Source organism: Brevibacillus laterosporus LMG 15441 (assembly GCF_000219535.2).
In the GTDB taxonomy this organism is placed as follows: domain Bacteria; phylum Bacillota; class Bacilli; order Brevibacillales; family Brevibacillaceae; genus Brevibacillus_B; species Brevibacillus_B halotolerans.
Genome location: NZ_CP007806.1, coordinates 440001 through 497671, shown reverse-complemented (window position 1 = coordinate 497671; position 57671 = coordinate 440001). Strand labels below are relative to the sequence as shown.

The 57671-nt window shown below is 43.1% G+C and carries 45 protein-coding genes, 13 tRNA genes, 1 rRNA gene and 1 pseudogene (2 of these 60 cut by a window edge); 10 read left to right on the top strand and 50 right to left on the bottom strand.

The window, feature by feature from the left end; translation table 11 throughout:
- From BRLA_RS22955 to BRLA_RS02545, 3 genes and pseudogenes are all read right to left on the bottom strand, one after another.
- A pseudogene (locus BRLA_RS22955) lies at window positions 1-964 on the bottom strand (IS3 family transposase); it reaches 182 nt to the left of the window's first position.
- 133 nt (window positions 965-1097) lie between these two features.
- Window positions 1098-1943, bottom strand: a complete 846-nt coding sequence (gene asd / locus BRLA_RS02550) for an archaetidylserine decarboxylase (protein ID WP_003335664.1) — start codon at window positions 1941-1943, stop codon at window positions 1098-1100.
- Between the two features lie 88 nt (window positions 1944-2031).
- Window positions 2032-3525 (bottom strand): methyl-accepting chemotaxis protein, encoded by a 1494-nt coding sequence (locus tag BRLA_RS02545; protein ID WP_003335665.1) that lies wholly within the window; start codon window positions 3523-3525, stop codon window positions 2032-2034.
- Between the two features lie 458 nt (window positions 3526-3983).
- Here BRLA_RS02545 and BRLA_RS02540 point away from each other — a divergent pair, with 458 nt between their 5' ends.
- Window positions 3984-5240 carry a helix-turn-helix transcriptional regulator gene (locus tag BRLA_RS02540; RefSeq protein WP_003335666.1) on the top strand — a complete coding sequence of 419 codons (1257 nt, stop codon included), beginning with the start codon at window positions 3984-3986 and terminating at the stop codon, window positions 5238-5240.
- A gap of 205 nt (window positions 5241-5445) precedes the next feature.
- Here the strand turns inward: BRLA_RS02540 and pruA are convergent, their stop codons facing one another.
- The 8 genes from pruA to BRLA_RS02500 all read right to left on the bottom strand — a co-directional run bounded on the left by pruA (window position 5446) and on the right by BRLA_RS02500 (window position 16024).
- Window positions 5446-6993 carry an L-glutamate gamma-semialdehyde dehydrogenase gene (pruA, locus tag BRLA_RS02535; protein WP_003335667.1) on the bottom strand — a complete coding sequence of 516 codons (1548 nt, stop codon included), beginning with the start codon at window positions 6991-6993 and terminating at the stop codon, window positions 5446-5448.
- 161 nt (window positions 6994-7154) lie between these two features.
- Window positions 7155-8231, bottom strand: a complete 1077-nt coding sequence (locus BRLA_RS02530; protein ID WP_003335668.1) for a CamS family sex pheromone protein — start codon at window positions 8229-8231, stop codon at window positions 7155-7157.
- Window positions 8232-8250: 19 nt separating this feature from the next.
- A complete protein-coding gene (locus tag BRLA_RS02525; RefSeq protein ID WP_003335669.1) occupies window positions 8251-9192 on the bottom strand; it encodes a WD40/YVTN/BNR-like repeat-containing protein in 942 nt (313 codons plus the stop codon).
- A gap of 37 nt (window positions 9193-9229) precedes the next feature.
- A complete protein-coding gene (ligA, locus tag BRLA_RS02520) occupies window positions 9230-11236 on the bottom strand; it encodes an NAD-dependent DNA ligase LigA (RefSeq protein WP_003335670.1) in 2007 nt (668 codons plus the stop codon).
- Between the two features lie 31 nt (window positions 11237-11267).
- A complete protein-coding gene (gene pcrA, locus BRLA_RS02515; protein ID WP_003335671.1) occupies window positions 11268-13625 on the bottom strand; it encodes a DNA helicase PcrA in 2358 nt (785 codons plus the stop codon).
- A gap of 206 nt (window positions 13626-13831) precedes the next feature.
- On the bottom strand, window positions 13832-14533 hold the full coding sequence (locus BRLA_RS02510; protein WP_003335672.1) for a heptaprenylglyceryl phosphate synthase: 702 nt from the start codon (window positions 14531-14533) through the stop codon (window positions 13832-13834).
- A 15-nt stretch (window positions 14534-14548) separates the two neighbouring features.
- A complete protein-coding gene (locus tag BRLA_RS02505; RefSeq protein WP_003335673.1) occupies window positions 14549-14839 on the bottom strand; it encodes a YerC/YecD family TrpR-related protein in 291 nt (96 codons plus the stop codon).
- A 141-nt stretch (window positions 14840-14980) separates the two neighbouring features.
- On the bottom strand, window positions 14981-16024 hold the full coding sequence (locus tag BRLA_RS02500; RefSeq protein ID WP_003335674.1) for a DUF3048 domain-containing protein: 1044 nt from the start codon (window positions 16022-16024) through the stop codon (window positions 14981-14983).
- Window positions 16025-16171: 147 nt separating this feature from the next.
- On the opposite strand from BRLA_RS02500, the gene BRLA_RS02495 reads away from it, so the two are divergent.
- The 3 genes from BRLA_RS02495 (at window position 16172) to BRLA_RS02485 (ending at window position 19662) form a co-directional block, all read left to right on the top strand.
- Window positions 16172-16888 (top strand): response regulator transcription factor, encoded by a 717-nt coding sequence (locus BRLA_RS02495; RefSeq protein ID WP_003335676.1) that lies wholly within the window; start codon window positions 16172-16174, stop codon window positions 16886-16888.
- Entirely contained in the window at window positions 16885-18309 is a 1425-nt protein-coding gene (locus tag BRLA_RS02490; RefSeq protein WP_003335677.1) for a HAMP domain-containing sensor histidine kinase, read from the top strand. Before BRLA_RS02495 ends, BRLA_RS02490 begins: the two co-directional genes overlap by 4 nt.
- 162 nt (window positions 18310-18471) lie before the next feature.
- Complete coding sequence (locus tag BRLA_RS02485) at window positions 18472-19662, top strand: glycosyl hydrolase family 18 protein (protein WP_003335678.1); 1191 nt, start codon at window positions 18472-18474, stop codon at window positions 19660-19662.
- Window positions 19663-19733: 71 nt separating this feature from the next.
- On the opposite strand, the gene BRLA_RS02480 is transcribed toward BRLA_RS02485, so the two are convergent.
- The 6 genes from BRLA_RS02480 to BRLA_RS02455 all read right to left on the bottom strand — a co-directional run bounded on the left by BRLA_RS02480 (window position 19734) and on the right by BRLA_RS02455 (window position 26823).
- Window positions 19734-20441, bottom strand: coding sequence for an ABC transporter ATP-binding protein (locus BRLA_RS02480; RefSeq protein WP_003335679.1), 708 nt, complete (start codon window positions 20439-20441; stop codon window positions 19734-19736).
- Between the two features lie 12 nt (window positions 20442-20453).
- A complete protein-coding gene (locus BRLA_RS02475; RefSeq protein WP_003335680.1) occupies window positions 20454-21230 on the bottom strand; it encodes an ABC transporter ATP-binding protein in 777 nt (258 codons plus the stop codon).
- Between the two features lie 13 nt (window positions 21231-21243).
- On the bottom strand, window positions 21244-22527 hold the full coding sequence (locus BRLA_RS02470) for a branched-chain amino acid ABC transporter permease (RefSeq protein ID WP_003335681.1): 1284 nt from the start codon (window positions 22525-22527) through the stop codon (window positions 21244-21246).
- Between the two features lie 9 nt (window positions 22528-22536).
- The gene (locus tag BRLA_RS02465; RefSeq protein ID WP_003335682.1) at window positions 22537-23484 is read right to left on the bottom strand and encodes a branched-chain amino acid ABC transporter permease; all 948 of its coding nucleotides are present in this window, start codon (window positions 23482-23484) and stop codon (window positions 22537-22539) included.
- A gap of 155 nt (window positions 23485-23639) precedes the next feature.
- Window positions 23640-24809, bottom strand: coding sequence for a branched-chain amino acid ABC transporter substrate-binding protein (locus BRLA_RS02460; RefSeq protein WP_003335683.1), 1170 nt, complete (start codon window positions 24807-24809; stop codon window positions 23640-23642).
- Between the two features lie 247 nt (window positions 24810-25056).
- Entirely contained in the window at window positions 25057-26823 is a 1767-nt protein-coding gene (locus BRLA_RS02455; RefSeq protein WP_003335684.1) for an adenine deaminase C-terminal domain-containing protein, read from the bottom strand.
- A 142-nt stretch (window positions 26824-26965) separates the two neighbouring features.
- Here BRLA_RS02455 and BRLA_RS02450 point away from each other — a divergent pair, with 142 nt between their 5' ends.
- Window positions 26966-27448 (top strand): YgaP family membrane protein, encoded by a 483-nt coding sequence (locus BRLA_RS02450; protein ID WP_022584221.1) that lies wholly within the window; start codon window positions 26966-26968, stop codon window positions 27446-27448.
- 130 nt (window positions 27449-27578) lie between these two features.
- Here the strand turns inward: BRLA_RS02450 and purD are convergent, their stop codons facing one another.
- Window positions 27579-28868, bottom strand: a complete 1290-nt coding sequence (purD, locus tag BRLA_RS02445) for a phosphoribosylamine--glycine ligase (RefSeq protein WP_003335686.1) — start codon at window positions 28866-28868, stop codon at window positions 27579-27581.
- Between the two features lie 16 nt (window positions 28869-28884).
- Complete coding sequence (gene purH / locus BRLA_RS02440) at window positions 28885-30441, bottom strand: bifunctional phosphoribosylaminoimidazolecarboxamide formyltransferase/IMP cyclohydrolase (RefSeq protein WP_003335687.1); 1557 nt, start codon at window positions 30439-30441, stop codon at window positions 28885-28887.
- A 186-nt stretch (window positions 30442-30627) separates the two neighbouring features.
- On the opposite strand from purH, the gene BRLA_RS02435 reads away from it, so the two are divergent.
- On the top strand, window positions 30628-31338 hold the full coding sequence (locus BRLA_RS02435; protein WP_236867725.1) for an NAD-dependent epimerase/dehydratase family protein: 711 nt from the start codon (window positions 30628-30630) through the stop codon (window positions 31336-31338).
- A gap of 84 nt (window positions 31339-31422) precedes the next feature.
- Window positions 31423-31569, top strand: a complete 147-nt coding sequence (locus BRLA_RS24130; protein ID WP_003335690.1) for a hypothetical protein — start codon at window positions 31423-31425, stop codon at window positions 31567-31569.
- A gap of 17 nt (window positions 31570-31586) precedes the next feature.
- Here BRLA_RS24130 and BRLA_RS02430 read toward each other — a convergent pair whose 3' ends face one another.
- Window positions 31587-31865: a hypothetical protein gene (locus BRLA_RS02430; RefSeq protein WP_138976968.1), complete on the bottom strand. Its 279-nt coding sequence runs from the start codon at window positions 31863-31865 to the stop codon at window positions 31587-31589.
- Window positions 31866-32100: 235 nt separating this feature from the next.
- Here BRLA_RS02430 and BRLA_RS02425 point away from each other — a divergent pair, with 235 nt between their 5' ends.
- Entirely contained in the window at window positions 32101-33420 is a 1320-nt protein-coding gene (locus BRLA_RS02425; protein WP_003335692.1) for a globin-coupled sensor protein, read from the top strand.
- A gap of 57 nt (window positions 33421-33477) precedes the next feature.
- On the opposite strand, the gene BRLA_RS02420 is transcribed toward BRLA_RS02425, so the two are convergent.
- From BRLA_RS02420 to purC, 8 genes are all read right to left on the bottom strand, one after another.
- Window positions 33478-33918, bottom strand: coding sequence for a hypothetical protein (locus tag BRLA_RS02420; protein ID WP_003335693.1), 441 nt, complete (start codon window positions 33916-33918; stop codon window positions 33478-33480).
- Window positions 33919-34120: 202 nt separating this feature from the next.
- On the bottom strand, window positions 34121-34723 hold the full coding sequence (purN, locus tag BRLA_RS02415; protein WP_003335694.1) for a phosphoribosylglycinamide formyltransferase: 603 nt from the start codon (window positions 34721-34723) through the stop codon (window positions 34121-34123).
- The gene (gene purM / locus BRLA_RS02410) at window positions 34720-35763 is read right to left on the bottom strand and encodes a phosphoribosylformylglycinamidine cyclo-ligase (RefSeq protein WP_003335695.1); all 1044 of its coding nucleotides are present in this window, start codon (window positions 35761-35763) and stop codon (window positions 34720-34722) included. The genes purN and purM overlap by 4 nt, the downstream gene beginning before the upstream one ends.
- Before the next feature lie 16 nt (window positions 35764-35779).
- Entirely contained in the window at window positions 35780-37204 is a 1425-nt protein-coding gene (purF, locus tag BRLA_RS02405) for an amidophosphoribosyltransferase (RefSeq protein WP_003335696.1), read from the bottom strand.
- Window positions 37189-39429: a phosphoribosylformylglycinamidine synthase subunit PurL gene (gene purL / locus BRLA_RS02400; protein WP_003335697.1), complete on the bottom strand. Its 2241-nt coding sequence runs from the start codon at window positions 39427-39429 to the stop codon at window positions 37189-37191. Before purL ends, purF begins: the two co-directional genes overlap by 16 nt.
- Window positions 39410-40102, bottom strand: coding sequence for a phosphoribosylformylglycinamidine synthase subunit PurQ (gene purQ, locus BRLA_RS02395; RefSeq protein ID WP_003335698.1), 693 nt, complete (start codon window positions 40100-40102; stop codon window positions 39410-39412). The genes purL and purQ overlap by 20 nt, the downstream gene beginning before the upstream one ends.
- A gap of 1 nt (window position 40103) precedes the next feature.
- The gene (purS, locus tag BRLA_RS02390) at window positions 40104-40361 is read right to left on the bottom strand and encodes a phosphoribosylformylglycinamidine synthase subunit PurS (RefSeq protein WP_003335700.1); all 258 of its coding nucleotides are present in this window, start codon (window positions 40359-40361) and stop codon (window positions 40104-40106) included.
- Window positions 40354-41073 carry a phosphoribosylaminoimidazolesuccinocarboxamide synthase gene (gene purC, locus BRLA_RS02385; RefSeq protein ID WP_003335701.1) on the bottom strand — a complete coding sequence of 240 codons (720 nt, stop codon included), beginning with the start codon at window positions 41071-41073 and terminating at the stop codon, window positions 40354-40356. The genes purS and purC overlap by 8 nt, the downstream gene beginning before the upstream one ends.
- A gap of 253 nt (window positions 41074-41326) precedes the next feature.
- On the opposite strand from purC, the gene BRLA_RS02380 reads away from it, so the two are divergent.
- Window positions 41327-42523, top strand: coding sequence for an iron-containing alcohol dehydrogenase (locus BRLA_RS02380; protein WP_003335702.1), 1197 nt, complete (start codon window positions 41327-41329; stop codon window positions 42521-42523).
- A 60-nt stretch (window positions 42524-42583) separates the two neighbouring features.
- On the top strand, window positions 42584-43696 hold the full coding sequence (locus BRLA_RS02375; protein ID WP_003335703.1) for an aminopeptidase: 1113 nt from the start codon (window positions 42584-42586) through the stop codon (window positions 43694-43696).
- A 123-nt stretch (window positions 43697-43819) separates the two neighbouring features.
- Here BRLA_RS02375 and purB read toward each other — a convergent pair whose 3' ends face one another.
- The 22 genes from purB to BRLA_RS02265 form a co-directional block, all read right to left on the bottom strand.
- Window positions 43820-45127, bottom strand: coding sequence for an adenylosuccinate lyase (gene purB, locus BRLA_RS02370; protein ID WP_003335704.1), 1308 nt, complete (start codon window positions 45125-45127; stop codon window positions 43820-43822).
- A gap of 16 nt (window positions 45128-45143) precedes the next feature.
- Entirely contained in the window at window positions 45144-46280 is a 1137-nt protein-coding gene (gene purK, locus BRLA_RS02365; protein ID WP_003335705.1) for a 5-(carboxyamino)imidazole ribonucleotide synthase, read from the bottom strand.
- On the bottom strand, window positions 46273-46791 hold the full coding sequence (gene purE, locus BRLA_RS02360) for a 5-(carboxyamino)imidazole ribonucleotide mutase (RefSeq protein WP_187349315.1): 519 nt from the start codon (window positions 46789-46791) through the stop codon (window positions 46273-46275). The genes purK and purE overlap by 8 nt, the downstream gene beginning before the upstream one ends.
- A gap of 258 nt (window positions 46792-47049) precedes the next feature.
- Entirely contained in the window at window positions 47050-48420 is a 1371-nt protein-coding gene (locus BRLA_RS02355) for an NCS2 family permease (protein ID WP_003335707.1), read from the bottom strand.
- 254 nt (window positions 48421-48674) lie between these two features.
- Entirely contained in the window at window positions 48675-50213 is a 1539-nt protein-coding gene (gene guaA / locus BRLA_RS02350) for a glutamine-hydrolyzing GMP synthase (RefSeq protein WP_003335708.1), read from the bottom strand.
- 288 nt (window positions 50214-50501) lie between these two features.
- Window positions 50502-52745 carry a transglutaminase TgpA family protein gene (locus BRLA_RS02345; RefSeq protein ID WP_003335709.1) on the bottom strand — a complete coding sequence of 748 codons (2244 nt, stop codon included), beginning with the start codon at window positions 52743-52745 and terminating at the stop codon, window positions 50502-50504.
- 1 nt (window position 52746) lies between these two features.
- On the bottom strand, window positions 52747-53955 hold the full coding sequence (locus tag BRLA_RS02340) for a DUF58 domain-containing protein (RefSeq protein ID WP_003335710.1): 1209 nt from the start codon (window positions 53953-53955) through the stop codon (window positions 52747-52749).
- A gap of 15 nt (window positions 53956-53970) precedes the next feature.
- The gene (locus tag BRLA_RS02335) at window positions 53971-54924 is read right to left on the bottom strand and encodes an AAA family ATPase (RefSeq protein ID WP_003335711.1); all 954 of its coding nucleotides are present in this window, start codon (window positions 54922-54924) and stop codon (window positions 53971-53973) included.
- 505 nt (window positions 54925-55429) lie between these two features.
- Window positions 55430-55512, bottom strand: a tRNA-Leu gene (locus BRLA_RS02330).
- Between the two features lie 9 nt (window positions 55513-55521).
- Window positions 55522-55597: transfer RNA gene (locus BRLA_RS02325), tRNA-Lys, on the bottom strand.
- A 4-nt stretch (window positions 55598-55601) separates the two neighbouring features.
- A tRNA-Gln gene (locus BRLA_RS02320) sits at window positions 55602-55676 on the bottom strand.
- A 6-nt stretch (window positions 55677-55682) separates the two neighbouring features.
- A tRNA-Thr gene (locus BRLA_RS02315) sits at window positions 55683-55758 on the bottom strand.
- 11 nt (window positions 55759-55769) lie between these two features.
- Window positions 55770-55845 (bottom strand) — tRNA-Phe (locus BRLA_RS02310).
- Between the two features lie 63 nt (window positions 55846-55908).
- A tRNA-Asp gene (locus BRLA_RS02305) sits at window positions 55909-55985 on the bottom strand.
- A gap of 7 nt (window positions 55986-55992) precedes the next feature.
- Window positions 55993-56069 (bottom strand) — tRNA-Met (locus BRLA_RS02300).
- Between the two features lie 17 nt (window positions 56070-56086).
- Window positions 56087-56162 (bottom strand) — tRNA-Val (locus BRLA_RS02295).
- 7 nt (window positions 56163-56169) lie between these two features.
- Window positions 56170-56246, bottom strand: a tRNA-Glu gene (locus BRLA_RS02290).
- Between the two features lie 19 nt (window positions 56247-56265).
- A tRNA-Leu gene (locus BRLA_RS02285) sits at window positions 56266-56350 on the bottom strand.
- Between the two features lie 16 nt (window positions 56351-56366).
- Window positions 56367-56443, bottom strand: a tRNA-Met gene (locus BRLA_RS02280).
- Between the two features lie 20 nt (window positions 56444-56463).
- A tRNA-Ser gene (locus BRLA_RS02275) sits at window positions 56464-56554 on the bottom strand.
- A 5-nt stretch (window positions 56555-56559) separates the two neighbouring features.
- A tRNA-Asn gene (locus BRLA_RS02270) sits at window positions 56560-56634 on the bottom strand.
- A 57-nt stretch (window positions 56635-56691) separates the two neighbouring features.
- A 23S ribosomal RNA gene (locus tag BRLA_RS02265) occupies window positions 56692-57671 on the bottom strand (it continues 1950 nt past the right edge of the window).

The window sequence follows — 57671 nt, the reverse complement described above, 5'->3', positions numbered from 1 at the left end:
GGGCGTTATCAGCAGGTGTTCCCTTCCGGGACATACTCATGGTAATGCCTCTTTCCTTTACAGCTAATTGGTAAGCCGACGATGTATAGACTGACCCTTGATCACTATGCAACATGCATTGCTCCAGTGGTGGAAGTTGCTACAACGTATCTAAAACCAAGGTAGTATCTTGCTTATCTCCAATATTGTAAGCGATGATCTCGCCATTGTATAAGTCCATGATACTGGATAAGTACAACATTTTTCCACCGTAAGGCAGGTAAGTAATGTCTGTGACCAGCTTCTGTAGCGGATGATTCGCCTGAAAATCCCGTTTTAAAAGATGATCCGCAACCTGTATCGGTTGTCCGATTCTCTTTCGCTTTTTTAACTTTGACTCGACATTGCAATCCTTCTTCTCTCATAATTCGTTGCACTCGCTTATGATTAACTTGCATCACTCGTCGCAAAAGTGCAGTGATTTTACGGTATCCATAACGAAAGCGATGTTCCTGACACAATCTTCGAATATGGGAAACCAAAGGATTCAGAACCTGTACGTCTAATCGTTTTCTCCATCGATAGTACGTAGAGCGAGGAATTCCGAGCCACTGGCATGCTAATTGCGTAGATACTTCTCCCTTTATCTCGTCCATCCATTGAACTACTACTCCTGGTGACACCTCCTTTCCCACTCCCTGTACTTTTTTAAAACATCAAGTTGTAGTTTTAAGAACCTATTTTCTTGTTTCAATTTCTCCAACTCTGATGTAAATTCCGCCCCTTTCCCATACGTGTACTGTTTACCTACAGGTTGCTCAAAACGATGTGTCTCGCCATTTCTGTACCATCGCATCCATGTTTTAAGTTGTGTTTTGTTTTTAATACAAAGCTGGTCCATCACTTCTTTCACGGGGATACCAGCCAATCTCATTTCAACAGCCTTCATCTTAATTTCCATAGGGTAACTCACTCTCGTTGCCAAAGAAAAAACACCTCCAGGTTACTTCCATATCTTACGACATGGTTGCATTTTCTTGAAGGTGTTTTGATTTGTCTCACGTTATGGGGTCAGTCCCCATCAAGATAAGCAGCAAAAAGGATTTTTTTACGTGTTCTTATTCTACAGTTACGCTACTTGCGATTTTTTGCCCCATTTTTAGCACACTGCCTTCTTGAATTCCTTCTGCCCAATTCATCTTGCTTTTTTCAAACAACAAAATAACGGTGGAACCGAATTCAAACCAGCCTAGTTCTCTTCCTTTTTCAAAGAGGGGAGTGCCACCAATCGCTTCACAAACTTGTTTTCCATTTTTTACGTTCGTGGTTTGCGTATTATACGTTACTTTTACGCTACCTACAAATAATGCGCCCACCTTTACCACAGCTACATTTCCACATGCCTTACTCTGAACATAAGTGATCAGTCTTTCATTTCGAGCAAAAAGCTGTTCAACATGCTCAACGCCTATATTGTTCACAGGGTAAAGCTTCCCTGGCAGGTAGGAGTATTTAAACAGCTTGCCTTCAACTGGCATATGAATACGATGATAGTCACGCGGGCTTAAATAGATGGTCATAAAGGAGCCTCCATTGAAGCGGCATGCCACATGTTCATCATTGCCTAGCAATTGGCTGACCGTATACGTTTTACCCTTTGCTTGGATGAGTGTTCCTTGTTGAATATCTCCCATCTGGGATACTTTCCCATCAACTGGACTGACTATCTCAGCATCCATATCGATAGGTCTCGCTTCAGGTTTCAGGCGGCGTGTAAAAAATTCCTTTAACGAGCGATACTCACGAACAGGCTTTTCAATTTCCGACACGTCAATCTGATAATGATTGATATATTTTTGGATGGCAAAACGGCTGAAACGGGAGCTAGCCACTTTTCCCATTTGTCTGGACATTACGTTTTGCGGAAGTTTGTTTATTAGCCCTTGAAACACACGTTTCTTCATAAGACCTCTCCTACTCATGGTATACATTGCTACTCTACCACGACAGGAGGCTCCCCGCAAATACTAGCAGAGGCCTTCTGCATGGGCCTTAATGCAAAGACTGACGTAAAGAGTGTGAAAGCTCGTTTAATTGGTGAATTTCCTCCGTAATACTGCTGATTTTATCACGCTGTGTCTCAGCCGAAGCGAATAGCTGCTCTAAACTAGCTACTGATTCCTCGGTGATGGAGGTAATATTCGAAACTTCATTTGTTACCTCACTAGATCGTTGCTTTACTTGCACCATGCTGACCTGTACCAGTTCAACTGATCCCATAAAGCCCGCCATTCCTGTACGCACTTTTCCCATGGATTCAACTGTCTTATTGGCTAGTTCCTGCCCCTTGGAAACAGAGCTTTCACCCTCTTTCATATGAACTACAGCGGTTTGTGTATCCTGATGTAGCGCTTCCAAAATTCTAGCAATCTGCTGTGTAGCCGTTGCGCTCTGCTCTGCCAGCTTACGAACCTCATCTGCCACTACACCAAAGCCTCGGCCATGTTCGCCTGCACGCGCTGATTCAATGGCAGCATTTAGGGCTAGAAGGTTGGTTTGCGTAGCAATTTGATTAATCGTCTCCACAATAGCTTCTACCTGGCCAGCCTGTTGATTTAACTTATGAATCGTATTTGACGCCATATCGACCGTACTGACAATATGTTGCATTTGAGCTGTAAGATCGGTCATCATATCAATGCCTTCAGAAAGACGGCGATTATTGCGCAAGGCTTCCTCTTTCATTTCATTTGCTTGTTCATTTACTTTCTTTATTTCATGATCAATGGACTGAATATCCTCTTCCACCTTCACAGTGGACTGTGCCTGCTGTTCCATGCCTGTTGCCACTTCTTTAAAGGCAACCAGCATTTCATCCGTGTTTTGCTTCGTGATATCAGCATTTTCATTCACTTGGTTAGAGGTCGCATCCAGGTTCTCAATCATAGTTGAGACACTGGACAATAGCTCGGTTAGCTGAGCCTCTTTCACCTCTGCCTCCTGACGAGCCTCTTCCACACACTGCAAGGATGCACGCCCCGACAAGCATAAGTATATCGAAACAATTGTAGTGAATACGACGCCAACAAGACGAAGGCCCAGATTAATAAGATCATGCTCACTTTTAAATAAAGTATACCAATCTGTCTGATAACCAATTAGCATAGAAGCTATATACAAAAGACCTGTAAATAACACTACCTTATAATCTAAATAAGCAGACATCAATGCCAACACTACGATTGGTAGGATCGCCATTTCTGGATATGGTGTAAAATGATCAAAGGATAGTGAATAAAAGACAAAGCCTACTGCAACCAAATAACGCAACCAAATGCTATCCTTCTTGATAAAATACCAGAGTGACACAAGCAATGTCACAATGAGTCCTACCGATGTAAGATTCCACACGGATATACCTGTAAACCATGAGTAGATAATCGACAGCCAAAGATGATCCCATAAAAGAAAGATCATAAATCCCTCTTTGTTTGTCAACGTATTTCGTACTAAATCAATTGTTCCATTGATCAACCTATTGATCATTCCCGCAGCTCTCCTTTTCCCTACACCACCAGAGGGATATGATGTCATGTAGAACGCCTCTGACGATAACAAATTAAATAGTACAATCCAACAGCCAACGGATCTATAGTTTTGTAGGTCGTGCTGTGCGGAGCCAATCCAGATCGGCTTACCTAGATTCTATGTATTTCATGCACAAAGAAAACAGGTATAAAGTATGATTTCTTATTTATATACCATACTTATCGTACCATAGATGTAAGAATTTCATAGTTCTACCGAAAGATATTTTTAAAAATTTAAAAAAAGGAAGCAACTCGGTTATCATCCAAGCATTTTTTACAAAAACTGACGGTTCATCATATTTGTCGATTAAGTTGACAAAAAGAATATGAAGATCAGGGATAAGAAATGTAAAAATAGTGAAAATTCTTGTATAATAAACAATAGAACAATTCTGACAAAAAGGGTGAGGTAAGGTGAGCAATCAAATCGGAAAAGGAATTCGAGAATATCGTAAGAAGCTAGGCCTAACCCAAGGTGAGCTAGCTGAAGGTATTTGCAATCGTAGTTATATTAGCCAAATAGAAAAAGGAGATGTCGTTCCCTCTCCTGAAATCCTAGAAGAACTAGCTAAGAAATTACAGACCGATCTCTCCACTATTTTTACTCCAACTGTCAAACCAGCCTTTACAAAAATTGAAATCGAAAATAACTTTCGCCATCTGGTAAATAGCATTGATGCACAGGAGTGGGAGATCGCCCAAAAATGGTTCAATAAATTAGAGGGCGCTGAAATGAGTCTTGAGCAAACGTGTATGTATCTTTGGTCGAAAGCTGTCTTATCGGAGAATAGAAATCATTTCGATATTGCGGAATCCCTCTTTCAAGAAAGCATTAAAATTGCCCGTGAACTTGATAAATATGAATGGCAAGTACGTATCCTTACTTCATTGGGCTTTTATTATTGCAAGACGAAGAAAGCAGATAAGGCTCTTCCCTATTTAAACGAAGCAATACAATTAACCAACCGTTACCAAATTAATGGCTTATTACATATCACCCTGTTACATGCTACTGGCTATATGCACGTCTCCATGGGTGAAATCCATTCGGCAATCGAACATCTTAGGCAAGCGGAACAGATATGCAAAAGCCTACGCGCCATATATCGGATGGAGTCCATTTATTTATTATTAGGAGTTTGCCATCAAATTTTAAAGCAGTACGAAGTAGCCCAGCGCTACTACGAAAAATCGTTAGATATTCTAAAAATCTCTCCTTCTCTTGCCTTAGAGGCTAATATTTACAACAATTTAGCCGTCATTTATACCGAGCAAAAGCATTATCAGCTAGCACATGAATATATCACGCGGGCTATGTCGCTTCACTCCCCTCAAGACCTTGCGAAACGGATTGAATCAAAGATTGAACATGCGAATATCCTCAAAGGCTTGCAACGCTATGAGGAGGCTAGCCAACTGTGCTTAGATATCTTTGAGCACTCAATAAATGAGCATGCCTATGCAGAGGCCAAGTTAGTCTATGCTTCTATCTTATGTGAAATGGGAAAAGGCTCTGAGGCGCTGTCACATTTAGAAGAAGCCCTGCATTACTTTAATGAGTACAAATCCCAGCGTTATTTGCTAAAAGGACTAGCCTTGTTAGCTAAAATAAACTTAAAGTTTGGCAAGATAGACTCCTTTTACTATCTGTACGAACAGTATATATCATAATTCTTTTCCGGTATAACGTTATCTGCACTTTGATTCAGATCAGATGCATTCAAGTAGCATAGCTTGGCTGATCATGTCTTGAACAGTAGCTACAGCCAAGCTATCCTGTCTACATCTAGTTAACTCGTGTTCGATCTTACTCATAAATAAAGAGGGTAGCCCAAGTAGTTTATCTACTGCGGGCTCCCTCTTTTTGTCAGGATGCTTATAGTAATTCAGACACTAATTTTGCTTGTGTAAATAACAGAAGGTAATCAGGTCCGCCTGCTTTGGAGTCCGTTCCTGACATGTTGAAGCCGCCGAATGGATGTACACCTACTAATGCACCTGTACATTTACGGTTGAAATACAAATTGCCTACATGAAACTCCTCACGTGCGCGTTCTAAATGGGCACGATTTCGGCTGATAACAGAACCAGTTAGTCCATATTCTGTATTGTTAGCGATTTTTAAAGCATGGTCAAAATCATTAGCTTTGCAGAAAGCCACAAACGGACCAAAGATTTCCTCCTGCATAATTCGAGCATCTGGAGCCACGTCAGCAAATACAGTTGGCATAATATAGTAGCCTTCCTCCGGCCCTTTTTCTCCACCAGCCATTAATTTACCCTCTTGTTTTCCGATCTCGATATATTCCAAAATTTTATTATATGCTTTTTCATCCACTACTGGACCTGTATAGAACTCAGGGTTGCTGACATTTCCTACTGTTAATGCTTTTGTATGCTCAACAACACGCGCCAGTACCTCGTCGTATACATCTGCATGAATGATTGCGCGGGAGCAAGCCGAGCATTTTTGACCAGAGAAACCAAACGCAGATGCTGTAATCGCTTGTGCGGCTAATTCCAGATCAGCATCGTTATCAACAATAATCGAGTCCTTGCCACCCATTTCAGCCACTAAACGCTTCATCCATTTTTGACCTGGACGGTGTTTGGCCGCCAGCTCATTAATACGCAGACCTACATCACGAGAGCCTGTAAATGAAATGAAACGAGTCAATGTATGTTCTACTAAATAATCACCGATTTCGCTTCCGCTGCCTGGCACAAAGTTAACAACACCAGCAGGAACGCCTGCCTCATCAAGAATCTCCATGAACTTAGCTGCAATGACCGGAGTAGTAGAAGCTGGTTTCAAAACAACGGTATTCCCTGTTACCAACGCTGCCGTGGTCATGCCTACCATAATAGCAAGCGGGAAATTCCATGGAGGAATAACGATTCCTACACCCAAAGGAATATAGTACAACTCATTATCTTCACCAGGAATGCGCGGTAGTGAATGTCGCTGACCTAATTGATCCATTTGTCTTGCATAGTATTCCATGAAATCGATTGCTTCTGCTGTATCAGCATCAGCCTCAGGCCAGCTTTTGCCTGATTCCTTTACCAACCAAGCTGAAAATTCATGTTTACGACGGCGCAGGATAGCTGCTGCCTTGTACAAATAGCGAGAACGAGCAGTAGGAGCAACACGTTTCCAGGTTTCAAAGGTTTTTGCTGCTACTTGAATGGCTTTCTCTGCTAATTCTTGGTCAGCTTGAGAAACAACCCCGATGCATTCATCTTTTTGGGAAGGGTTCATGGAACGGCTTTTCTTCTCCGTTTTGATACGTTCTCCACCAATGATGAGATCATATTCACGTCCAAGTTCGCTTTCAACTATATCCAAAGCGGCTTGAAATGCTTGCTTATTTTCAGGCAGATTAAAATTAACGAACGGTTCATTTTTGAATTCTACTTGCACTTTGGTTCGCCTCCTACTTCATCTTCCATGATCAACTTGTTACATCAAATAATATATGCAAGATATATGCCATTCTTTATAATTCTTTAAAAACGTACGAAAAAAGACACCAATTGAACAGTTCTGTCTAATTGGTGTCTCACTCTGTTTATACACATGTGTTAATTTCGATAGATATGCATGTACGATTTTCCATCAGCTGGTCGCACATAAATCGCTAATGGTTGATTGATGGACTGAACATAAAAATTAACATGAACCCTTTTATCTATATATTGATCTATTGCTTGAGCAATCATCTGTGTGAACTGAATTACTTCTGTCCGAGAATCATACTCTGCGGTCGCATTGATGGTCAATTCTGTCAAATCTCCATTTAAGAAGCGTGCCGTACCTGTCATTCCCACAAATTCCTGGAAGAAGCTCTGTCCCTGCTTCATCAATTTCTCGTATTGCAAAGAGGCCTGTGGATACTTGCTGTATGCCGCATCCCCTGGCAGCAGGAAATATTCTTCATTGATGGGCTGCCATTTCGCAACACTGCTGTCATTCGCATTCACGATACCAGACATGATAAAATTACCCGGTACTAGGTTAGAGCTTGATTCTGGCACTTGATACATCGCGACAACAAGCGGTATCTCTGGATTCTCCGCTCTTACCTTCATGACGATTTTGGCAGCGATTTGTTGCCCCTTCAATCGTAGCTCGTCCACACTTAACCGTTTTTCCAAACCAGACGGATCTTGATAAATTGGGGATAAAGATAGGCCTAAGACTATACCCGCCAGCTTTTGGTCTTTTTTATCCAGATAATTATGCTCCAGCACATTGACAAGCAATTTATTGGCTTTATCCGGATTTAAACCTTCCGGGTTCTTCTTTTCCCATTCAATCCAAGTGGTTACCTGCTTGCGGGAGATTCGCTGGCCTTCCTGAAACAAGTACGAACTCGGAGAAAAGCTTTCCTTTGCAATTTCCATCATGCCATACTCTAAGTGGCTAAAATCAATGCGATATTTAGGATTAGAGCTAAGCATGCCTCGTGTTTGGTTCTTTTGATAAGGCATGGCGGCGCTGCCGTAGTAATTTTCGTCCACCTGTAAAACAGAAGACACGGCAGGCGCTACCGGATCTGCGCTATCCTTCTTTCCCGGTAACAATGAACATGCTGACAACAGCACCGAACAAGCTATCAGGATGCAAAGATAACGTACAAGCTTTCTTTTCGTTTTCATATTGCAAACTCCTTACTTGTTACTCCCACTTTTTCCACTTTTCTTGGCTGTATCTATAAATTTGGGCTGATTCTCCAATTCCGATGATAGGTGTATCGGCTGTACCGTAGGAGATATTAATCAGTTTTTCTGGAAGGTCTGAGGATAGGAGAGTCCACTCCTTGCCAGCCTTAATTAAAATACCTTTATCACTTGCTGCATATAAGGTGTCTGTAGATTTATTTGCTGCAATTGAGTAAATGTGCGAATCGCTTTCTCGCCATTCAACCTGCCAATCGCCACCATGTATATCTATTGATAACAGTTCGTTTTGAGTGAGTACGTACAATTTTTGCTCACTGGGTACATAATCCAAATCATATCCTTCTACTGAATCAATAGGGAATCGTAAATGCCAATTTGCACCGGCATCTGTTGATTCATATACGCCTTCACGGTTCACAAATGCATAGAGGAATGTCCCTTTATCGGTTAAAGCTCCGATTAGAGATTGAATATCATACCCTTGTGGCAATCCTCCCTCTATCCGTTTCCAGGATTTACCCCCATCCTTGGATACCTTGCAAACCTTTTCACCGGCTATATATACCTGTTTCGGCTTCTTCGGATCAAAGTAGATCGTCTTGACATCCGCCTGTTCCAACTCGTCTGCAACTGCTCCCCATAATCCATGATCGGCAGATGCATAGAGTCCCGCATGCGTTGCCAGCCAGACTTGTTCTCCCCCTTGATCCAGAGCCAATGAATTGATACTGTCCCCTTTTTGCAACACATCCTGGTACGTCAGTTCACCTGTGATCTGAGCCAATTTCACCGATTGTTTTACACCCGGTTCTTCCATCGTCTGGCCCGCATCTACGACTTCTGTTTCAACTGATTTATGTGTTGCAGTAGCACAACCACTGAGCAAAAGGAGCACACTAATGCTTGCTCCCATCTGTTTAAGCGTGAATCTATCCATCACCTTCACACCTTTGCTTAATATCTCCTCAGCCCACCTATGATAATAGCGCTAAAAATGCCTCTTCATCCAGTACAGTTATACCCAATTTTTCAGCTTTTTCTAATTTGGAGCCTGCTTTTTCACCAGCAATTACGAGATCGGTTTTTTTACTAACGCTCCCTGTTACTTTGCCACCAAGCATAGCAATCTTTTCCTCCGCCTCCTGCCGTGTTAATTGCGTCAGTGTACCGGTTAAGACTACTGTTTTACCTGAGAAGGGAAGGTCCTCACCTGCTTGGACGCGAACACCTTTATATTTCATGTTCACACCAGCATTCTTGAGCTTCTCAATCAATTCTTGTACTTGCGGCATGGAGAAATAGGTTAAGATGCTTTCAGCCATTTTGGGACCGATCTCGTCAATAGCGATCAGTTCTTCTGCTGTCGCCTGCATGATATGATCAATGTCACCGAATTGCTCAGCAAGTACCTTCGCTGCTTTGGCTCCCACCAATCGAATTCCTAATCCGAAAAGTAAACGCTCCACAGAATTTTCCTTGCTGGCTTCAATTGCTTGTAGCATCTTATCGACAGATTTCTCACCCATTCTCTCTAATTGTAACAGTTGTTCCCGCTTATCTTGCAGATAATATAAATCAGCGACGCTTGTAATGAGACCTGCGGCAAATAGTGAAGCTACCACTTTCTCTCCAAGTCCATCTAAATTCATCGCTTGTCGGGATACAAAGTGAGACATTCCTTCACGAATAACGGCTGGACATTCTGGATTAATACAACGCAATGCCACTTCGTCCGGTAGACGAACCAATTCGCTCGCACACTCCGGACAGTGAGTTGGCATCATAAATGGACGTTCTTCTCCCGTGCGTCGTCCCTTTAACACTTCTACAATCTCAGGTATAATGTCACCTGCCTTTTTTACAAGCACGTAATCACCTAAGAGTAGACCTTTTTTCATAATAATGTCTTCGTTGTGTAAAGATGCTCGTTTTACCTCAGTTCCAGCTAAAATGACAGGCTGAAGCAACGCTGTAGGTGTCACCACTCCGGTACGCCCAACTGACACCTCAATATCCTTTAACTGTGTCACGGCCTCTTCAGCCGGGAATTTATAAGCAATCGCCCAGCGTGGACTCTTCGCTGTAAAGCCAAGTTCCTGTTGCTGAGCAAAGCTATCTACTTTAATTACCATACCATCAATCTCATAAGAGAGCTCTGGGCGTTTGAGCGTCCAGCTTTGCACAAATTTTATTACTTCTTCTATGTCATCAAAGGTACGGCGTTCCTGATTCACCGAAAAGCCTAGCCGCTCTAAGAAAGTAAGGCCCTCACTGTGAGAATCAATCTGACGCCCTTCTACTTCACCGATCTGATAAATAAACGTGGAAAGAGAGCGAGAGGCTGCAATCTTAGGATCTAGCTGACGCAAGGAACCTGCCGCTGAGTTGCGCGGATTAGCAAATAATGCTTCTTCCCGCTCCGCCCGTTCTTTATTCAAGCGGTCAAAAGCAATTTTTGACATAAAGGCCTCTCCGCGAACCTCCATGGTAATTGGTTCTGGTAAACGCAACGGAATAGAGCGAATCGTTTTCAGGTTTTGGGTGATATCCTCCCCGGTAGTTCCATCTCCACGTGTTGCTCCCTTTACGAAAAGTCCGTTTTCATAACGAAGAGAGACAGCTAGCCCATCAATTTTTAATTCGCAGACATAGCGAACGGTTTGGTTCCCTAAGCCCTGACGCACACGACGATCAAAATCGCGTAAATCATCCTCATCAAAAGCATTCCCAAGGCTTAACATCGGTGTTTTATGCACAACCTTTTCAAAAAAAGGCAATGGCATACCTCCGACACGCTGGGTAGGAGAATCAGGAGTAACCATGTCCGGCCATTGGTCCTCCAGGTCTTGCAATTCACGCATCATTTGATCATATTCCTGGTCCGTAATCTGCGGATTATCCTCTGTATAATAATGACGGCTTTCCTCTTCAATCCGTTTCTTTAGTTTTGCAATTTGTTGTTCTGCAGCAACACGATCCACGTATCTCTTCATCCTTTCCGTTCGTTCAAAATCAACCTTTTTCAATAGGAGCAAACTTAGCAAGTAATTTCTTAATGCCTACTGGACTAGGGAAGGCAATATCCAGCTCGGTGTTGTCACCTGCACCTTTAACACTAACCACTGTTCCTGTTCCCCATTTACCATGCTTAGCCTTATCTCCTACCTTCCAATCTGTTTGCGAGGCTGCTCCGTGTGCCGGCAATTTTGTTGCCTGGTTCAAGCCACGAAATGCGCTTGGCTGCATTGAGACAGTGGATTCTGTAGGTTTAGGGGAACGTCCAAATGTACCCCCTGTACGTCCGCCTGCTCCAAATCGACCGGGTTGACCTTTGCGGCCAGCACCAAATCCTGAGCCTGAGCCGAAGACGCCACTTGAACCAAAACCACCTTCAGACCCACCGCCTGAACCGAGGTCACCAGTAAGTAATTCCTCTGGTATTTCCATGAAAAAGCGGGATTGCATATTCATATTTGTACGTCCATATAGCGTACGCATTCTTGCTCGTGTCATAAATAATTTTTGTTCGGCACGAGTAATTCCCACATAAGCCAGACGTCGTTCCTCTTCCATTTCACTGTCATCAAATAGAGCGCGACTATGAGGGAAAACTCCTTCCTCCATACCTACTAGGAAGACAACAGGAAACTCCAAGCCCTTAGCGCTGTGCAAGGTCATTAGCACGACTTGTCCATCATCTGGTACCGCTTCCTCTGTATCATCATTGCCAAGTGAATCAATGTCTGCCACCAATGCTAGGTCAGTTAGAAAAGCCAGCAAGGTTTTATCCTCGCTCTTTTTCTCAAATTCTTGCGTAACGGACAGAAACTCGTCGATGTTTTCTAAACGAGCCGCTGCTTCTAGTGATTTATCCTCTTTTAACGATTCACGATAGCCCGATTGCTTCAAGATTTCCTCAACAAGCTCGGTTACACTTAAATAATCCACCATCTGCATCAGGTTCTTTATCATATCCGAGAAGGCTAAAATAGCATTGGTTGTTCGAGAGGCAAGCCCCATATACGCTACTTCCTGGACGGCTTGAAAGAGTGTCAAACCATGTGAGCTGGCATAGGCTTGCAGCTTTTCTACCGTGGTATCCCCTATATTACGCTTTGGTACATTAATAATACGGGTCAAGCTGATATCATCGTCAGGATTGGATACTAAGCGTAAATAAGCTAGTACATCTTTAATCTCCTTGCGATCGTAGAACTTCGTGCCTCCGACGATGGTATAAGGAATAGTCGATTTAACCAACACATCCTCCAGTACACGCGACTGGGCATTCGTACGATATAAAATGGCAAATTTGTCGTATCGTTTATAGGTTTTCAGTTGTTCTCGAATCATATCCACCACAAAGTAGGCTTCGTCATGCTCTGATTCAGCCTGATAGCAATAAATTTTGTCTCCTGCCTCTTTGTTGGTCCACAGATTTTTCTCTTTGCGGTTCTTATTATTTTTAATGACGTAGTTAGCTGCTTCTAAGATAGTTTTCGTCGAGCGATAGTTTTGCTCCAGCTTTATTAATTTCGCATGAGGATATTCCTTCTCAAAGTTAAGAATGATCGAAATATCAGCACCGCGCCATTTATAAATACTCTGGTCTGCATCACCCACACAGCAAATGTTTTTGTGCATGTCGGCAAGCATACTAATCAGCATATATTGGGCACGGTTTGTATCCTGATACTCATCTACATGGATATATTTGAACTTGCGCTGATAGAATTCCAACACTTCCGGCACTTCTTTAAATAAGCGAATCGTCGTCATGATTAGGTCATCAAAATCAAGCGATTGGTTCGTTTTCAGCTTCTTCATGTACAGCTCATACACTTGTGCTACAATGCGCTGGAACTGATCTCCCGCTACTTGCTCATAACGCTTTGGATCTAGCAATTCGTTCTTCGCTCCACTAATTGCGCCTAAAATAGACCGTGGTTCAAATTTTTTCACATCAATATTTAGTTCTTTCATACACTGCTTGACCACAGTCAACTGATCGCCCGCATCCAAAATGGTAAAATTACGGCTAATGTTAATCCGATCGACATCTCTTCGTAAAATGCGTACACACAGAGAATGGAAAGTAGAAATCCAAATATCATCCGCTCCAGCATCCCGACCAACCATTCTTTCCACACGCTCTTTCATCTCACGAGCCGCTTTATTGGTAAAGGTAATCGCCAGAATGCTCCAAGGAAACGCCTGCTTATATCCAACTAGATATGAAATTCGTTGGGTAAGAACGCGGGTTTTACCACTGCCTGCGCCTGCCAGAATCAGCACTGGTCCCTCTGTGGTCTCCACTGCTTTTTTCTGTTCAGGATTTAAACCCGCGAAAAAATTATCTTGAGCTAACATGCCGTAAGCCACCTTTCATTTTGCTTCTTTTCCTTCGTCCCAAAAGAAAGCATATGTTCCTATTTTGTCATATCTTTCCCCGTTATGCCACTCACTCTTTTAGGAAAAAAGACTCCTTTTTTATTCCATTTTTTATCTGAAAGAAAAGAAACTCCTCGGCATTGGCTCAAGGAGTTTCCTGTAAATCATGTGTGAGTAAAACTAAACTAGAAACGACGCTCTGTCTCTTTTACCGCAGCAACAGTAAATAGAGCCTGTTCCAGAGAATCATAGATGATATTGCCAACAACCACTGTATCAGCGATTGCTGCCATTTCACGAGCTTGGCTTGCATCCGTAATCCCGCCACCATACATGAGGTGTCCTTCATCCAAAGCTGTTTTGCAGGCCTCAACCATCTGCGGGTCGCCATATGTACCGCTGTATTCGATATACACGATTGGCAAACGACATAATTTTGTAGCCGTTTGCACGTAAGCCTTCGCTTCTGCTTGTGACGAAATGGCACGAGCGCTGGTTACCTCAGCTACCGCCGAATCCGGATTAAACACCAGATACCCTTCCGCTACAATATCATCCCAATGTATATAGCTTCCCAGTGAGCTTAGAGCCTCTACATGCGGAGCGAAAATCACATCTGGATTGCTTGCATTTAAAACGATAGGGATAAAGTATCCATCAAAGCCTGGAACGATGGCCTGCAAATTGGAGACCTCCAGCATGCACGGTACAGCATAGCGTCTAATACGCGACATTAGGTCAAGCGTGTTGTCAAATGTGACACCAAGGGTTCCCCCTACAATAATCGCATCTGTACCTGACTCGCAGATTTGCTCCAATTGATCGTCATCAATAGGCTTTTCTGGGTCCAGTTTAAAAACATGTCGCCAGTTGCTAAATTCAATCACGTTGATACCTCCGCTTTATTTACCGATCCGATCCAATGCCAGCTGGTAACCATCATTACCGTAATTGAGGCATCGCTTAACACGAGAGATCGTCGCTGTACTCGCACCTGTTTCCGATTCAATGTGGTTATAGGTATATCCTTTACGCAGCATGCGCGCCACTTCCAAGCGTTGAGCAAGTGACTGCATCTCATTTACTGTACATAGATCATCAAAAAATTTATAGCATTCTTCCATGTCTTTTAAGGACAAGATTGATTCAAAAAGTTGTTCAATTCCCTTACCCTTCAATTTCTCTAATTGCATGAAAAATCACCCCGTGATCGTCTTGGGAACTTTTTCTCTCTGTAAAGTTTTTAAGTACTAAAGTTCTGCTTTCATGATAGAGCAAAAGACATCTCTGTGCAAGACGATGTTTATCAATTTTACCTGTTTCCTAAAGTTTGGTTATTGAAAGCTAAGATGCTGGTCTAGGCTTGGTGTATTCGGCACGATGTTTACCCATGTATTGCCCGGGAGCAAAGGAATTTCCTGCGTTAGAGTAGCGTCCTCAAATGCCCGAATAACGCCATCCTTTCTTGCCCATTTGATTGGTTTTGCTTTTCCTTGCTGGAACAGATAACCTTCCCCAGGGCCATTTACATCGACCTCACGCCGGCCTTCATTATCCAGCACCTTATGCTTAGTTGAAATCACCAGTACATTCGTGATTTCAAGTTGTTTGTCTGATGTTAGATCCTTATGAACCTCACCTTGTGTAAAGCGTAAATATTTCCCCTTATCCGCATCATATTTGTAACTAAGCGAGTATTGTGGATGCGGTTTAACCTTAATTTCTGCCGCAGGCTGTCCTTGCTCTATTTTGGTGTCTTTAGGCAGGAAGGGGAAAAACGGTAGATCAGAGGTCAAACGCATATTTTTTGTCTGCATCGCTTTTTCGATATGGCTTAGATCGGTATATACATTATGAGGAGCGGAACGGAACTTTTCCCTCCAGAAATACGTACTGTTACTGATCTCATTAATATCGTCATCTGCGCCTTTAAGTATGGTGAGAGCATCCGGGCTTCCACCTACATGCACCAGAATAGAATCTAAGCCTCTGCCCAATTTAATAAAGTACGGACGGATACTTCTTACTGGTCCAATCGTTTTAGGAGTTTGACTGTGAAAAATGGCTAAAAAGCGTGTCACTTCACCTTCCGACAGCACTTCGTACACGATATCAGCTTTATCCAGTCCAGATTGCGGTCTAGCTTTTGGATGATTATTAACCATAACCATTACGGGACGATGATCAATTCGCTCATCCACCCCCACCCCTGTTAGCGGAGCTGTATAAGGAAATGTCTTTTCTTGTAAAGGTTCAGAAACTGGTGGCGTTACTGGATTTGGTTGCGGTGGTTGTTCTTTATTTGCAAACGGATTACATGATGCCAATAAAGCTGATGCTGTAACAACGACAACCGCATACTTCCAGAAATGTGTCATATATGCCTCACTCCTTTTTTGTCCCTACTATTTTTCGAGCAAGTTCCGCATAATTCCTGCCACAACTTTCCCACATTCCTTCTATTTGGTTCCCACATGTTTTTATGCAAGCTATGGTACTATGATAAATAGAAAGGAAGGGTGACCATGACTCAGACCACACCTTATCTGGTTTATCTGGTTGATGATGAAACGAATTTGCTAGAGCTATTGCGCTCCTATCTTGTGCGGGCGGGTTTTGAAGTAAAAACCTTTCAGAGCGGTGAAGAGGTTCTAGCTGTCCTTGACGATACGAAACCACACTTATGGATTCTTGATATTATGTTGCCTGATATAGATGGATACGAGCTTCTTAGACTAATCCGAAATAAATGGGAAGACGTTCCGATCATGTTCATTTCTGCTCGGGATCAGGATATTGATAAAATTATCGGGCTAGAGCTAGGTAGCGATGACTATTTGGCAAAGCCCTTTTTGCCTCGTGAGCTAGTCATTCGCACACAGCGTTTGTTGCATCGCACCTATGAAAAGACTGGACTATCTGTAACAACACCTGCCCAATCTCCGGTAGTGTATGAGGACTGGATAAATGTCTCTTCCTATTTCATTTCAGAAAAAGGCAGATTGGTTAAGGAAAACGAGCAAATGATTGATTTAACGACAAAAGAGTTTGATTTGGTGCTTTACTTTATAAAAAATCAGGGCCAAGCTTTGCAGCGCGAGCAAATCCTTACGGCTGTTTGGGGCGATGACTACATCGGATCAGATCGTGCCGTGGATGATCTGGTAAAACGGATTCGTAAAAAGATGCCTGATTTTCCATTGGAGACGGTATATGGCTTTGGTTACCGGATGACGAAATGAGAGAAAAATTTTCGTTACAGAACATGCCGTTAGCCAAACAGATTTTTTTACTGTTTTTATCCATGACAATCGTGCTTGGGGCAAGTGTAGCCATTCTTTATCCTTATACCTTAAAGCAGATTCTACTGGATAATACGTATTCATTGCTTGAGGATGAATTTGAGAAGGTGTCAGATCAAATCTCCTTTACGCAACAGCACGAGCTTGTACCACTACCATCTTTCACTTCTCCACGAATGCTGATGTTATTGTTACAAAACTATAACTTTTCTTTTCAGATGATGGTGTTTAGTAAAGATGGTCAACTGATCGGGTTCCAGCATATGCCCAAGGAAGGCGTTCCACTGAAGGTTGCAACTGGGCTTTTTAAAGAAGCTTCTGCTCACAAAGGCTCGACTCCTTATAAAGGAAGCACCGAGTGGGAGAATGAAAACTTCTTGATGGTAAGCCAGAAAATGGACTATTTTGGATTCCCTTATTACCTGGTGATTTTTACAAAGGAAAAAGAAATCATTCAAATCAATAACATGCTTACCAAACAATTCTTCATTATTTTTGCCTTTTTTATCTTTGTCAGCTTGTTATTAGCTGGTTGGTTTAGCGGGTATTTAAGTACCCCCTTACGCCGTTTAGAGGAATCCTGCCAAAAGATTGCGCGCCGTCAATTTGACATTCCTCTAATGGTTGATCGCAAGGATGAGATCGGTCAATTGGCTCGCTCCTTTGACATGATGAAAAAGCAATTGAAGGATCATGACGAATCTCAGCAACACTTTGTGCAAAATATTTCTCATGAATTAAAAACGCCAATTATGGCGATTCAAGGCTATGCACAAGGCTTGATAGACGGCGTTTTTCAAGGTGCTGAGGCCCAAAAAGGCTTGTCCATTATTATGGAGGAAAGCAACCGTTTGGAGAATGTAGTTGAACAACTATTGTATTTAACCAAAGTAGAATCAGTTGATAAAATGATGACCTTTACTTCATTAGACTTAACAGAAATGATAGGTCTATTACATCAGCGCTATCATCTTCTGCACCCACATTTAGCATGGCAGATCGAGATACCGGAAACCCTGCCAATGAAGGGCGACGGTGAACAGCTTTACAGTGCTTTTACTAATATTGTGGAAAATCAGCTACGATACGCCAAAACCACAATCACCATCACAGCCAAAGTGATAAAAGAACAAATCGAAATCGCTATTTCTAATGATGGTCCGCCTATTGAGGAAAGCGTCATGCCCTATTTATTCCAACGTTTCCGTAAAGGGAAAACAGGTAAGCACGGCTTAGGTCTGGCTATTGTACGTGCTGTTCTAGAAGCGCATGGAGGATCGATTACGGCTAAAAATATTTCTGAGCAGCAGGGAGTTATGTTTATTGCGACCTTGCCGCAAAAGCAATCTCATTTAGGATAACAAAACGGTAATTGGGAGGAAATTTCCCGGTTACCGTTTTTTAATCTCTTCCAGCTTGAGTCTATTCTCGCAAGTAACATGTATAACTTTTTATCAATTGCCACATGTTAAAACTAACAATCAGGATAAAACTACCTTTATGATTAAGAAAGGAGAGAAGAAATGCCACGTCTCTTCTCACGCTTCTTCATCTTGTTGTTGGTGATTAGCTCTTTGCTGGTAGCTTCTTGTCAATCCGGTTCACCGTCCCAAAATAAATCTGCTACCTCTGCTCGAAATACTTCTCCTCATTTTGCATCCGTTCACGAGACTCCTACTATACAAAACGTAATTTCTAGCGCCCGCCCCAGAGAGGTGCTTGGCTTTTATACAGAAGCAGAGGAGCCTTATCCTGGATCTCTTCCAACCTTATCTGCTCAGCATGAACAGCTTAGTACAATCGTACCCTTTTGGCATAAGCTAGATGATAAAAATCCTGGATATTTACAAACAACCCTTCCAAAAGAAGAGCAGCAAAAGATCATAGATCGGGCACATGCCAATCAGGTTCAAGTCTATCTGTTAGTTCATAATCTGTTCTATGGTTCTATCCAAAAAGGAAAGGATGTTGCGCGAGATATCTTACGCAATCCTAAGAATCAGCGTTATTTTTTGCGTAATTTAGAACGTGAAGTGCTTTCCATGGGCTATGACGGCATTAATTTGGACATTGAGAATCTATATCTAGAAGACAAGTTTGCATTCACTCAGTTAGTAAAAAATGTAACGGAATTGATGCACCGTTATGGTAAGACCGTCACAGTCTGTGTTCCTGCAAATACAGGCGATGAGCGTTCCAATGTATGGTCTCCTTGGTTTGATTATAAGCTACTAGGTCGCTACGCTGATCGCTTGGTGATCATGGCCTATGACGAGCATAATCCGCGAACCAAACCAGGACCTGTTGCCTCCATTCAATGGGCTGAAGATACGGTGCGCTATGCACTCTCACAGGGGGTGCCTGCTCAAAAAATCTTACTTGGGGTTGCTGGGTATGGTTGGAATTGGAACAGCAGCGGTGAAAAAGCCGAGTATCAATCCTATAAAAGTCTTATGGAGCAAAGCAAAACCCACGGAGCCACTCTTAATTGGGATCAAGAACGCCTCTCTCCTCACATGCAATACATGGATGAGGCGGGGAATATGCACATCGTTTGGTTTGAAAACTCTTTTAGCACCCGCTCCAAGCTAGATTTAATTGAGAAATATGATCTGGCTGGGATAGCCCTTTGGCGCTTGGGACTAGAGGACCCAACCATTTGGGATAACCTTTCCAATCAAATTAACGTCTGGAAAACAGATATGATTCATTAATGAAAGGGCAAGCCCTATACACAACAAAAACCTTGAATTCCGGAGTAGATTTCAAGGTTTTTGTTGCTATTCTATGCCAAATACGCCTCTCTCACCTGAGGATCTGATAGCAGATTTTTTGCATCATCCTTCAAAATGATCTCACCCGTCTGGATGACATAGCCTCGGTGTGCAATGGCAAGTGCCTGATTTGCATTCTGCTCGACCAACAGGATGGTCATACCCTCTTGATTTAATTCCGTGATGATCTCGAAGATTTGCTCAACTAAAATGGGAGCTAATCCCATAGATGGCTCATCTAACATCAGAATTTTCGGCTTCATCATTAATCCACGAGCGATAGCCAGCATTTGCTGTTCACCACCTGACATCGTGCCACCTTTTTGAGATACTCGTTCTTTTAAGCGTGGAAAATAATGAAAGGCTCGTTCGATACCCTCTTCCATCACTTTTTTATCCTTGATAGAAAAGGCCCCCATCTCCAAATTTTCCTTCACTGTTAATTTTGGAAATATCCGCCTTCCCTCCGGAACATGAGCAATTCCTAATGCTGAAATTTCATGCGGTTTTTTACCGGTAATAGCTTGCCCGTTAAATAACACTTGGCCTTCTTTGGTTCGTACTTGACCACATATGGCTTTTAAGGTAGTTGACTTTCCAGCTCCATTAGAACCTATAAGAGTTACAACTTCTCCCTGCTCTACCGTAATACTTAGACCTTTTAACGCATGGATGCCACCGTAATAGGTATGAACCTCCTTCAATTCCAATAATGCCATCGCTCTTCCCTCCTACGAAGCTTCTGTTGCGCTCTTGCCCAGGTACGCCTCAATTACTTTTGGATTGGTTCTTATGTCGTCTGGAGTACCCTCCGCAATCTTCCTGCCGTAATCCAGAACATGAATATACTCGGACAGCCCCATAACCAGCTTCATATCATGCTCGATTAAAATAATGGTTAATTCTAATTCGCGTTTGAGCTGACGTATGAAGTCTGTCATTTCCACCGTCTCTCTTGGATTCATTCCTGCCGCTGGCTCATCTAACAAAATGATCTGAGGGTTCGTAGCTAAGGCCCTAGCGATCTCTAGCCGGCGCTGCAATCCATACGGCAGGCTTCCCGCGGTTTCATTAGCAATCTGTTCAATCCCTACATATTCAAGAATTTGATAAGCTTCAATTCGTGCTCGTTCCTCTTCTTCCCGTACTCGTTTTGAATGAAACAAAATTCCCAGAAGACCAGCTTGCAGGCGTCCATGCTGCCCAATCATTACGTTCTCTAACGCTGTCATTTGTTTGAACAGTCTAACATTTTGGAATGTCCGTGTAATGCCTCGGTTTGCTATTTGATCAGGTTGAAGTCCTTTAATACTCTTTCCATTTAGGACAACATCCCCCTCGTCTGGCTCGTAAAAGCCTGTCACCATATTAAAAAAAGTGGTTTTACCTGCCCCATTTGGACCGATAACTGCCGTGATGCTTCCTTTTTCAATATCAATCGACACGTCTTCATTAGCTACCAGACCACCGAATTTCTTAGTTAAATGTCTCGCTTCTAACAATGCCATGCTACTCCCTCCTCTAACCTACTCTGTTTCGTCCAGTCAACTTAGCAAGAATGCCCTGCCGTTGTTCAACCTGAGCGTGATTTTTAATGGACTCCATATTTTCTTTCCTTCTTTTTGCTGGAATTAAGCCGTTTGGACGATAGAGAGCCGCTACTACCAGCAGAATTCCAAACACCATCCGCTGTAGCTTAGACGGGTCTAGCTGACTGGGTAGATACAGGATTCCTGCCTGAGATAGCTCATGTAAATAATTAGATAGCTCTTTTAAAATTTGAACCTGAAGCAGTGTCACAAACGTTGCACCTAAAATAACGCCGGGAATGCTGCCACTCCCACCTAAAATAACCATTACCAAGATGCTAAATGACTCCATCAATGTAAAGGAGGTAGGATCAATAAAGGTTTGCTTTGCCGCAAAGATAACTCCCACTACCCCTGCAAAGGATGCTCCTGTAGCAAATGCCGCTAATTTCGTTTTTAACAGAGAAATGCCCATAGACTGCGCTGCCAGCTCATCTTCACGAATCGCAATCCAAGCCCGCCCTAGTTTGGAATGCTCCAAGCGAATGTTGGCAAATACAATCAATAAAATCACCACGAGTACAATAAAATAGAAATGAAAAGCATCAGAAAAGGGTTCACCCCATATCTGCGGGGCATTAATAGAAGTTATCCCCTGAGGTCCATTTGTTATATTGATTGGCTTATCCAAATTATTAAAGATTATTCTGATAATTTCGCCAAATCCTAAGGTAACAATGGCTAGATAATCTCCTTTTACGCGGAGAACGGGGAGTCCTAGCAGAATTCCAAAAATAGCTGCGACCAGCAAACCAACCACTAAAAATGCCCAAAACCACTCTCCACTTAACGGGAACAAATCTCCCGGAATAAAATGATTAGCCTGTGCGGTAGCAAATATGCCATATGCATATGCTCCAGCGGCAAAAAAAGCAATATAGCCTAAATCCAATAATCCTGCAAATCCAACCACAATATTTAAGCCAAGCGCCATCGCTACATAAATACCGATATTGGTCGCCACTTCCATATAATAGCTGTTATCATATGCAAGTAATGGAATAAGACCAAACAGCACGAATCCCCCTAAAAACACTTGTATCCATTTATTCGTATTCGTGTAGTAAATGAACAAGACGGAAAAAATGAGCCCCACAAAGCTTGTTACCGATTGCTGTAATAAATAAAGGGCTACAGAGCATGCTGCAATCCACACCAGCGTAAGAAGAAGCGGGATTGGTTTTTCCTTTGCTAGCACATTTTTAAGAGTTCCCATTTCTTTCACCTACACTTTCTCTTTTACGGCTTCTCCAAGCAGACCCTCTGGTTTGAACAGAAGCACTAGAATGAGAATGGCAAAACCGATGACATCCTTATACTCTCCACCGAAGGCTCCCCCTGTTAACGGCCCCATATATGCACCAGCCAACGACTCAACCAAACCAAGAAGCACTCCGCCCAGCATCGCCCCTCTGAGGTTGCCAATCCCGCCTAATATAGCAGCAGTGAAAGCTTTCATGCCCAAAATGAAACCAATGAAAGGATCAATCGTTCCATAGTTTTGTGCAAACAACACACCTGTTGCTCCACCTAAGCTTGAGCCAATAAGGAAGGTTAGCATAATGACTTTGTCCACATTTATGGTCATAAGTGATGCTGTGGATTGATCCTGTGAAACGGCACGCATTGCGATACCCCATTTTGTCTTATTAATAAAAAAGGTTAATGTACTCATCATTACGATTGCTACGATAACAACAATTACAGCTTTGGAGGGAACTTGGGCAATTCCGATATCGATTTTTCCAGGAAATAAAATCGGTCCTGTTAAATAAAAGGTATCCCGATGAAGCGCTTCTGCAAAACGAACGACATCTTGCAAAAAGAAGGACACACCAATAGCAGATATCAACGGAACCAGCCGCGGGGCATTACGTAGAGGTCGATAAGCAACCCGTTCAATCCCGACACCCAATAAACCGGTTACGATCATACTGATAACCAGAGCAAGAACAAGAGCTAAAAATGGATTCATTCCTTGCAATACACCGTTAGCATCCATAATCAGTAGCACTTCTGTTCCGACAAAGGCTCCCACCATAAAAATTTCTCCGTGGGAAAAGTTAATAAATTCCAATATTCCATAAACCATTGTGTATCCCAGGGCTACAACTGCATACATGAAGCCGAGGGTAAGTCCATCGACCAAAACTTGAGGTAGGATCTGCCACATGTACATTCCTCATTTCATTATATTTTTATGTTTACTGTAAATGCAGATCATTTTCCCTAAAAATAAATAGGGCTTTTCCTCAATCATTCACAAAAGAAGGGCGCTTCTATGTGTCGTCCCCTTACTACAACAGTAGAAAGCGTCCTTTGTAATTACTACTCAATTTTGCCTACATATGTGGCTTTGCCGTTTTCAAATTTATAAACAAATATCTGAGCGAATTCATTGTCTCCTTTTTCTGTAAAGGTGACTTTGGTAAATTGAGCTTGAAAGTCTTTCGTTTTATGAACGGCGTCTAATACTTGCTCTCTGCTAGGCTTCTTATTTCCATTTGCCTTAATAGCGTTTTGTAGGCCATGCAGTAATACCTTCATCGCATCATATCCGTAAACGGAATAGGCTTCTAGCTTTTTATTAGTTGCCTTCTCATAAGCTTCAGCCCATTTTTTTCCTTCAGCAGTTTGGGTAACGTCCCCCGCTGCCGATGTATAGATCACTCCTTCAGCGGCACTGCCAGCAATCGTCACTAATTCTGAGGAATCAATTCCATCCCCGCCCATAAATATGCCCTGATACCCCTTATCACGGGCCTGCTTAAATAACAGACCTCCTTCCGTATAAATCCCTCCAAAGAAAACCAGGTCTGGTTTACTTGTAACTACTTGATTAACCACAGCACTATAATCCTTTTCCCCTACAGTAATGCCTTCGAAACCAAGTATTTCCACTCCATCCTTTTCAAATTGAGCTTTTACTTGGTCAGTTAATCCTGTTCCATACGCCGTTTTATCAGTAATAATGAATACGGTTTTTACGCCAAGCGTATTTTTGGCGTATCTAGCTGCTGCGGGTCCTTGTGCATCATTGCGTGCGCAAATGCGATGGACTGTCTTCTTCCCTTCTTCAGTAAGATTGGTGCCTGTGTTAGCAGGAGAGACCATGACCAGTTTGCCAGCTTCATACTTAGAAGAGGACGGAACAGCAACACCGGTATTGTAGTGGCCGATCACTCCCAGTACGTCCTTGTTGGCAACCAGCAGCTGGGCATTGGTAACACCCTGTTTGGGATCAGCCTGATCATCCTGAGGAAAGAGCTGTAGATCGAATCCCATTTTCGCAAATTCTTCCTTTTCCTCCTGCAACGCGTACCCTGCTCCCTGTTTAATCGCGTCCCCAATGTTTGCGTATGCACCAGATAGCGGGCTTTGTGTAGCGATTTTTATTACCTCTTTTCCGGTGCCTTGGCCTGCACCTGCACAGCCTGATAAAGCTAATCCAGTAATCAATATGGCGGTCAAGAGTCCCATGCTAGCTTTCTTGTTCATGGAATCAAATCCCCCTTATTTTTCTTCTTTCAACTAAATCAGTGTATTCTCAGATCGTCAGGATTTTGACAACTATAGGGTAGGAAGATTCGTTTTGCGTTAATGATTATTTTTTATTGTAAAATAACTCAGAAAATTTACAAGAAAAAAATAATTTTTATCGGAGCGATTTTACCGCGTCATTGGTACTATTTTACACATCTCAATAAGGAATAGAAGCTTTATTGATAACCTATCAGCCAAACCTTTAGATCGAGCTAGCTGGATAAATCATAGTACCTGTCTTCACTTCATAGATTCCAGACTTCGTAAAACGAACAAAGGGTAAATGGGTAGCGGTAAAAAATAATAAGGAATAAATTGGATCATCAAAACGATAGCCACGTTCTCTCATTAAAGTGGAAAAAAGCTCGCTTTTTTCCATGACAATCTCCATCGGTTCATCTGTCATTTTCCCACCTATAGGCAGGGGCATATGAAATAACACTTCTCCCTTTTCAATGATCGCCACTCCTCCTTTTGATGCTACGATCTCCTGAAGGGCCGCTTTCATCGCTTGTGGATTACGACCTAATACGAGAAATTCTGTGGATGCATGGAAGGTGGTCGCTAATGCTTCTAGTTCAACAGCAAAGCCTCGTAAAATGGCCTTTGTGAGTTGTTTCGTCTTGGGATCAATTAAGACTGCAAGCATCGCGTCCGGTATTTGTATAAGCTCCTCCCAATTATGAATAACAGTTGTTGTATCTAATTTGCTAATAACTGCATTTATCATACAGATGACAGGGAGAGCATCTAAGTGAAGGGCTTGCTCTTGTTCTTGTTCTGGAAACTGAAACCAATGATCAGACACCTTTTCTTCCATGGTGGAGCCAATAGAAATAAACTCACTTAGTTGCCTTTTTGGTATCTTTGCTTTCGCTTGTCCCTCCCCATCGATGAGAAGACCATTTGCGATAACCGTTTCTGGCGTTGGATTACTTCTCTCTGTAAGCAACAATATATCAGCCACGCGTCCAGGAGCAATCCCACCTATTTCCGTATCCATTTTGTAATAAGTAGCAGGATTTAATGTTGCCATCACGTAGGCTTCTTCCATAGGCATACCGGCCTCAATTGCCACTCGGATCGTGTAGTCCATCACTCCGTTTCGAAGCATCGGCGCTGTAGCTCCATCTGAGGTAAGCATCATGCGAGGTGACCAAGGTAAGCCTAATTGCTTCCATTCTTTAATCAATTTGGGCAGATCAGGCCGGATGGAGGAATGACGAAGTGTAGCATACATCCCCACTTGCAAGCGATGCAGTAGCTCGTCGGCCGTCATACTTTCATGACAAGCTCCTACACCATGAGCGGCCGCTAAAGCCAATGTATGATAAGAAGCCCCCGGATGGTGGCCCTCTATTCGTTTACCCAAATCCAGAGCATAGCGCATCCCTTCTAACAGCTCTTCTCGCTCATCCAATACTCCTCTCCAATCCGTTAATTCTCCAGCCTGAATCACTAGAGGATGGTCTAATAGCTCCTTTATTCTTTCTCGCTGGAATACTCCTTCTGGATCAGGCAGCGTTTGTGAATCCAGCCTAGCCCAAAAAAATTGCTTCACGGGATGCTTATTTATCTCATCTAAAAGCGAAGACAGCTTATCATAGGGCAACAATTGAAAAAAGAACAAGCTATCACTTACCATCGTCGTGGTCCCTGTCTGCAATGCATAATCAGCTAAGGTGAACGGATTATACCATTGAAAAGGATGGGCATGCGGTTCGATGTATCCCGGGACGATATACTTGTCTTTTGCATTTATACAAATTGTATCCTGATTTACTAATGGTGCTTTCTCTCCCACATAAGCAATTCGCTCCCCGGACAAGACGATGTCTGCTTGGCGCCAAGACTTCGTATATACATCTAATATGGTACCTCCCGTAATCCACACACTAGCAGCTTCAAGTCCTTTTGCTGTACGAATCATTTGTTTATAAGCCATTTCTGTTAGTTTTCTTGCCCTCACTCATTCCCTCTCCTCTTGTGTTAGCATCGTTATTTACTACTTATATGACTCACTCATGGATCCCTGCTTTTCTGCCATTTTTTCCTTGGGTGGACGATCGCTTCTCAACACAAACTAACACAAGGAAGGAGGCTGGATGAGCATGAAAAAGAATGTTGGTAGGCTGGACGCCTATATTCGTATAACTTTGGGGCTAATCGGTTTAGGGTGCGCAATTAGCAAAATGTCAAATCATCGCTATCGTAGAAAACCTTATGGTCTTTTGCTTTGGTCTGCTACGAAGGTAGCCGAGGGCATCACGCGCTTTTGTCCAATCCTCTTGATGTTTGGTATCAGTACCAGAAAAGAGGATTTAATACGTCAAGCGATGGATAAAATTATTCCGACTGGTCTTTCGCTTTACAACAAGACTAGAGAAGCTACGTCGTCGATGAAAAACCGAGTATCAAAGCGCACCTCCACTGATCATACCCAAACAAATTCTCAGAATGAGCAGGCAACAAACCACAATGCTGAAAACACGCAAGCTGAAGAGCTTGCTCGCAGGGCATTCGAAAGCTTTGTTGAAAGCGAAAAACAAGGGGATCAAGCACCTTTTCAACCATCTACTCAGGAAAAAGACTAACATCTTGATCAACCCCGGAATAAAAACGCGTCTAATCATGATGCTAAGTAAAATCAAACAAAGGGATCAGGCCACAGAGGCCCAATCCCTTTTGTTTGTTCAATCCAGACTACTTGTTCTTTCTGACTGTCTATACCTTTTTAAAAGCTTTATCAGCAATATCTCTACGATAATGTGCACCTGTAAAGGATATGTTGGCTACAGCCTGATATGCCTTTTCTTTGGCTAGCTGCAAGGAGTCGCCTAAAGCAGTTACTGCAAGCACCCGTCCACCATTTGTTACAAAATGACCAGCTTCCTGCTTCGTACCAGCATGGAATACCATTTCCTGTTTGTCTTCTTCAGGCGAATCAGCTACAGATACATCCAGACCACTTATAACAGCTCCCTTAGGATAATCTCCCGGATATCCTGGTGAAGCCATAACAACCGTAACTGCACTCTGCTTACTCCATTTGATATCTAAATCAGCCAAGGTTCCATTTATTGTGGCCATCACAATATCCACTAAATCGGTTTCCAATAATGGCAGAGTGACCTGTGTTTCTGGATCACCAAATCTGGCATTAAATTCTACAACCTTAGGACCATCCTCGGTAAGCATCAATCCCGTGTACAAAACACCTCGAAACGGGATACCTTCCTTTACCATAGCAGACGCCATCGGTTGAACAATCTTATCTATTATATGCTGTATATCGCTATTCTTTACTTGAGGTACAGGAGCATACGCCCCCATTCCGCCGGTATTGGGCCCTTTATCCCCGTCAAATACCGTCTTATGATCCTGAGAAGGAATCATTGGCTTAACAGTCTCTCCATCAATAAAGGAGAGCAACGTCAATTCTTCCCCGCGCATAAACTCTTCAATAACAACGCGACTTCCAGCTTGACCAAACTTACTATCCTGCATGATCTGACGGATTGCTTCTTCTGCTTCCTCTAGGCTAAAAGCTAGAATGACACCTTTTCCTTGTGCCAGACCGTCCGCTTTAATAACGATGGGCGCCCCTTTTTCTCTTACATAAGCGATAGCAGATTCATAATCGAGGAAAGATTCATATTCCGCAGTTGGAATATTATATTTTTTCATCAAACATTTAGCAAAAGATTTACTGCCTTCCAGCTTTGCGGCATTTGCACTTGGACCATATATAGGTAGATTACGTAGAGTAAAGAAATCTACAATTCCTCCTAAAAGCGGATCTTCAGGACCTACAATGGTAACATCAATTTCCTCATCTTTGGCAAACTGTGCCAGTGCCGCATAATCTGTCACTTGGATCGGAACGTTTTGCACCAGAGCAGCGGTTCCACCATTACCCGGAGCGCAGAAAATTTTCTCCACTTGAGGGCTTTGTGCCAGTTTCCACACGAGGGTGTGTTCCCTTCCCCCGCTGCCTACTACCAAAACTTTCATTCTATTTGTCCTCCCCTTAATGTTTAAAATGACGGACACCTGTGAAAATCATAGCAATGCCATGACGATTGCACGCATCGATCGATTCTTGGTCTCGAATAGAGCCACCAGGCTGAATAATAGCTGTAATTCCTGCTTGAGCTGCTGCTTCTACTGTATCAGACATTGGGAAAAATGCATCTGAGGCAAGAACTGCTCCCTTAGCTTCTTCTCCAGCTTGTGTGATCGCAATTTGGGCTGAACCTACTCTGTTCATCTGCCCCGCACCAACTCCGATCGTTTTATCTGATGTAGCTAGAACGATCGCATTAGACTTAACGTGTTTGACCACCTTCCAAGCAAACTCTAGTTGAGTTAGCTCTTCTTCACTTGGTGAACGTTCAGTTACGACCATTATAGCAGTAGGGTCAAGGGATTTGCGATCCCATTCCTGGACAAGCGCTCCACCATGCACAGAAGTAATTTGATAAGCAGAACCCAATGCACCTTTATGCTCAGTAGAGGCTATCTCGTCCATCTGAAGTAAACGCACATTTTTCTTTTCCTGCAAAACAGCCAACGCCTCTGGTTCAAAAGCTGGGGCAATAATGATTTCTAAGAATACCTCTTTTAGTAGTAAAGCTGTTTCACGATCAATCGGGCGATTCGCCGCTACAATCCCACCAAAAATAGAGACGGGATCAGCATCATACGCTTTTTGATAAGCCTGATGAATGGTCACTCCCACACCTACCCCGCATGGATTGGTATGTTTTACGGCAACCACTGCTGGCTCGTTGAATTCAGCCAATATAGCCAATGCAGCATTAGCATCGTTAATATTATTATAGGAAAGTTCTTTACCGTGAAGTTGTTTGCACGCAGCGATATTGCCGCTAGTGGACAAAGCATCTCGATAAAAGGCTGCCTTCTGATGAGGGTTTTCTCCATAGCGAAGCTCCTGAGCCTTTTCATAGGTAACCGTGAAGCTCTCTGGCAATTCCTCGCCTGTTTGTTCGCTTAAATAGCGTGAAATGAGAGAATCATAGGCAGCCGTATGACGAAATACTTTAGCTGCTAGGCGTTTGCGCGTTTCTAAACTGGTGTTTTGTTGTTCGCGGATTTCATTTAACACAAGCTCATAGTCATTAGCATCCACAACTACAGTCACGTATGCATGGTTCTTTGCTGCCGAGCGCAGCATCGTTGGGCCGCCAATATCAATATTTTCAATCGCGTCCTCATAGCTGACATCTGTACGAGAAATTGTTTCCTTAAACGGATAAAGGTTCACCGCTACGATATCAATATATTCAAAACCTTGGGCCGCCATTTGCTCCGCGTGCTCTTCATTATCGCGAACCGCGAGCAAACCACTGTGAATAGCTGGGTGCAGAGTTTTTACCCGACCATCCATCATTTCTGGAAATTGGGTTACCTCCGATATTCCTGTTACCTTAACTCCTGCATCAGCTAAAAGAGTCGCTGTACCTCCAGTTGAAATGACCTCAAAACCTAGCTCGACAAGCTGGCTTGCAAATTCCACCACGCCTGTTTTGTTAGATACGCTAATCAGTGCTCTCTTTTTCCCCACGGAAAGAACCTCCTGACATGTAATTACTCGTTTAACACGAACATTTCAAGCTAATCATATTATAAATGTACGCTTTTTTCAACTTTTTTACTGCTCAAACAGCCTATTACCTTTTATTTACTTTATAATTACTTTCTATCATAATGTTCTTTTTTTTCTGGCAAAAATAGGAGATAATAAGAAAGATTGAAGAAGTCAGAAAGGATTGTTGACATGCTCCAAAAGAAAACAGCCCTTCTTGCGGGTGCAAGCGGACTGGTAGGAGGACATTTACTCACTTTTTTATTAGAAGCTCCCGAATACGAGCGTATCTATGCGGTTGGGCGAAAGGCGCTATCCATTGATCATCCGAAACTCGAACAAACTGTTCTTTCTTTTGAAAATCTGGATCAATACGCCTCTCTTTTCTCATGTACGGATATCTATTGCTGTCTTGGCACCACACGAAAGAAGGCCAAAAGTAAGAAACAATTTGAGCAAGTTGACTATGAATATCCACTGGCTATGGCACGCCTAGCTAAACAACAAGGTGCTGAAAAATTTCTATTGGTTTCTGCTCTAGGTGCTAATGTACACTCGCTTTTCTTTTACAATCAAATAAAAGGGAAGCTGGAACGAGATATCGCAAATCTACAATTGCCTACTGCCTTGTTCTTTCGTCCTTCCTTATTACTAGGTAAACGTGATGAGTATCGAATTTCCGAACATTTGGCAGGTAAGCTTGTTCCTTTGCTCTCTCCTTTGTTGATTGGCCCCTTAGCAACATATCGTGCTATCCCTGCCGAAGAAGTAGCCTATAGCATGTACCAAGCCGCCCAACAAAGCATTTTCGGAAATCATGTGTACGACTCATCTCTTATACATGATATGGCTCAATCACGTTTTTCTACATCCTAATCTACAGTGCAGATACCTGCCTAGTCCCTTGTCACGCATGCCAACATAAACTGATTACTAAGTCGTCAGAGAGGAGGAGGAATCATGCCAGCGACATCCGATTTAGTGAATCTTGGTGTTTCGTCAGATAATTTAGCATTTTGGGCTGCTATACTTAGCATCATCAGCTCTGTTCTAACCTTCCTCGCCCTTGTAATTGATAAGCAAAAAAAGAAATCCAAAAAATGCTAACAGATTTTTCTTTGCCATCAAAAGGCCATGGTTATCATCTTTACCTTCCATTCGAATAAATGAATGGTTGCATAAATACTCAGCCATCCGAGTAACAGATAAAGGATTTGTTGGTTTCTTGGAGATGAGTTTTTTACATTCATGATTAACAAAGATCCAACTACAACACCGATGGTAAACCATGCTACTTGTATAGAAGGTACCATTCCCTCAGCGTTATTCCACATCAGCACCCATATCAGTGTGGCAACAAAATAGGAAGCAATAAATCGCCAAAACGAGTTCACTGTTCTCACCTCACGACCACTTGACATTCTTATTTACAAATAAAATACTGAAACTGTATAAACACCTTACTTTTTACAAAAAAGGAACCGATATAACTAGTGGATATATTATTTTTATATAGCAGCTAGTATCGTTCTATATGATGGGGGTCACTTACTTTATAATATATATATTACAATCAAAAGAGATTGCAACGGACAATCAGATCAAAAACTGCTGTCTCATTATTCCGGGGGGTATTTCATGTGCGCAAAACCTTTTTCCGCATTTTTTGGTTCTAACCACAGCAAGAAAGCGTTCTCACTAGATGAGCAAGCGCATTCCAAGAATGTATCTCTAAACGTGTCAAAACATTCCGATGTCGTGAAACAATTGGAAATGATTCAACTTTCCGAATCCGATCTTCGAATTGCCAGGTGTCTTCAGCCACTCGTTGAACAGCATATCGATGAGATGGTAGCGCAATTTTACAAGAATCTGAAGCACGAGCCTTCTTTGATGGTTATCATTGAACGCCACAGCTCTATTGACCGTTTAAAATCAACACTGCGTACTCATATTTTACAATTGTTTAACGGCACTATAGATGAGAACTTCCTACAACAGCGTAAGCGCATTGCAATCGCTCATGTTAAAATTGGTTTGCTACCAAAATGGTATTTATGTGCCTTTCAGGATTTATCCATCTCGTTATTTAATATGCTAGACATACATATAGACAGTAAATCTGATTACCATAAATCAGTAAAAGCCATTACCAAGTTATTAAATATCGAACAACAAATCGTGCTGGAGGCGTACCAGGATGAGATCAACCGTTTACGTAGCTTAGAAGAAGATAAGAAAGTGATTGTCCGAGAAAAAGTCAATCAAGCTGCTCAGGAATTAGCTGCAATCTCTGAGGAAACTAGCGCTTCTGTTGAGGAGCTGAGTGCCCAGGCTGGGGAATTTGTGATTCATGCGAAGCAAGGAACAGCTTCTTCTATTGAAGCACAAAATTTGTCCATAGACGGTACCACCAAGCTTGACGAGCAGGTTAGCCAATTTGATCTGCTTCAGTCTAGTATGAGAGAAATCTCCATTGAAATGAAAGCTCTAGAAAATACTTCAGAGCAAATTCGAGGCATCGTTAGTGTAGTAACGGGTATCGCCGAGCAAACCAATCTCCTCGCCTTAAATGCGGCCATCGAGGCAGCGCGTGCTGGTGAACAAGGGAGAGGCTTTGCTGTGGTTGCAGATGAGGTGCGCAAGCTCGCGGAACAAACGAAAAAGTCGGTTTCTGGTGTAACTCAATTGATTGAGCAAACACATAATCAAACCTCCAGAGTGTCTTCGCTTCTCGACCGTGTAGAAGAATTGATTGTATCCTCTACGTCTTCGATGAGCGAAATCACCTGCTTTTTTGCCAATATCCAAAAAGCTGTCAGTATTAGTAAGGAACGCAGCAACCTGATTGAACAAGAGCTTGTCACTTTTTCACGCGTCATTGAAGAAATGAATCAAGCTGTTTCTCATGTCGCGCATTCAGCAGAGAACTTATCTGAGGTAATGGATACGTTATAGGAAATGTTGCTGGGAATAACCGTACCTCCCATATGGGCTGTACGGTTTTCTTTTATTTTATACACGCTTCTTTTTCCCTTTTTTATTGCTTAGTTTTTTTAGACTATGGTAGAGACTTTTAGACCTTTTGTTTGATTTTTTATGCAAAGATACCTTTGCATATTCTTCTTTTGTTCTTTTACTTGATTTGTTCTTTGCTTTTTTCTCTTTTTTATCCAGACTACATTCGATAGGTAATTCTAACTCTTCAACAGGATGATTTAGCAATTCATTTTTAATACCGGTGTAATCTTTGTTTTTGACTTTACTTAATACCTGATCACGTGCCTCTTGGGACACGTTCAATCCCATGTCAGATATCTCATTTAGCACTGAAGTTATATTTTTACTATTTACTTCAGGTAGTTTTTGCGCCAATCGATATATGTCATGAATGCTCCACTCTCTTCCTGTTCGCTCACTAAGCTTGCTAAGCAAATTGGATACGATATCTGCCATTCCAGTTGTTCGCCTCCTTGTGTGCGTGCCCACTTGCTTTATCGTATGAATAGGGCAAGTAGTTGGTGAGTGAGAAAGTCGTGGAATGATACTTTTTGGGTGTTTGGGGTCGTTCTCGCCTTGCTGAGATGAAACGCGAAAAAGCGTTTTCCTTCATCCAGAAGGAGAACGCTTTACTTATGTTGCTTGCCTCGCTGTTTAATTAGTTTAGATTCCCCTTACCTTCTATTCCTAACTGGGCTTCTTCGCTAAGACCCTGTAACACACGAATTAACAGCCTATGCTCCACCTCATGTATCTTTTGCTGCAAGCTTTCTTCGGTATCTTCCTTATGAACAAAAATAACTTCCTGATCAATGATGGGACCAGTATCCATTCCCTCGTCAACAAAATGAACAGTCGCACCCATTACTTTTACTCCATATTCCCATGCTTTTTTAATAGCATCTTTTCCCGGGAATGCCGGTAATAAAGATGGATGTAGATTGATCATTCGCCCCTGGTAGCTGGTAAGCAATACATTCCCTATCAATCGCATATAGCCAGCTAGTACAATAAAATCAATTTCTTCTTGCTTTAATTGAACCAAAATCTCTTGTTCAAATGCTTCCTTAGACACATAATCTTTGGCTGAAAACAAAAATACAGGGATGCCAAGACGCTCTGCTCTCTTAATCGCATAAGCTTGAGCTTGATCACAGACTAATAGTGCTACCTCTACAAAGGGAAGGCGTCCATCTCTAGTTGCTTGCACAATCGCTTCAAAATTAGATCCGCTTCCTGAAGCAAACACCGCTATCCTCATTGATGCTCCCCTTCCACATAGACAACCCCACTCTCTCCTTGCTGTACCTTTCCAATCAGATACGCTTCTTCTCCAGCCTCCTGAAGCATGTTTACTACATGTTCAGCATCATTCTTGGCTACTGCAAGCACCATTCCAATTCCCATATTAAAAGTCAGGAACATATCCTGCTGGTTGATATTACCTGTTTTTTCGATCAATTCGAAAATTGGCAATACTGGCCAACTTCCTAATGTAATGGAGGCTTGCAGTCCGTTTGGCAGCATTCGGGGAATGTTCTCTGTAAATCCACCGCCTGTAATATGAGCCATTCCTTTCACTTCAACCTGTTTTAGTAAGGAGAGGATTGGTTTAACATAAATCTTTGTAGGAGTAAGTAAGACCTCACCTAAGCTTTTTTCAAAGCCTTCTACTTTGTCGTGCAACGAAAATCCGGCATCCTGAAGCAATACCTTTCGTACTAAGGAAAAGCCATTACTATGAACACCACTCGAAGCAATGCCAATTAAAATATCCCCTGCTTGAATTTTACTTCCATCAATTATTTTGGATTCCTCAACCACTCCAACCGTAAAACCCGCGATATCATATTCACCGTCTGCATACATCCCCGGCATCTCGGCCGTTTCTCCGCCTATGAGGGCACAGCCTGCTTGCTCACATCCGTCTGCGATTCCCTTTACAATGGACTCCAGCTTCGTAGGGATTACCCTATCACATGCAACATAATCTAAGAAATATAAAGGCTCAGCGCCTTGCACCACAACATCATTGACACACATCGCTACCGCATCAATTCCTATTGTATCATGATGATCCATTTGAAAAGCGAGCTTTAGCTTAGTCCCAACACCATCTGTTCCAGATACAAGCACGGGTTGCTTGTACTCTGCTACATTTAGACGAAATAAGGCGCCAAAACCACCGAGTCCACTCATCACCTCAGGCCGAAACGTGCGTGTAACGTGTTTTTTCATTCGCTCAACCGCTTCATTTCCAGCAGCGATATCAACACCAGCTTCTTTATATGCTTGACTCATTTGTAATCGCTCCCTTTTAGCATTTCGTGATTGGCAAGGCTTCCTCGAAGTTAACCTCTGTCGGGTATCTACCTGTAAAGCATGCTAAACAATGCCCACGATCCGGTGCGTTATCGCTGTCTACACGCCCAATAGCATCTACCATGCCCTTTGGTGTCATAAAGAGTAAAGAATCCGCTCCAATGTACTGACGAATCTCTTCAACCGATTTATTCGAAGCGATCAGCTCATCAAAGGATGATGTATCAATGCCATAAAAACACGGATTTTTTACTGGTGGCGAACTGATTCGAACATGTACTTCGATAGCTCCCGCGTCTCTTAGCATCTGCACAATACGACTACTTGTCGTTCCTCGCACAATCGAATCATCTATCATGATCACTCTTTTACCTTCTACAACTTTACGAACCACCGAGAGCTTCATGTGCACTCCACGCTCACGCAGTTCTTGAGAAGGCTGAATAAAGGTACGACCCACATAACGGTTTTTAATAAACCCGATTTCATAAGGAATACCTGTCGCTTCAGCAAAACCAATCGCCGCTGAAGTACTGGAGTCGGGTACCCCGATTACCACATCACCCTCTGCTGGCGCTTCATAAGCTAATTGCTTCCCAAGTCGTTTACGAGCCATGTGTACATTAATCCCATCAATGTCACTATCCGGTCGTGCAAAATAAATATATTCAAACGTACATAATGTACGATTTATTTTCGGTGCAAATCGCTGTGATTGAATACCATGCTGATCAATAATCAATAACTCGCCTGGCTCAATCTCACGCCAATAGGAACCTCCTACGATATCAAAAGCGCAGGTTTCGGAGGCAACGATAACCGCTTCACCCAATGTTCCAAGCGACAATGGACGTAAGCCATTTGGATCAAGCGCAACAATTAATTGATCCTCGTTCATGACCAACAGCGCATAAGCGCCTTTAATCTCCTGTAAGGCTTCCTTAACCGCGGAAGGTAAGTCCTGCTTCGATGAACGGGCTATAAGATGCGCAATCACTTCTGTATCGCTGGTTGTTTGAAAAATAGAGCCTTTTTTCTCCAGTTCCTTGCGAATAACTCCTGCGTTTACTAAATTTCCATTGTGAGCTACAGCCATACTACCTTGTGCATAGTTAAAAAATAAAGGTTGCGCATTTTCAATCCTACTTGAGCCTTGTGTCGTATAACGTGTATGTCCAATAGCTAAATGCCCATGGAACTTTGCTAATTCGCCTTGCCCAAATGCTTCACTTACTAATCCCATTCCGCGATGCTTATACCATTTTTCCCCGTCAGAGGAACAGATTCCGGCGCTCTCCTGACCTCGGTGTTGAAGAGCATGCAGCCCCAAATAAGTAAGCGGGGCTGCCTCCTTGTGATTGTATATTCCAAAAACACCGCACTCTTCATTTAATTTATCCCACATTATTGGATCAAACATGGTATCGCATCCTTCCATGCTGATTTTAGGCGAGTAAGTGATGCATTCACGATTTCTTTGCCCTGATGAGTGATAACCAAATGATCTAATCCTGTTGTGCCAAGCACTTGGCAAGCCACTCCCTGCTCTGCTGCTAGTCGTTTCATCTGATTAACATTGTCCTGAGTCGTGCTCACTAGAATACGTGATTGTGACTCACTGAATAGCGCTAGATCAGCTCGCAGGTCGTCAGTTAGTTCAATCGTTGCTCCAATCTCTTTTCCGAAGCAGCCCTCAGCAATAGCGACAGCCAATCCGCCCTCTGCCAAATCGTGGGCCGATTGTATATACCCTGCCCGAATTGCAGATAGCACTACTTTTTGAACATTTGCTTCCTTTTCTAAATCAATTTGTGGAGGGCGACCGGAGATTTTGCCTGTCAGTAGCTTTTGATACTCGGAGCCTCCTACTTCTGCGTGAGTTTGACCCAATAATAAAATGACGTCTCCCTCTTGTTTAAAATCCTGAGTTGTAATATGGTCCACGTCTGTAATGAGTCCAACCATTCCGACTACTGGTGTTGGGTAAATGGCCTCACCACTACGTTCGTTATAAAGGGAAACATTCCCGCCGATGACAGGGGTAGACAAGGCATTGCAAGCGGCACTCATCCCATCCACTGCTTTCTCGAATTGCCAGAAAACCTCTGGTTTCTCTGGATTTCCAAAGTTCAGGCAATCTGTGATAGCTAAGGGCTCAGCCCCTGAACAAACCACGTTTCGTGCCGATTCGGCAACCGCTATTGCTCCACCTACTTCTGGATCAAGGTAAACATATCGCCCATTACAATCCGTACTCATAGCCAGAGCCTTACGAGTTCCGCGAATCATGACCACTGCTGCGTCTGAGCCTGGCGTTACAGCAGTTGAGGCGCGAACAATGTGATCATATTGCTCATATACCCATGCTTTATTAGCAATTGTGGGCTGTGCTAGCAATTGGACTAGCGTTTGATTTAGGTCAGCAGGCATTTCAAAGTCCGTGGAATCTATATTCGCACTCTGCTCGTAATAAGCAGGTACCTTTGATGGCTTATGATAGACAGGTGCATCCTCTGCTAGGCTATCCACTGGTACATTGGCGACAATTTCTCCATGATGAAGTAAGCGCAGCATGCCATCGTCCGTTACGCGTCCGATTTCTGCTGAGTAGAGACCCCATTTCTCAAAAATGGCTGTAACCTCTGACTCTCTTCCCTTTTCTACGACTACCAGCATACGTTCTTGCGATTCGGAGAGCATCATTTCATAAGCGCTCATACCTTTTTCACGCTGAGGTACTAGGTCTAAATTCATTTCAATTCCGTTCCCTGCTTTAGATGCCATTTCCGCGCTTGAAGAAGTAAGTCCCGCTGCTCCCATATCCTGAATGCCTGTCACTGCACCTGTCTCAATTAATTCAAGACAAGCCTCCAATAGCAATTTTTCCATAAACGGATCGCCAACCTGTACAGCAGGACGTTTTTTCTCTGATTCCTCACTTAGTTCCTCTGAAGCAAAAGTAGCACCATGAATGCCATCCCGACCAGTGCTGGCTCCGACATATATGACTGGGTTACCAATTCCTTTAGCTACACCCTTTTGAATCTTGTCGTGATCAATTAATCCCACACACATGGCATTTACAAGCGGATTTCCCTCATAGGTAGGATCAAAGCTGATTTCCCCTCCCACGGTAGGTATCCCAATACAATTACCGTAACCAGCAATTCCAGCCACAACATTTTTAAATAAATAATTGACCCGAGGTGTCTTTAATTCCCCAAAGCGCAGAGAGTTCAGTAACGCTACCGGACGAGCTCCCATCGAGAACACATCGCGGATAATACCACCGACACCAGTTGCTGCTCCCTGATAAGGTTCGATAGCTGAAGGATGATTATGGCTTTCGATCTTAAAAACTACAGCCTGATTATCACCGATATCAACAATTCCTGCTCCTTCACCCGGCCCTTGCAAAACACGGGGCCCTTTGGTTGGAAAACGACGAAGCACTGGTTTGGAGTTTTTATAAGAGCAATGCTCCGACCACATCACGCTGTATAGCCCGATTTCCGTCCAATTTGGCTGCCTGCCCAGCAAGCGAACAACGCTTTGATATTCTTCATCTGTTAAACCTAGTTCACGGTATAAATGTTCTTCTGCAATGCGGCTTGCTGATGGTTCCTTATGCGTAAGTTGTGACACCGTTTTTCTCCCTCCAGGCATTCAGAATTGAGGTAAACATGGTACGACCGTCGGCTGATGTCATCCAGCTATGCACAGCACGCTCTGGATGCGGCATCATACCAAGCACATTTCCGCGTTCATTCGTAATCCCTGCGATATCATCCAAGGAGCCATTCGGATTTTCCCCTTCGTAGCGAAAGACAATCTGCCCGTTTTGTTGCATCCTTCTTAATGTTTCCTCTTCGCAGAAATAGTTGCCCTCTCCATGCGCAATCGGGATTTCAATTCTCTCCCCTTTGGCAAATCCATTGGTAAATGGAGTCTGATTATTTTCTACACGTAAGGTAGATAGTTTACAGCGATAAGTAAGCGATGTATTCCGTAACATAGCTCCCGGCAACAAACCTGTTTCTAATAGAATTTGAAAGCCGTTGCAGACTCCCATAATGAATTTACCTTCCTGTGCCGCCCTTACCACCTGCTCCATCACTGGTGAGAAGCGGGCTACTGCACCACAGCGCAAATAGTCACCGTAGGAAAAGCCTCCTGGTAAAAGAATGACATCGTAAGCTGATAAATCTGTTTCGGTGTGCCACACGTAGTCAACAGGCACCTGCATGCAATCTTCTACTGCGTTATACATGTCCACATCTGCATTCGAACCGGGAAATACGATAACAGCTACTCTCATCTTATCCCTCCACCAGTTCTACCAGCTCATAGCGGTATTCTTCAATGACAGTGTTAGCTAACAGCTTTTCACACATCTCTTTCACCTGCTCTTCAGCAGCTTGTCGATCAATTGTATCTAGCGTCAATTCGATATATTTTCCGATGCGGGCATCCTTTACTTGTTGAAATCCTAAGGTATGAAGGGCTCCTTGTATCGCATGCCCTTGAGGGTCTAGTACGCTTTCACGCAAGGTGACATAGATAACAGCTTTACACATGAACTTCTCCTCCTAATCGTTTCAGCATTTCTTGATACGCCTCTTCCACGTTCCCTAAGTTGCGGCGAAAACGATCCTTGTCCAGCTTCTCCAACGTCTCTGCATCCCAGAAACGACAAGTATCCGGTGAAATTTCATCCGCTAACAATACCTCTCCATCTGAGGTTCGGCCGAATTCTAATTTAAAATCAACAACAAGTACGCCTCTTGCCCCCATATATTCCTGTAAAAATTCATTTACTTGCAAAGCCGTTTCTTTTATTACCGCCAGTTCCTGTATTGTGGCAAGTTTTAAAATGGCAATGTGATCATTATTAATGAGCGGATCTCCTAGTTCATCATTTTTGTAATAAAACTCCACTACTGGTTCATCTAATGGTACGCCCTCAGCCCATCCCAAACGTTTAGCCAAGGACCCGGCAGCAATGTTACGCACAACTACTTCTAACGGGATAATGTCGACCTTTTTAACCAATTGCTCCGTTTCAGATAATAGGCGGATAAAATGATTGGCAATGCCTTTTTCAGTTAACGCCTTAAACAAAATCGCGCTAATCTGATTATTCCATCTGCCTTTATTCACGATTGTCCCTTTCTTTTCGCCATTAAAAGCAGTGGCGTCATCCTTGTAAACCACCCAATACACATCTGGTTCTGAAGTAAGATAAACCTGCTTCGCTTTTCCTTCATATAGCTGCTCGCGCTTTTCCAAGAAAAATTCTCCTCCCGCTACAAGCTTTATGCGTGTTTTAGTCAACAAATCACTTTCAACTTGATTAAAACATAAACCAAACAGATAATCAACGAATATTATTCAGTATATATTCGACAATTGTTCGTATTTTACACTTTGCATTTCCGTTTAGATTGCCAAAATGCCATTGTGGTACAATATAGACACGATTTATGTTCGGATTTTCTTTCGAACGCGAAACTGTTTTTTAATGAAAAGAGGCGATGGTACCATGTACCCTTTCCAGGTTCAATTTCCCACTCATATCTACTTCGGAGTTGGTGAGCTTGCACGTGTCGGCACAGAAGCGCGTGCATTAGGAACAAAAGCTTTGCTGGTGACAGGCGGACAATCTGCCAAATCAACAGGACTATTAGCAAAGGTAGAACAGCTCCTACAAGAAGCAAACGTACCGTACCAACTATTTGATCAAGTAGAACCCAATCCACGCACCTCCACAGTAGACCGCGGAGGGCAGCTTGCCCGCGAAACAAACTGCGATTTCGTCATCGCACTTGGTGGCGGATCTGTCATGGATGCGGCAAAAGCTATTGCTGCTGTAGCACTATCTGGCCGATCCAGCTATGAATACCTGCGTGGTAATCCCCAAAACACAGCAAAGGAACTGGTTCCCGTAACGGAAGCTCTGCCTTTACTGACCATTCCTACTGTGGCAGCAACAGGCTCTGAAGCTAACAATATCACGGTACTAACTCACTGGGAGACCCATGAAAAAAGCTCCTTTTCAGGCCCAGCCCTATTCCCTAAAGTAGCTATCCTTGATCCATCTCTAACCTACACAGTCCCAGCTCGGGTTACAGCCGAGTCTTCTGCAGATATCTTTTCGCATTTATTTGAAGAGTATTTGGTTGGCCCTAATGACGCTCATGTACAAGATGGCGTCACAGAAGCATTGATTCGTTTAGTCGTTGAGTTTTCTACAGTTGCTATGACGGAGCCTGATAACGAAGAAGCTCGCTCCACCTTATTGTGGGCAAGCACATTGGGCATTTCTCCATTTGCCCGAGCAGGTCGAAATGCAGGGTATCCACTACACAAGATCGAACATCCTTTAAGCGGACATTTCGATATGTCGCATGGACGTGGACTTGCCATCCTATCTCTGCCATATTTCGAACAGTTTGTAGCGATAGATCGTCCTGAAAGACTCGCACGTTTGGGACGCGAATGCTTCCGGGTAAAGGCTGAATCCGATCAGGACGCAGCGCAGGCTACCATTCAGGCGATTGCTCATTGGTATCAGCAGATGGGGATTACTCAACGCCTGTCCGACTTTGGTATTTCACGCGACGATTTGCCAGTGCTGGCCAGAGAAGCAATTCGTACTGGTGGAGGAATTGACCACATTCCAAGTACAAGAGCGCTATCAACCGATGACGTCCTTCGCATCTATGAAGCTTGCTTCTAGGAAGGGGTTATCTTGATGATATATTCATGTTGTACATATTATAAAAAGAGGTGTTAAAGCATGGATTCACGCATCAATGAACTTGCAAGCCGATTAATACGTTACTCTCTGAATTTACAAAAAGGGGAAAAGGTGCTAATCGAAAATATTGGACTCCAGCCAGCATTGGTTAAAGCGCTGGTACGTGAAGCTTTTGCAGTAGGAGCCCTTCCAGTAGTTACCGTAAAGGATCAGGAAATTATGCGTTCCTTGATTATGGGCTCAAGCGAAGAACATATGGCTCTTTTTGCCAAGCATGAATTAGCGCGCATGGAAGATATGGATGCGTATATCGGGGTACGTGCCTTTGAAAATGTAAATGAGTACTCTGATATTCCAGAAGAGAAAATGGGGCTTTATTCTCGAATTTATTACAGCACAGTCCATCTGAAGGAACGCGTTCCAAATAAACGCTGGGTCGTACTTCGTTATCCAAACAAAGCCATGGCCCAAGCTGCTAACATGAGCTTGGAAGGCTTTGAAGATTTTTACTTCTCTGTATGCAATCTAGATTATGCGAAAATGTCCAAAGCAATGGACCCCTTAGTGGAATTAATGAATAAAACAGACCGTGTGCGCATTGTAGGCCCAGACACTGATCTACGATTCTCCATTAAAGGAATCCCAACTATCAAATGCGATGGTAAAGCAAATATTCCAGATGGCGAATGCTATACCTCCCCTGTGCGTAATTCCGTAGAAGGTACTGTTTATTACAATGCAAAAACCAATTATCATAGTACGACCTTTACAGACGTGAAGCTTACGTTTAAAGAAGGTAAGATCGTAGAAGCTACTAGCAGTAATACAGCCTTGTTAAATACAATTTTAGATACAGATGAAGGTGCCCGCTACATTGGGGAGTTTGCAATCGGATTTAACCCTCACATCCTACAGCCAATGGGCGACATCCTATTCGATGAAAAGATCGCGGGAAGCTTCCACTTTACACCTGGTAATGCCTACGATATTGCTGATAACGGTAACCGCTCCTCTATCCACTGGGATTTGGTACAAATCCAACGCCCTGAGTATGGTGGGGGAGAAATCTGGTTTGATGACGTGTTAATTCGTAAGGACGGTATCTTCGTCTTGCCTGAACTACAAGGCTTGAATCCTGAGAATTTAGTGTAAAAGGAACCAAATGTAAGAGATTCGTCTTCCTAAAAAAGAGCAAAGGAAATAGGCTTTTCATGAACTCGAAATGAGCTTCTGAAAAGCCTATTTTTTGCTGTTATTGATCCTACAAGAGAACGATTACTTACTTTCAGTCAATCCCAAACGGGTAAAAATAGTGTCCACATGCTTCAAATGATAACGATAGTCAAAGCATGCCTCCAGCTCTTCTGCGGTCAGCATTTCCTTCACCGTTTCATCCTCACTGATAATCTCTTTAAACGAACGCTGCTCCTCCCAAGCTTGCATCGCACGTGGTTGTACTGTGTCGTAAGCTTTTTCGCGGCTCAAGCCCTTATCAATTAATTTAAGCAATACTTGCTGTGAATAAATTAATCCAAAGGTACGATCCATGTTGCGTTTCATATTCTCAGGGAACACCGTTAGGTTCTTCACGATGTTCATAAAGCGACGTAGCATATAGTTAAGCAATTGTGTTGCATCTGGTAAAATAACACGCTCAACAGAAGAATGCGAAATATCACGCTCATGCCATAGCGGCACATTCTCATAAGCAGACAGCATATGGCCACGGATAACACGAGAAAGTCCAGAGATGTTCTCAGAGCCTATTGGGTTTCGCTTATGTGGCATTGCTGAAGAACCCTTTTGTCCTTTTGCAAATGCCTCTTCCACTTCACGAATCTCACTCTTTTGCAAGCCCCTGATTTCTGTAGCAAATTTATCTAAAGAAGTAGCGATCAATGCGAGTGTAGCCATATACTCTGCATGACGATCACGCTGTAGGGTTTGGGTCGAGATAGAAGCTGCTGTCAGACCAAGCTTCTTACATACATGCTGTTCTACATATGGATCAATGTTCGCATACGTGCCAACTGCCCCTGACATTTTGCCCGCTTCTACTTCCACACGTGCAGCACGGAATCTTGCCAAATTACGCTTCATTTCTTCATACCATAGTGCTATTTTCAACCCAAAGGTAGTTGGCTCGGCATGAACTCCATGTGTACGCCCCATCATAACTGTATCTTTGTGTTCAATCGCTTTCTGTTTTAAAACTTCCAGAAAGTCCACAATATCCTTTTCAATAATTTCATTAGCTTGGCGAATCAGATAACCAAGCGCCGTATCTACTACATCGGTAGAGGTTAGGCCATAGTGAACCCATTTTTTTTCATCGCCCTCCATCGTTTCCGAAACAGCACGAGTAAAGGCTACGACGTCATGACGTGTCTCTTGTTCGATTTCATAAATACGGTTTACATCAAAACTAGCGTTCTTCCAGAGCTTTTCAACGTCCTCTTTTGGAATAACCCCTAACTCTGCCCATGCTTCACACGCCAAAATCTCTACTTCCAGCCATGCCTTATACTTATTTTCTTCTGTCCAGATGACGCGCATTTCTGGTCTTGAATAGCGTTCAATCATTTGTTCATTCCTCCGTTTATGACCATATTCCAAGTTTTTCAGCCTGTTGCAGTGCTACATCTACCGATTCGGCTACAAGATTTATATGACCCATTTTCCGCTTTTCTTTGGCCTCTTGTTTTCCGTACAAATGCAATTTTGCTTTCTTGGGTAGTTGATCTATTTTTTTGAGTAATGGTGCTACATGCTCACCTAAAATATTAACCATAACGACCGGACTAAGCAACTTCGTGGAGCCAAGTGGCAAGTTACTGATTGCTCGAATATGCTGCTCAAATTGCGAGGTCAAACAGGCGTCCATTGTATAATGACCTGAATTGTGGGGACGCGGAGCCATCTCGTTTATATAAAGCTCCCCCTCTTTTGTCAGAAACATCTCGACTGCAAGCAACCCAACCATCTCCAGCTTTTCTGCCAACTCTATGGCTATTTGCTCAGCCTGCTGTTGAATTTTTATATCAATCCGAGCTGGGACTATACTCTGATGCAAAATGTTATCTCGGTGAATATTTTCGGCTGTAGGAAAGACTGCTACTTCCCCTGATAAATTACGAGCTACGATTACAGATAGCTCCTTTGTAAAAGGGATAAATTTTTCAACGATCAGTTCTGTTTTAGCTTTTGCAAGGCACGAAAAAGCTTCTTCTATTTCTTCCAAAGAGCGTAATACCCACTGCCCCTTACCGTCATAGCCTCCTGTAGCTGTCTTCATAACAGCAGGCAAGCCCAGCTCTGCAACAGCCTCTCTCACGTCCTCTGCTGAAGCGACGATTCGAAAAGGTGCTACAGGCAAACCATAGGCTTGTATCGTAGTCTTCTCCTTAACGCGGTGTTGTGTGATGCCCAATAGCTTACTTCCCTGTGGCACAAAAGCTTCCTCTTCTAAAATGGCTGCAACACCAGCATCCACGTTCTCAAATTCATAGGTAATCACATCACTGAGCTGGGCTAATTTTCGCGCCGCTAGCTGATCATCATATCCTGCGACGATTTGCCGATCGCTTACCTGACCACATGGTGAATCCTCCGTAGGATCTAGCACTACAAACCGATACCCCATCGCTCTGCCAGCGAGTGTAATCATTCTTCCTAGCTGTCCTCCGCCTAGCAAGCCAATGGTACTGCCCGGTTTGATTTGCTTCTGTTTATTCATGAGGCAACTCGCTCGCTTCCATCACCTTTTTTTGGATAGCTTCTCTTCGTTCGGTTAAACGTCGACTTATCTCCTCGTCATTCATCCCGATCATTTGCGCTGCTAACAAACCAGCATTCATAGCCCCTGCCTTACCTATCGCTACGGTAGCAACCGGAACGCCACCCGGCATTTGCACGATCGACAATAAAGAATCTAATCCGTTTAAAGCGGCTGATTTCACTGGCACACCGATGACAGGAAGAATGGTCTTTGCCGCTACCATTCCCGGAAGATGAGCAGCCCCACCGGCTCCAGCAATAATTACCTTCAGACCTCTCTCTTTAGCAGTCTCTGCATACGTAAACATAAGATCAGGCGTACGATGAGCAGAAACTACCTGCTTTTCATAGGGAATCTGCATCTCCTCTAGTATGTGGCAAGCTTCCTTCATTGTTTCCCAATCAGAAGTACTTCCCATAATGACTCCAACAATCGGTGTAACCACGCCGCTTCCCCCTTGATCTTTCATTTTTCATTTTACGTATTTAAGATCATTTCACGTTCAGTTTAACAAAATAAATCATAAAACGTCAACAAAACACGAACATTTTAGTTTTATACCAAAATTTCATTCTTCTTTATTCAATTCCTTACACCAAAAAGAAAAAGCCTTCCGATCTGACTCAAATGAAGACAGTTCAAGAAGACTTTTTCATGGTGATAATCTAGTGATCTTCCAAAATCAAATATTGTAAATATCAAAGCTAGTAGCTTTTGATAAAACAACCTATTCACGGAACCAAATGAAGTAAACCAGGAAGATGACAAATAGTACATACATCGCCGGGTGGACTTCACGTGCTTGGCCTTTACATGCTTTCGTCACTGGATAGAAAATGAATCCACAAGCAATACCTGCTGCAATACTAGAAGATAAAGGCATCATCAGCATGGTAAGGAAGGCCGGCAATGCTTCTTCTAGCTTATCCCACTCAATATTGCGTAGGCTACTAGCCATCAGTACACCTACAATAATCAGGGCAGGTGCTGTAACAGCAGGGGTAATAACAGACAGCAATGGAAAGAAGAACAGAGACAGCAGGAACATAATTCCGATGACTACTGCCGTAAAGCCAGTTCTACCTCCTGCGGCAACACCAGCAGTTGATTCAATATAGCTTGTTGTTGTAGAGGTCCCTAACAGCGCACCTGCCATTCCAGCAACAGCATCAGAAGCAAGTGCCGACCCAGGACGCTCCAGCTTCCCATCCTTCAAAAGCCCTGCCTGATTGCAAACGCCTAGCAATGTACCGGTTGTATCAAAGAAATCAACGAATAAAAAGGTGAACACAACAATGAACATGCCTTGAGAAAAAATAACACTCGGATCTAATAAATATGGTAAGGCAACACCAAGTGTCGGAGCTAAGCTAGGAGGAGCCGATACCACTTGGGAAGGAAGCTCTACCACTCCAAAAATCATGCCAGCAATCGCTGTGACCAACATACCAAGGAATACTCCGGCATGAATACGTCTTGCTAATAAAACCCCCGTAACCAGTAGTCCAAAGACTGCTAGCAGCGCATTTTTCACTCCTAGAATTTGAGTAGCATCCATTCCTTCTTTAAAGCTTAAATGTCCCATTGTGACTAAGGTAGCTGGTGAATCTATAATAATCCCAGCATTTTTTAGACCCATAAAAGCGATAAACAAGCCAATACCTGCTGTTGTAGCATTCTTGAGATTCTGCGGAATGGCATCAATAATCTGCGAACGAATACCTGTTAAAGACAGGATGAGAAACAAAGTACAAGAAATAAACACACCAGCCAAAGCTTGTTGCCAAGGAATTTGCATAGTTAGAACTGCTGTAAAAGCAAAGAACGCATTTAAACCCATACCCGGTGCTTGACCGATCGGTAATTTACCGACAATCCCCATAATAAGTGTACCAATAGCCGCAGCAAGTGCTGTAGCAGTAAACACCGCATCATGCGGAGGGAATTTTGCTTGTAGCTCCGGTGGCAATCCTGCCCCGCTTAAAATGTTTGGATTGACGGCTAAAATATATGCCATTGCCAAAAAGGTTGTTAAACCAGCAATTATCTCTCGACGATACGTGGTGCCATGTCGATCAAACTCAAAATACTTACGCACCCTTTGTCCCTCCTAATAGTAACCTCTTTAAGTCATATTGCTAAAAAGACAAGTTTCGTTTGAATAACGACCTATAACATTCGGTAATAAATAAAAAACGTGCGATAATTCCTGCTAAACAAGTCGTTATAAGTCGAAAATCCGAACAAAAACTCGAACTTCTATCTTACAACGAAAGTTTAACAAGAACATCGCACGCTGTCAACATAAAACACGAACGTTCATGTTAATTTAATGTGAATTATACGTATTTACTATTCCCACTCGATAGTTGCAGGTGGTTTAGAAGTAACATCGTACACAATACGGTTTACGTTGTCCACTTCGTTAACAATACGTACAGAAATTTTCTCTAGTATATCCCATGGAATGCGAGCCCAGTCTGCTGTCATACCATCAATAGATGTTACCGCACGAATCCCTACTGTATAAGAGTACGTACGTGCATCACCCATTACCCCTACACTCTTCATGTCAGGCAATGCAGTGAAGTATTGCCAAATCTCACGGTCCAAACCAGCTTTTTGGATTTCTTCACGCAAGATAGCATCAGATTCACGAACAATTTCTAGTTTCTCTTCAGTAATTTCGCCTAAAACACGAATACCTAGTCCAGGACCTGGGAAAGGCTGTCTCCATACGATTGCATCAGGAAGGCCTAGCTCTGAACCTAATTTACGTACTTCATCCTTGAATAGCGTGTCCAAAGGCTCGATTAGCTTAAACGTCATGTCCTCTGGCAAGCCGCCTACATTGTGGTGAGATTTAATCGTTTGAGCAGTAGCTGTCCCACTCTCAACAATGTCCGTGTACAATGTACCCTGAGCTAGGAAGTCCATATCCGTAAGCTTAGCTGCCTCTTCATCAAATACATAGATGAATTCGTTACCGATGATCTTACGTTTTTGCTCTGGGTCAGTTACACCTTTTAATTTGTTTAAGAAACGTTCACGAGCATCAATTTTGATTACCTTCATATCAAATTTGCCAACAAACGTATCCATTACGCTTTCCGCTTCACCTTTACGCAACAATCCATGGTCAACAAACATGCAAGTTAGCTGATCACCGATCGCACGATGAATAAGAGCCGCAACTACAGAAGAATCTACTCCGCCGCTCAAAGCACATAATACGTTTTTATTTCCAACGGTTTCGCGAATTTCTTTGATCTTGTCTTCAATAAATGTCGTCATGCTCCAGTCGCCCGCGCATTTACAAATATTGAATAGGAAGTTGCTTACAAATTCATGTCCTTTTACAGTATGACGAACTTCTGGGTGGAATTGTACACCATATAGGTTACGCTCTGGATGACTGATAGCAGCAATCGGGCAAGAGTCGCTCACTGCGTCGATCACGAAGCCTTCTGGCAATTCTACTACTTTATCTGTGTGGCTCATCCATACAACCTCAGAAGGTTCCCAGTTGCTGTATAGATCATGTTTGTTTTCAAGACGTATTTCTGCTTTTCCGTATTCACGTTTACCGGCACGTTCTACTTTGCCCTTCAATGTTTGGGACATTAATTGCATTCCATAGCAAATACCCAAGATAGGTACACCTAAGTCAAAAATTGCTGGATCAATTTGTGGTGCTCCTTCTTCGTATACACTAGCCGGTCCTCCAGAGAAAATAATCCCTTTTGGGTTAAGCTCCTTAATTTTTTCCACTGGTGTATTGAAAGGCAACAACTCACTGTATACGCCTAAATCACGTACACGTCTTGCGATCAATTGGTTATATTGCCCCCCAAAGTCTATTACTACCACTAATTCCAACGGCTTTTCCACGGAAAGATCCTCCCTTAACCTTGTATACTTGTGCACTCAGTAGACATGTCCAAAACGTTCTTGAAGATATTATCTCCCTTTCTCTTTTTTGGTATGAAGAAAAAAAATTCTCCCGTTCCATCAAAAAGACAGGCCACCCACCCGTAGATGAAATCGTCTGACATCTTCTAAGGGCAAATGTCCCTGTCTTTAACGTTGTCATTCAAAAAAGAGGCAGTACCGTTTCTCCTGCTTACTGCTACCAAAGTATCATATTGTCAAAAATTCTAGCAGATGATGGGGAAATGATCAAGGTTTCATTTGGCGCAACAAACGCTCAATGGTCTGTTGCCACAACGATCTCGTTTTCCCTTCCATTTCCTTCAAGCCATACAACATTTTTTCATAAATAGTTGTTAAATAAAGTAAATCCTGACGCTCATCTCCACTAATTTGGAGACGATTCACATACTCGCGCAGCGTTTCACCTGAATAACGCGGGGAAATCATTTTTTCAAATATCGTTAACACTAACGTAAATCTACGTGGAAAATCGTCCTGAGCATATTGTGTCATTTTCCGTTGCAGCCACCATAAATACATCTCCTGACGTTTTTTCCACAGTATCCATACACCGACTGCTATCAAAATACCAATTCCCCATAGCCAGCCCCATGAGAATCCGGCACTTGTTTTCACTACAGGCTTGTCTGCTTCTTCCATTTGATCTAACTGTTTAGGCTTGTTCGCTTCTTTTTCCTCTGTGGAAGCAGGAATATTGAACTCATTGGCCTCATTAGCAAGGCGATCATAATTTACTTGCAGTGGAGATGTAAAAGAAGCTGTTGCCTCAAACGGTATCCAGCCGCTACCTGGGAAGTAAACCTCAACCCAGGAGTGCGCATCTCTATTTCTCACTTCAATCGTCATATTATTATTCGCATCACGACTAATCTCCTGACCGGGAGCAAACCCTTTTACCCAACGTGCGGGTATATCAATAGAGCGAAGCATGACCACCATCGAAGTTGAAAAATGATCGCAGTAGCCTCTCATAGTTTCAAATAGAAATTGATCTACAAAGTCTTGTTCTTCCTTAGGTATTGGTACATCTTTCGTTTCATAGCGATATCTGCCTGGAGAGCGCAAATAATTCTCTATTGCTCTCGCTTTATCGTACGGATTGTTTGATCCTTCCGTAATTTTTTCAGCTAGCTGCTTGATCCGATCAGGAAGACTGTTAGGCAATTGCAGGTAACGTTCTTCTATATCTTTTGGATAATTGCTCCCCGCCGCAATAATTTTCTTTTCACTAATCACGGGAATCTCGGCTTGTAGCTGATAATGGTCCATATACTGCTGAACAGGTGTAGGAATCAAAGTGCTATCGTCTCTTTCAACAAACAGGCGACTATTTGAATCCTTTTGCATAGCTCCATTAAAGGTAAGAATCCCCTGAGAAATCGTATCATAGGTTAATGTTGTATTTTCTGGGTTTAACTCTTCAATGCCTTTAAGCTGTCCTGGATAAAAAATGGCCGGTAGCTGTTCTCCCTCCGCCTGCACAACAGCCATGACCTTTTTGGTTTCCAATCCGGAAAAAAGCGTGTCATTCCAAATATAGTTTTTAGGATGTACAATGGACTCCAATTGTTTATCGCTTTTTATCCAGCCTTTGCCGGTATATACATCCTTAGCATCCCCGCGCAAGTAATATTTATCATTTGTGGTAATTGTAAATACCTTAGTATCATCCTGCTGAAAGGGACCTCCCAGCGTCTTATCATTGGTGTCATATCCCACTCTGCGGATCGCTTCGCTCTGACCAGTTACAGATTTTCCTTGCAGAAAACCGATCGGATCAGGCCAATTAGGCTCTGCCTTTGGGGACGCGTATCCTACCCCTATTGCTAATGAAACGATCATTAATGGAACTACAAGCGTTTTCCAGATTGCAGATTGCGTTCCTCGATAGATAAATCCCTTCTGAATAGCTGATAAATGCAGAGTCGTAATTAGCATAAAGCCAATCATCAAGGTCCGCATGATCGCCCCACTACCATTAAAAGGCATGAAGGTATCTAATACAGCAAGGTACGAAATGGTGATAAATACAAACCATAAGCCTTGTCTTTGCTCTAGCACTAAGTAATTAAGCAGGGACACCAATACTAAAATCATGCCCGAAAAAAGCAGATTTCTTGAAATGATACTCATATTTGTCCACTCTTGATTAACTATCCTGCTAAAGTCTTCACTTACTGCTTGCAATGTTTGCAAAATCCATTCCGGATTAAACAATGAAATTTCCACAAAAGCGGCATGGAAGATGACAAGAGTACCGATGATTTTAATCAATAAACCCAGCCAGTGACTTCGGAAGGTCATATCTACTAAAATGATCCCTGCAACCAGATAGAGAAAGCTACTAATGCTCCCTGTATCTGAAAGGGAGGGTAGCGGTAACAGCCATTCACGTAACAATAAAAACAAAAATAAGGCAGATAGCCATTCTAGCGCTTTTTTTTGCTTTAAAAAGGATGCTCCTAACATCTTAGGCACCCCCTATCTGTTTTAGCTCTTCATATGCATCCACATGAACTGGTGTACACATTACTTTCACAGATCTTAATCGCTTTAATGCTTCGTTTTCCTCCACAGTTGGAATCACATGATCGTGTACCCAGAACAATTGAATGTTACGTCCAGACCTAGCTAAATTGCCCACTTGCAGCACGAGGTCTTTTGTCAATGCAGAGGTAATCAGTGCTAGAGTATATCCTTTGGGAAATTCCATTGCCTCCCTCCCGATCACTCTCGCAAAAGAATCTTCGCCATCCGAATGAACTCTGGCTAGCTGATCAAATACCCGAAAAAAATGCTGCTGTGAAATAGCTGGCGGTATAATGATTCGCTCTTTTCCGCGTGCTACAAAACCATACGAATGCATATTAATGCTTGAATAGTAAATAAGGCTGGCAGTCAGCTTTACACTGGTTTCAAAAATATGATGATGAATTTGAGTTGATGCAGGCTTCTGTACGTCTAGAAAGAAAATTAACTGATTCATAGCCTGATGTTCAAATTCCTTCGTTTTAAGCCCGTGGCCCCTAGCAGATGCCCTCCAATGAATCTGGCTTAACCGATCCCCTCTCTGGTACTCTCGGACGCCTCTGACAGCTGCTACATCATCTGAACGCAGGTGTGCTACATGTACATTGCCACTAATACGCCCGTCTCCTGCGGACCAATGGCTAATTTGCTTATAGCTAGGGTAAACCAAAAAATCATTAAAAAGCTCTATTTTCTTCTGGCGATGTAAAAAGCCAAAAAAGTCGCCACCGACCAGAATGCATTCTTTCATCTGGTAATGTCCACGTGGGATGGCTGGAATTAAATAATGAATGACCTGTTCTCTTTTGAATCCTGGAAAGATTACTTGTTGATGCGGTTCAAAGTAACCTGATAATTTATCAGGAAGAGGTTCGACAATCAAGTTCCAGCCAAGCGGAAACCAAAATCTTCTGCGGAAGGTTAGTGTTATCATTACATCATCGCCTTCCTTAAGTCTTTGGCGATCCACCTCTCGCGTAACCTCCAAGGTTGCAAACATCAACAAGTATGTTAATCCTTCATAAATTCCAAGTATACAAGCGCTATAAAATAAAAACCAACTGACAAAACCACCTTGAAATTGTGCATATACATAACAAATCAGCACTAATAGCGCCAATAAGGCTTTGTTATACTTTCTCTGTTTCATTTAGACACCGTCCTCTCAATGTACAGGAACTCGTGTCTCCTGTAACAACCGGCTGATGAAGCGCTCCGGTGTTTCTCCATCCATTCGTACCTCTGGCTTCAAAATTAGGCGATGTCTAAAGATAGGAGGTACTAGCACCTTTACATCGTCTGGGATAACGTAATCACGTCCTTGGATAAAAGCATAAGCTTGGGCAGCCCGGCATAGAGCCAATGTTCCACGAGGGCTAATTCCTAAGTAGACGCTTGGGTTGCTCCTTGTTTTCTGAGAAAGCCTTACCATATACTCTTTCACTGAGTCTGTTACTTTGATTTGAGTAATCATCGCTTGTAATTGAACGATTTCTTGTACACTAATAACAGCCTTCAAGCTCTCTATAGGGTGAATAGCACCCATACGAGTTAGAATGGCCATTTCTTCTTTTTCTGTTGGATACCCAAGCTGCAGTTGCAACAAAAAACGATCTAGCTGTGCCTCTGGAAGCGGAAATGTTCCTTCGTATTCAAGAGGGTTCTGTGTCGCCATAACAAAAAATGGCTGATTTAACTCATAGGTATTGCCATCAATCGTTACAGAGTGCTCCTCCATCGCCTCTAATAGGGCAGATTGCGTTTTTGGTGAGGTGCGGTTAATTTCATCAGCAAGTACCACATTTGCAAACAGAGGCCCTTTACGGAATTCAAACTCCATTGTTTTTTGATTGTAAATGGATACACCCGTTACATCAGTAGGAAGGAGATCTGGAGTAAATTGAATCCGTTTAAATTCTCCACCAATCGATTTAGCTAACGCACGTACAAACATTGTTTTTCCTACACCAGGTACATCCTCTAGTAAAACATGACCTTTTGCCAATAAAGCAACCAAGCCAAGTTCTATCATTTTTCTTTTACCGATAAGGACTTTTTCAATATTCAGTATTAGATCTTCTATAGAGTGATGGGGACGATCCATCTGGATCATACTCATATTTACAACCCCTTTTTGATTACATTGTCATGTGTCGATTTATTATTTGGATGTTTCATGTAATAATTGTTTTCCTTCTACCAAGTTACTGGAAGATATCTGGAAGAACAAGTGTTAAGTTTTAGTAAATACTCTTTGAATTATAAACTTCATTAAATTCTATTGCATAAAACATTCGGTTTTTACCTTGTCATTTCCTGCGCCATGTATCATCTTCCGTTAGCCAAAGAAATCTATGACAATCGAGTAGCTTTAACCACGCCTTCTATTATAGAAAAACAAAGCTATGTAGTTCCATTGTTAATGGATCACTATTGATGTAACATGCATCCCTTAATAGTAGAAAAAAGCTTCATCAACAATGCTGACGAAGCTTTTATATGGTTTGTAGTAATTGATTTTTATAGGTAGCTCTTTATATGACGTTTTTTAAATGGTTTACGTGACAATAAATGATATAAACAAAAAAAGCCTGCAATATTTGCGGCTTTCTACTTTACATGTGTGGTGCGGGTGGAGGGACTTGAACCCCCACGGTCGCCCGCCAGAACCTAAATCTGGTGCGTCTGCCAATTCCGCCACACCCGCATATGAAACTGGTGAGCCATGAAGGACTCGAACCTTCGACCCTCTGATTAAAAGTCAGATGCTCTACCAACTGAGCTAATGGCTCATAATGGCTGGGGTACCAGGATTTGAACCTGGGAATGACGGAGTCAAAGTCCGTTGCCTTACCGCTTGGCTATACCCCACCAAAATGGTGCCGGCGATAGGACTTGAACCCACAACCCCCTGATTACAAGTCAGGTGCTCTACCAATTGAGCTACACCGGCATTATTTACAATGGTGGCTCGGGACGGAATCGAACCGCCGACACGAGGATTTTCAGTCCTCTGCTCTACCGACTGAGCTACCGAGCCTTATTATTTCTATAATAGTAATTCCAATACACAATAGAAATCTTATTCCACCAATTGAATAAATGGCGGAGCTGACGGGACTCGAACCCGCGACCTCCGGTGTGACAGACCGGCGTGAACTCCAACTTCACCACAGCTCCAAAATTTTGGTTGCGGGGACAGGATTTGAACCTGCGACCTTCGGGTTATGAGCCCGACGAGCTACCGAACTGCTCCACCCCGCGATAATAGGAATAATTAATGGTGGAGGATGACGGGATCGAACCGCCGACCCTCTGCTTGTAAGGCAGATGCTCTCCCAGCTGAGCTAATCCTCCAGATAAATGGTGACCCGTAGGGGATTCGAACCCCTGTATGACAGCGTGAAAGGCTGCTGTGTTAAACCGCTTCACCAACGGGCCAAGATAATTTTTCTCTTAATGGTGCGGTCGGCGAGACTCGAACTCGCACGGGTCGCCCCGCCACCCCCTCAAGATGGTGTGTCTGCCAATTCCACCACGACCGCAGGAGTTATAAAGAACTGGTAGCGGCGGAGGGGATCGAACCCCCGACCTTTCGGGTATGAACCGAACGCTCTAGCCAGCTGAGCTACACCGCCACGATCTAGAGAAAACAATATGGCGGAGAGTGAGGGATTCGAACCCTCGCTACGCTTACGCATACTAACGGTTTAGCAAACCGTCCCCTTCGGCCTCTTGGGTAACTCTCCTTATATGGCTCCTCAGGACGGACTCGAACCGCCAGCCTACCGGTTAACAGCCGGTTGCTCCACCATTGAGCTACTGAGGAACAATGTGAAAGAATTGTTCTTTCAAAACTAGATAATGAAGTCAGCATAAAGGCAATGTGGATAAGTCCTCGACCGATTAGTATTCGTCAGCTCCATGCATTACTGCACTTCCACACCGAACCTATCAACCTCATCGTCTATAAGGGGTCTTACTAGCTTGCGCTATGGGAAGTCTCATCTTGAAGGGGGCTTCACGCTTAGATGCTTTCAGCGCTTATCCCGTCCGCACATAGCTACCCAGCTGTGCCACTGGCGTGACAACTGGTGCACCAGAGGTGCGTCCATCCCGGTCCTCTCGTACTAAGGACAGCTCTCCTCAAACTTCCTACGCCCGCGACAGATAGGGACCGAACTGTCTCACGACGTTCTGAACCCAGCTCGCGTACCGCTTTAATGGGCGAACAGCCCAACCCTTGGGACCTACTTCAGCCCCAGGATGCGATGAGCCGACATCGAGGTGCCAAACCTCCCCGTCGATGTGGACTCTTGGGGGAGATAAGCCTGTTATCCCCAGGGTAGCTTTTATCCGTTGAGCGATGGCCCTTCCATGCGGAACCACCGGATCACTAAGCCCGACTTTCGTCCCTGCTCGACTTGTAGGTCTCGCAGTCAAGCTCCCTTGTGCCTTTACACTCTACGAATGATTTCCGACCATTCTGAGGGAACCTTTGGGCGCCTCCGTTACTCTTTAGGAGGCGACCGCCCCAGTCAAACTGCCCACCTGGCATGGTCCTTCCACCCGATAAGGGTGGCAAGTTAGAAACTCCGTACATCAAGGGTGGTATCCCAACGACAGCTCCACGAAGGCTGGCGCCCTCGCTTCACAGCTTCCCACCTATTCTGTACATGATGCACAAAGTTTCAATACCAGGCTACAGTAAAGCTCCATGGGGTCTTTCCGTCTTGTCGCGGGTAACCTGCATCTTCACAGGTATTATGATTTCACCGGGTCTCTTGCCGAGACAGCGCCCAAGTCGTTACGCCTTTCGTGCGGGTCGGAACTTACCCGACAAGGAATTTCGCTACCTTAGGACCG

Coding starts and splice junctions, on each gene's coding strand:
- purK (WP_003335705.1), bottom strand. CDS start 46,280: ATGAATAAACAGAAGCAAATCAAACCGGGCAGTACCATTGGCTTGCTA.
- BRLA_RS02525 (WP_003335669.1), bottom strand. CDS start 9,192: ATGGATAGATTCACGCTTAAACAGATGGGAGCAAGCATTAGTGTGCTC.
- BRLA_RS02465 (WP_003335682.1), bottom strand. CDS start 23,484: ATGTGGCAGATCCTACCTCAAGTTTTGGTCGATGGACTTACCCTCGGC.
- purM (WP_003335695.1), bottom strand. CDS start 35,763: ATGAGTCAAGCATATAAAGAAGCTGGTGTTGATATCGCTGCTGGAAAT.
- purS (WP_003335700.1), bottom strand. CDS start 40,361: ATGTGTAAAGCTGTTATCTATGTCACCTTGCGTGAAAGCGTACTAGAC.
- BRLA_RS24130 (WP_003335690.1), top strand. CDS start 31,423: ATGCCAGCGACATCCGATTTAGTGAATCTTGGTGTTTCGTCAGATAAT.
- purB (WP_003335704.1), bottom strand. CDS start 45,127: ATGATTGAACGCTATTCAAGACCAGAAATGCGCGTCATCTGGACAGAA.
- BRLA_RS02425 (WP_003335692.1), top strand. CDS start 32,101: ATGTGCGCAAAACCTTTTTCCGCATTTTTTGGTTCTAACCACAGCAAG.
- BRLA_RS02340 (WP_003335710.1), bottom strand. CDS start 53,955: ATGAAACAGAGAAAGTATAACAAAGCCTTATTGGCGCTATTAGTGCTG.
- asd (WP_003335664.1), bottom strand. CDS start 1,943: ATGAAGAAACGTGTGTTTCAAGGGCTAATAAACAAACTTCCGCAAAAC.
- purF (WP_003335696.1), bottom strand. CDS start 37,204: ATGTTTGATCCAATAATGTGGGATAAATTAAATGAAGAGTGCGGTGTT.
- purE (WP_187349315.1), bottom strand. CDS start 46,791: ATGAAAGATCAAGGGGGAAGCGGCGTGGTTACACCGATTGTTGGAGTC.
- BRLA_RS02335 (WP_003335711.1), bottom strand. CDS start 54,924: ATGAGTATGATCCAGATGGATCGTCCCCATCACTCTATAGAAGATCTA.
- BRLA_RS02495 (WP_003335676.1), top strand. CDS start 16,172: ATGACTCAGACCACACCTTATCTGGTTTATCTGGTTGATGATGAAACG.
- pcrA (WP_003335671.1), bottom strand. CDS start 13,625: ATGTTAGCTCAAGATAATTTTTTCGCGGGTTTAAATCCTGAACAGAAA.
- BRLA_RS02480 (WP_003335679.1), bottom strand. CDS start 20,441: ATGGCATTATTGGAATTGAAGGAGGTTCATACCTATTACGGTGGCATC.
- BRLA_RS02450 (WP_022584221.1), top strand. CDS start 26,966: ATGAAAAAGAATGTTGGTAGGCTGGACGCCTATATTCGTATAACTTTG.
- BRLA_RS02460 (WP_003335683.1), bottom strand. CDS start 24,809: ATGAACAAGAAAGCTAGCATGGGACTCTTGACCGCCATATTGATTACT.
- BRLA_RS02470 (WP_003335681.1), bottom strand. CDS start 22,527: ATGGGAACTCTTAAAAATGTGCTAGCAAAGGAAAAACCAATCCCGCTT.
- BRLA_RS02500 (WP_003335674.1), bottom strand. CDS start 16,024: ATGACACATTTCTGGAAGTATGCGGTTGTCGTTGTTACAGCATCAGCT.
- purQ (WP_003335698.1), bottom strand. CDS start 40,102: ATGAGAGTAGCTGTTATCGTATTTCCCGGTTCGAATGCAGATGTGGAC.
- BRLA_RS02345 (WP_003335709.1), bottom strand. CDS start 52,745: ATGTTAGGAGCATCCTTTTTAAAGCAAAAAAAAGCGCTAGAATGGCTA.
- BRLA_RS02485 (WP_003335678.1), top strand. CDS start 18,472: ATGCCACGTCTCTTCTCACGCTTCTTCATCTTGTTGTTGGTGATTAGC.
- purN (WP_003335694.1), bottom strand. CDS start 34,723: ATGAGGATAGCGGTGTTTGCTTCAGGAAGCGGATCTAATTTTGAAGCG.
- BRLA_RS02505 (WP_003335673.1), bottom strand. CDS start 14,839: ATGCAATTAGAGAAATTGAAGGGTAAGGGAATTGAACAACTTTTTGAA.
- BRLA_RS02530 (WP_003335668.1), bottom strand. CDS start 8,231: ATGAAAACGAAAAGAAAGCTTGTACGTTATCTTTGCATCCTGATAGCT.
- BRLA_RS02420 (WP_003335693.1), bottom strand. CDS start 33,918: ATGGCAGATATCGTATCCAATTTGCTTAGCAAGCTTAGTGAGCGAACA.
- BRLA_RS02375 (WP_003335703.1), top strand. CDS start 42,584: ATGGATTCACGCATCAATGAACTTGCAAGCCGATTAATACGTTACTCT.
- BRLA_RS02475 (WP_003335680.1), bottom strand. CDS start 21,230: ATGGCATTGTTAGAAGCGAGACATTTAACTAAGAAATTCGGTGGTCTG.
- purD (WP_003335686.1), bottom strand. CDS start 28,868: ATGAAAGTTTTGGTAGTAGGCAGCGGGGGAAGGGAACACACCCTCGTG.
- BRLA_RS02545 (WP_003335665.1), bottom strand. CDS start 3,525: ATGATCAATAGGTTGATCAATGGAACAATTGATTTAGTACGAAATACG.
- BRLA_RS02380 (WP_003335702.1), top strand. CDS start 41,327: ATGTACCCTTTCCAGGTTCAATTTCCCACTCATATCTACTTCGGAGTT.
- BRLA_RS02490 (WP_003335677.1), top strand. CDS start 16,885: ATGAGAGAAAAATTTTCGTTACAGAACATGCCGTTAGCCAAACAGATT.